The organism is Streptomyces sp. NPDC096040 (genome assembly GCF_040303265.1).
Taxonomy (GTDB): domain Bacteria; phylum Actinomycetota; class Actinomycetes; order Streptomycetales; family Streptomycetaceae; genus Streptomyces.
This window is the reverse complement of sequence record NZ_JBEOTA010000015.1, coordinates 112,213-167,738: the sequence shown is the minus strand read 5'-3', so window position 1 is coordinate 167,738 and position 55,526 is coordinate 112,213. Positions and strand designations below refer to the sequence as shown.

The window sequence follows — 55,526 nt, the reverse complement described above, 5'->3', positions numbered from 1 at the left end:
AAGGAAAGCCCCCGGTTCTCGCCGGGGGCTTTCTTTCTTTTCTTGTTTTCTCGTGGCCCTTGCGGGGTCAGCCCCAGCTCTGCCCGGTCAGCCGCTCGTACGCCTCGACGTACTTCGCCCGGGTCGCCTCGACCACCCGCTGCGGCAGCGGCGGCGGGGGCTGCTCGCTCTTCCGGTCCCAGCCGGACTCGGCCGACGTCAGCCAGTCGCGCACATACTGCTTGTCGAACGACGGCTGGACGCGGCCCGGCTCCCACTCGTCGGCCGGCCAGAACCGGGAGGAGTCCGGGGTGAGGACCTCGTCGGCGAGGACGAGGACGTCGTCGCCCCCGGCGCCCTGCTCCAGGCCGAACTCGAACTTGGTGTCGGCCAGGACGATGCCCCGGTCGCGGGCGATGTCCCGGGCCCGCCCGTACACCGCGAGGGTGGCCTGGCGCAGCTGGGCGGCCGTCTCGGCGCCGACCTGCCGGGCGACCTCCTCGTACGAGACGTTCTCGTCGTGCTCGCCGACCTCCGCCTTGGTGGCCGGGGTGAAGATCGGGGCGGGCAGCTCGGAGCCGTCGACCAGGCCCTCGGGCAGGGCGAGGCCGCACACCGTACGGGATTCCTGGTACTCGGCCAGGCCCGAGCCGGTGAGATAGCCGCGGGCCACGCACTCCACCGGGAGCATCTTCAGGGACTTGCAGACCAGGGTGCGGCCCGCCCAGTCGGCGGGGGCGCCCTCGGGCAGCTCGGTGCTGAGGACGTGGTTGGGGACGAGGTCGGCGAGCTTGTCGAACCACCACAGGGAGAGCTGGGTGAGCACCCGGCCCTTGTCGGGGATCTCGGTCGGCAGCACCCAGTCGTACGCGGAGATGCGATCGCTGGCGACCATCACGAGGTCGCCGTCCGCGTTCTGGTACAGCTCGCGCACCTTGCCGGTGTGCACATGCACCAGACCCGGCACCTCGACGGGCTCGGGCTTTTCGACGAATCCGGACACGGTTCCTCCCCGTGGTTCTGTACAGGTGCCCCCGATTCTCCCGTATGCCGGGTTGCCGTCGGACACGGGGTTCAGTCCCGTTTGCAGATGCGGTCCAGGAGGTTGGCGGTGGCGCGCTGGACACGAGGGTCGACATGGCCTGGGCGGTCCAGGGCCGGGGACCAGGCGAAGGTCCCCGACGCGAAGACCAGGGCGCCGGAGGGGGCGCGGTAGAGGGAGGTCTCCTGGTGGCGCAGGGCGCCGTCGTTGTCGGTGTAGGGGGAGTGGGCGAGCAGGATGCGCTCCTCGTGCTCGGGCAGCGTGGTGCGCGGGAAGTAGCGGTCGGCCTCGCCGGCCACCAGGCCCGGCAGTTCGTCGCCCTCCTGCGCGCCGGTGGCCTCCCAGAGCCAGTGGCCGGCGTTGCGCACGATCAGGGGATACGGCTCGGGCACCCGGCCCGCGTACTGGATGCCGACCGTCTGCTGCTCGGGCCGGTCGATCTCCCGCCAGAGCACGGGTTTGCCCGGGCCCTTGCGTTTTCGGCAGGTGAGCAGGCGGTCGGCGACCCCGGACGGGGACGGCCCCAACTCCACCTGCCAGTACATGGTGTTGGCGGAGAGGAAGACCAGCGAGGTGCCGCTGTCCCGGGCCAGGTCGACCGTGCGGCGCATCCGCGGCGACCAGTACTCGTCGTGGCCCGGGAAGACCAGGCCCCGGTAGCGGGCGGGGTCGACACGGCCGGCGTGCAGGTCGCGGGCGTCGGCGTAGGCGAGGTCGTAGCCGTAGCGCTCGGCCCAGCGGATGAAGTCGTAGGCGTGGCCGACGTGCAGGGGCAGGCCCGCGCCCGCGTAGGGCCGGTCGAAGGAGACGGTGGTCGCCGCGTCGGACTCGCCGAGCAGCCGGCCCCCCTCGTCCCAGGCGTGGTAGAGGCTGGCACCGGTGCGGCCGTCCTCGGGGTAGAGGTTGTAGGCCTGCCAGGTGACGTCCGGCAGCAGCAGGAGCAGGTCGGCGGGGTGGTTGTCGCGGATCGTGAAGGGCACGTGGGAGCGGTAGCCGTCCGCCGTGGTGAGCACGGCGACATACGCGCCGACGCTCCAGTACGACGGGACCTGCAATCGCCAGGACAGCCACCAGTGGTGGCAGGAGACCGTACGGTCGGCGGCCAGCGGCGGGGGCTGCACGATGCCGGACAGCCGCGGACTGGTGCTGATCTTGGCGGCGCCGACACCGCCGTAGTGGCCGATGCGGTAGATGTCGACGCTGAATTCCTGCGGCGGATCGACGGTGATGTGGAAGTCGACGGCCTCGCCCGGGGCGACCGCGCCGGTCGAGGTGAATCCTTTGATCTGACGGTGCACGTCGTCCGCCGAGCGGGGGCCGACGGCACTCCGGGGTGCGGGGACCCGCGGGTTCTCGCCGGTGGGCTGTGGCCGGCTCGGGTCGACGTACCACGGGACGACATGACCGGTGTCGTCGAAATAGGTCTCGCTGCCGCGCAGCCAGGGGACGGGACCCTGGCCGAAGGGGTCCGTGACGGCGTGCGCGAGTGCTCCCGACTCCCAGCGGCGGATCTGGTCCGATGCCATGGTGGCTCCCCTCCCTCGTGCCCCCGTGAACTGTGCTGTTCCGAGTCGTCGTGCGGTGGTGCGGCGTGCGGTGGTACGGCGTTTCGTGGCCGAGGTCGTTCTGTTCTGGTCGTGGGCTGCGACGGTGGCGGTCTGTCTTATGTCGGATGCGCTTGCCATTTCACCGAACGGTCCCAGCACATCACATAACGCACGCGTCCGGTCACGGTTCGTTGCGAATTTGCCTGAAGTGGAACGCTTCGCTCCGCTAAGGCGTCGAAACGCCCAGGTCAGACCAGCCGTACGGGCTTCTCGGGACGTATCCCGGACTCGACCAGCCAGGCCCGCAGCGGGGCCGGGTCTCCCTCCTCGATGAGGCTGAGGACTCTGGGGGTCAGGTCGGCGGTCCGTTCGCCGTCGACCAGCAGGGACGGGCCGTCGAGCCAGTCCAGACCGGGGGTGGCTCCGGCGGTGTCCACGGCCGCGCAGCAGACCATCGCCGTGACGTGGTCGGCGAGCAGCTCGCGGGCGGTGCGCGGAGGCTGGAGGGGGAAGAGAGGCAGCGCGCAGTCGTCCCAGAGAGCGCTGTCGGGGCCCTGTCCGGTGGGTGCGGGGGCGTCGGGGCCGGGGCGCGGGGTGACGGCGGCGGCTTCCTCGCGGGCGAGGGCCGCGGTGAGGCCGGCGGCCAGGGCGGCACTGCGCTCGGTGCCGGTGGCTTCCTCGTCGGCGCCCTCGTCGTAGGCCGGGGAGTCCTTGGCCCTGCTGTGGGCGGCCGGGTCGGTCAGGTGGTCCATGACCCGGGCCAGGGTGTGGCCACCGGGGTCGGGGGCGGCGGGGTCGAGGGTGGCGCGGACGCCGAGGGAGTCCAGGACGCGGTGCAGCCGGGCCGCCTCGGTGCGCCAGGTGCGGTCGACGACCTCGTCCGGATACTCCTGCCAGGCCACCGGCGACCAGTCCGGGCCCGGCTCGGCGGGACCGCCGTGGAAGAGGCGGGCGGCGAGCAGCGAAGCGGCCTCGTCCACCAGGCCCGGCTCCTCCAGCAGGTCACAGGCGGGCCGCTCGCCGAGCCGGGAGGCGAAGCCCTCGGCCAGCCGGTCGCGCCGGGACAGCTCGGTGAGTGCCGCCACGACGCCCGCGTCCAGCCTGGATGGCCAGCGGCCCATCCGCCAGGCGGGCAGCGCGACCCGGGTGAGAAGGCGGTCCCAGCCGGCGTAGGCGAGGCCGACCTGCTCCTGGGCGACGATCCGCAGTCCGTAATCCACAGCCTGTGCACGCTCGGCGGCCGCGGCGGCCACCCCGCGCTCCATCAGCGTCGCGTGCTCCCGGCAGCCCCGCAGCAGCACCCGGGCCACCCAGCCGAGGCCCGCGCACACCAGGCGGGTCGCCGGACATCGGCCGGTCGTCGAGGAGACGGCGACCGCCGCGTCCAGCCCGCGCACGAAGCGGCGGGCGGCCGCTATGTCCGGTTGCGCCGAGGGTCCCGTACCGGCCACGACCGGGGCGAGGACCGCGCGCAGCTCGCCGACGCGCATCCACCACAGGAACGGGGAGCCGATGACGAGCACGGGGGCGGCCGGGGTACGGCGATGCGGGCCGGGGCTGCCGAGCTCGTCGCCGCCCTTGGGAGCGGGCGGGCCGTGCGCCGGGTGGGTGCGGTCCTCCAGCCAGCTGTCGCAGTCCGGGGTGAGCGCTATGGCGGAGGGCACCGGGACGTCCAGGCGGTCGGCGAGGTCGCGCACCATCCGGTACAGGTCCGGGGCGGACTCCTGCGGGATCGGGACCGTGGGGCTCACGGCCGGGCGGGCGCGGGCCACGACCAGGGCGATGCCGGCGGCGGCCAGCAGCACGACGATCGCGAGCACACCGACGGTCCAGCGGGCCGTGTCCCAGCCCCGGCCGACGAAGTGACCGGTGGAACCGCCGGTCAGCAGGATCACCGTGGCCGCCGCCGGCAGCAGCGCCACGGCCAGGGCCCGGCCGCGGACGCGCAGCACGGCGAGGGCCCGGGTACGCGCCGCCTGCGCTCCCGCCTCCACACCGATACCGGTACTGGTCACGACCGGACCTCACCCCCTCCCTGCTGTCCTCGAGCCGTCCTGGCTGTTGCTCACTCCCCCACTGTGGCACCCGCCACTGACATCGCAATGCCGGTGGGCCAAGTGCCGGAACGCTTGCGCCGCACCCTAGTTGGGGCCTCGGCCCCCGTCAGCCGGATGGGGCATCGGTCACTCGATGGAATGGCTTTGGTCAGAGGTGATCGACAGACAGCAACGATCAGGCCCCGGATTTCCGGGGTCCGGGGCCTGACCAGGAGCGGGGGACGGCAGGCACGCCGCTCAGGCCTCGGCCGCCGCCTTCGCCGCGATGTCCGTACGGTGCTGGGAGCCGTCGAGCCCGATCCGCGCCACGGCTGCGTACGCCCGCTCCCGCGCCTGGGTCAGGTCGTCCCCGGTCGCGGTCACGGAGAGAACACGACCACCGGCGCTGACGACCGCGCCACCCTCCCGCTTCGTCCCCGCGTGCAGGACGTAGGCGTGCGGGGCGTCCTCGGCGGCCACCGTGTCGAGACCGGTGATGGGGTCGCCGGTGCGCGGGGTGCCGGGGTAGTTGTGGGAGGCGACGACCACGGTGACCGCGGCGTCGTCGCGCCAGCGCAGCGGCGGAAGGTGGTCGAGGGTGCCGTTCGCGGCGGCGAGCAGGACGCCTGCCAGCGGGGTCTTCAGCCGGGCGAGGACCACCTGGGTCTCGGGGTCCCCGAAGCGGGCGTTGAACTCGATGACCCGGACACCGCGCGAGGTGATCGCGAGGCCGGCGTAGAGCAGACCGGAGAACGGGGTGCCACGCCGCCGCATCTCGTCGACGGTCGGCTGGAGAACGGTCTCCAGGACCTCGTCGACCAGCTTGGGGTCCGCCCAGGGCAGCGGGGAGTACGCCCCCATGCCCCCGGTGTTCGGTCCCTGATCCCCGTCCAGGGCGCGCTTGAAGTCCTGGGCGGGCTGGAGCGGGAGAACCGTCACACCGTCGGTGATCGCGAAGAGGGAGACCTCGGGGCCGTCGAGGAACTCCTCGATGACGACGCGGTCGCACCCGGCGGCGTGCGCCGTGGCGGCCGCAAGGTCGTCGGTGACGACGACACCCTTGCCGGCGGCGAGACCGTCGTCCTTCACGACGTACGGCGCCCCGAAAGCGTCGAGGGCATCAGCGACTTCCTCGGCGTTTGTGCAAACGTACGAACGGGCGGTGGGCACTCCGGCCGCCGCCATCACATCCTTGGCGAACGCCTTGGACCCCTCGATCCGCGCGGCCTCCCCGGAGGGGCCGAAGACCGGGATACCCGCCTCGCGCACGGCATCGGCGACCCCTGCGACGAGCGGGGCCTCCGGGCCCACGACGACCAGATCGGCGCCGACCTCCCGGGCCAGGGCGGTGACGGCAGCGCCGTCCAGCGCGTCGACCTGGTGCAGCTCGGCGACCTCGCCGATACCGGCGTTGCCGGGGGCGCAGTGCAGCGCGGTGACGTCGGGATCGAGGGACAGAGAGCGGCACAGGGCGTGTTCGCGGGCGCCGCCGCCGATGACGAGGACCTTCACGTGGGCCAGCGTAGCCGGGTGGGTCGGCTGGAGGTTTCTCCAAGGGCGGCGGAGTGGGGGGCCGTCCCCCGCCTCAAAGCCGCCGACGCTCCCCGCGCGTCACCGCGCGTCACTCGTTCTTGATCTCCTCCACCACCGTCGCCCCCAGCTCCCGCACGATCAGTTCGTGACCCGAGAGGGCCGACTCGTCGAGGTCGGGGTCGTCCTCCTCGGGGATGTCGTCCTCGGGGGACACCGGCGGCGGCTCGGGGGCCGCGTGCGGCTGGGCCGGAGCCGCTGCCGTCGGGGAGGACGGCGGGGAACTCCGGGGCGGGGCCGTCGGCGGCGCGGGCTGGGCAGCGGTCGGGCGACCCGGGGACGCCGGGGCGGGACCGCCGTAGCCGGACGGCGACGCGGGTGCGCCGCCGTAACCGCCGGGCTGGCCGCCGCCGTGCCCGGGGCCGGCCGGAGCCGGTCCGCCGCCGCCCGTCGGGTCGACGACCGCCTCGATCCGCCACTGCACGCCGAACTGCTCGCCCAGCGCCTGCCGCAGCACGTCCTCGCTGCCGCTGCTCGCGAAGTTGTCGCGGGCGCCTGCGTTGACGAAGCCCAGCTGGAGGGTGGTGCCGTCGAAACCAACGACCTGGGCGTTCTGGCTGAGGAGGATCCAGGTGAAGCGACGGCGGTTCTTGACCGCTTCCAGGATGTTCGGCCAGAGGACCCGGGGGTCGAGGCCGCCGGCGGGGGCGGCGACAGCCTGGGCGGGGGCAGGGGCAGCCGGGGGCGCGGACGAGGGCGCCGGGGCCGACTGGGCCGCCGGGGCGCCCGTGGCGGTGGCCGTGGGCCAGCCGCCGGGGCGGCGGGCGGCGCCGCCACCCGCGGGAGCAGCCGTCGGCCAGGCGCCGGGTGCGGCGGCAGCGGGCGGGGCGGCCGGGGCCGGGGCAGGAGGCGGCGTAGGGGCAGGAGGCGTCGGTGCCGGGGCCTGCGCCTGCGCCTGCGCCTGCGCCTGCGCCGGCTCGGGTGCCGCTCCCCCTCGTACGGCCGCACGGGCCGCCGCAGGCCCGCCCCCCTGCGGAACCGGAGGAACTGGCGGAACCGGAGGAACTGGCGGAACTGGCGGAACTGGCGGAACCGGAGCCGCACCCGCCGAAGCCCCTCCAGGCGCCGCCATGTGCGTCTCGGGCCCGGGGACGTACCCCATCGCGGGCGCACCGCCCCCGCCCGAGAAGTTGACGCCCCGCTCCAGCCGGTCGAGGCGGGCCATCACGGACCGCTCGTCGCCGTAGGCGGCCGGCAGCAGCACGCGCGCGCAGATCAGCTCCAGCTGGAGGCGGGGGGAGGTGGCGCCGCGCATCTCGGTCAGACCCCCGTTGACGAGGTCGGCCGCGCGGCTGAGCTCGGCGGCACCGAACGTGCCGGCCTGGGCCTGCATACGCTCGAGAACGTCGGCGGGGGCGTCGAACAGCCCCTTCTCCGCGGCGTCCGGGACGGCGGCGAGGATCACCAGGTCCCGCAGCCGCTCCAGCAGGTCGGCGACGAAGCGACGCGGGTCGTTGCCCCCCTCGATGATGCGGTCGACGACCTCGAAGGCGGCGGCGCCGTCCCCGGTCGCGAAGGCTTCGACGACGGAGTCGAGAAGGGACCCGTCGGTGTACCCGAGCAGGGAGGTGGCCATGGCATACGTCACACCCTCCTCTCCCGCCCCGGCGAGCAGCTGGTCCATGACGGACATGGAGTCACGGACGGAACCGGCGCCGGCGCGCACGACGAGCGGCAGCACCCCCTCCTCGACGGGGATGTTCTCCTTCCCGCACACCTCGCCGAGGTAGTCCCGCAGCGTGCCCGGCGGCACCAGCCGGAAGGGATAGTGATGGGTCCGCGACCGAATGGTCCCGATGACCTTCTCGGGCTCGGTGGTGGCGAAGATGAACTTCAGATGCTCCGGCGGCTCCTCTACGACCTTGAGCAGCGCGTTGAAGCCGGCCGACGTGACCATGTGGGCCTCGTCGATGATGTAGATCTTGTAGCGGCTGCCGGCAGGCCCGAAGAAGGCCTTCTCGCGCAGCTCACGGGCGTCGTCCACACCACCGTGAGAGGCCGCGTCGATCTCGATGACGTCGATGGAGCCGGGCCCGTTCCGGGCGAGGTCCCGGCACGACTGGCACTCCCCGCACGGCGTCGGCGTCGGCCCCTGCTCGCAGTTCAGGCACCGCGCCAGGATCCGCGCGCTGGTGGTCTTCCCGCACCCACGCGGCCCGCTGAACAGGTACGCGTGATTGACCCGGTTGTTCCGCAACGCCTGCTGCAACGGACCGGTGACATGCTCCTGCCCGATGACCTCGGCGAACGACTCCGGGCGATAGCGGCGGTACAACGCGAGAGACGACACGCATACGAGGTTATAGGCGCCCACTGACAACCAGCCCCGCCCGCAAACGCAAGCGCCCCCCACGCACCCGCCAGAGCCAACCTACCCTTGCTGCCTTCCGGCCCTGGGGGAGTTCAGTCAGATAGCGCCGCGTGAGGGGCTCCGCACAGAGTACCCGACGTCAGCGGGTAGGAACGAGTTCGCGAGCACTCCTCTCGGTCATGTAATGTTCCGAGCGGAGGATTCGCCTAGAGGCCTAGGGCGCACGCTTGGAAAGCGTGTTGGGGGCAACCCCTCACGAGTTCGAATCTCGTATCCTCCGCCAGTGCCTCACCGGGCACGATGTCGAAGGGCCCCACTGTTCGCAGTGGGGCCCTTCGACGGTTTCCGTCTCAGTTTCCGTCTCAGTTTGTCTTCGGCGGCTCCCAGAGAGCATCGCCGACTTGCTGGGCGACCTTCCGCAGCAGCGTCCCAGTGACGTGCATGTACCGGGCGCGCATCCGGGCCGCTCCCCCAGGCTCCCAACCCATGATCGAGTCGACCACGACGTCAGGGACGCCGAGGATCAGGAGGACGGTCGCGGCGGTGTGGCGAGCGTCATGAAGACGGCCGTCTCGTACGCCCGCGTCCTTGAGGAGCTTCTTCCAGATGTGGAAGTCGGTGTTCGGGCTGAGAGGGCCACCGGTCGGGGAGGCGAAGACGTATCCCTTGTCTTCCCAGTCGGTACCGGCCTCGGTCCGCTCCTTCTCCTGCTGCTCCTGGTGCTTGCGGAGGAGCTTGATCAGCGGGTCGGGGAGGCCGATCGTTCGGCGTCCGGCGCGGGACTTGGTGGACTTGTGCTCGCGGCGGGTCTGCTGTTTCTGGGGGCAGTAGCCAGCTTTACGGCCGCACGGGGTGCCCCCGCAGCCGTGGGCGTACTTGGGGCGGAGACGGTTCTTGCGGATACGGACGTAGCCCGCGTCCAGGTCGACGTCTTCCCAGTGGAGCCCAAGGGCTTCCCCTTGGCGGAGGCCGAGCGCCAAGGCGACGACCCATCGCGTGCTGTTGCGGAGCTTGGCGGCCTCGACGAGGAGGCTCTGAACCTCCTCGATCGTGAACGGCTCGATGTCTTCCTCTTCGAGGCGCGGAGCCTTGGCGATCTCGGCCACGTTGGTGGCGATGTGACCGCGTCGCTTGGCCTCACCGAGGGCGACTCGGATCGTGCGGTGAGCGTGGTGGGCGGTGCCGGCGGAGCTCCCGGAGTCCTGCATCTTTCGGTAGAAGCTCTCCAGGTGTTCGGGCTCCAGCTTGTCGAGCTTGTGGGCGCCCAGGCCGGGGACGAGGTGTACGCGTACGTCGACCTCATACCCGTCGTACGTGTTCTCGGAGACGTACGGCTTGGCGATGTTCTCGACCCAGTGCTCAAGCCAGGCTTGCAGCGTCCAACTCTGGCCCGGCTTCCTGAGCTTCTTGTCGTCCCGGGCCCGTTCCATTTCGCGGACGGCCCTGGTCACCTCAGCCTTGGTCTTGCGCTCGATGTGACGGCGGTCGGGCTTGCCGTCATCGCGGACGCCGACGGTCACGCGGCCGTGCCACTTGCCGTCCTTACCGAAGTAGATGGAGGAGGCGCCGTTGGGCTGTCGGGTGCGTGTCTTCTTCTCTGCCATGACGTCCCCCTCAGGCTGCGTCGGCGGGTCGGTGGCGGAGCTTGGTGACGTAGGCCGGTACGGCGTCGGCGGGGACTCGGCGGAGTCTTCCGACCGTGACCGACTCGATCTCTCCGGCGAGGACGAGGCGAAAGCACGTCGTACGACCGATGCGGAGGCGCCGGGCTGCTTCCTCGACTGTCAGGAGGACAAGGTCCGGGTCATCGGGGTCTGCGGCAGCGGCTCGAAAGTCAGCCACGGGTGGGTTCTCCTTCCGTTCCGGGCGCTGGTTCGAGGGATGCGGCGAGCCACGTCTCGGCGGCGCTGAGGCCTGTGCCGGCGAAGACCCAGTGCGCGAGGACGTGCGTCGTCTCGGCGGTCGCCGGGCTGTTGGCTGCTGCGGTTTGTGCGCGGCGCCATTCGGCGCGGGCGTCGCGGAGCGCGCCGAGGGTGGTGGAGTAGCGGCGGGATTTGGTGGAGAAGTGGCCGCGGAAGCCGAGCATGTGGGCCCAGGCGCGCAGGCGGAGGTGTTCGAGGTCCTTGCGGGCGCCGAGGGTCCAGGCGGTTCGGATGAGTTGGCGGGCGTGGTCGCTGATGTCGAGCTGGGCGAGTTCGGCGGCGAACTTCAGAGGGCGGTCAAGGGCTCCCGTGGCGGTCTCGGCGCCTTTGGTGGCGTACTTGGCGATGTAGGCGGCGACGGCGCGTTCGGTGAGCTCCTGGCCGTCGTTGAAGTCCGCGGACCGGATGGTGCGGACGTCGAGTTGGCGGCCGAAGGTGAAGGTGTGGGTGTGGCCGTCGAGGGTCGGGCCGTCGACGCGGACCTTGGCGGTGGCCGCCTGGATGGCGTCGGTGAGGAGTTCGGCGGTGGCCCAGGGCGGGGGTGGAGTGTCGCCGCCTTGCGGGCCGTCGAGGCGGATGACGGCGTGGAAGTGGACGGCCCCGCGCTTTTGGTACTCAGCGACCTTGGCGAAGGAGGCGCGGGCGTGGTCGCGCAGGCGGCGTTGGGAGAGGCCCGCGCGCTTGGCGACCTCCCGGCGGAGGTAGATCGAGAAGCGGCGCCAGAGGGCACCTGCGTGGGCGTTCCAGAGCACGGCGGCTTCGTAGTCGTAGGTGTCCGGGTCGAGCGGGGTGCCAAGGGCGTCGTCGTCCTGGTCGTGGTGGGTACCGCAGCGGCAGGCGCGGCCGTCGGTGCGACGGTTGTGGACCGGGCCGAAGCCAGGGGCGGTGAAGGTGGCGAAGACGCGGGGGTGTGCGGCGACCTGTTCCGGGGTGCCCTTGCCGCCCCGGAGTCCGGCGGTGATGAGGTGGAAGGTGTCGCGGCGGTAGACCTCCGCGCAGGCGGGGCAGCGGGTGGTGCGGCGGTTGTTGCAGCGGACGAGGAGTTGGCCGGCGGGCAGGTCGGTCGAGTTGAGGTGCTGGAGGATGCGGCCGATCTCGCCGGTGGTGGTGTCGACGTCGTACTCGGTGCGGTGGCCGTCGAGGCGGATGGGGTTGGTGCAGCCGCCGAGGCCGGAGAGTTGGCGGAGGATACCGGGCAGGGTGCCGCCGGAAGCGAGGTTGGTGAGTTCGCGGAGCGGGGGCGGGGTGGTGCGGGTGAAGATGGCTGGCTCCTTCTGGCTGGCTCGGTCAGGAGTGACGGGCCCCGGGGCGGCCGGATGCTTGGCGGTGTCGTGGCCGCCCCAGGGGTCGGGCGGGGTTCAGCGCCGGTTGTGTTCGCGCAGCAGGGAGCGCAGGACCACGGCGGCGATGGCCACCGAGATGGCCGACACGGCGACGGCGGTCAGCAGCGCGGTGAGGACCACGCCACCGGTGAGCACGGCGACGACGGCGCCGGTGCTGACGGAGACGGCCGGGAGCGCGGAACGCCGACCGGGGGCCGGGGCGGTCGGGGCGTGGGTGTGCGCGGGCGGCGGGGTGGGGCTGTCGGGGTACTTGGGGAGGAACACGGCGAGGTTCTCCTTGTCTACTCGTCTAGTCATGTGAGCCGTTTATGACGTCCACGCCGGAACGCGTGCCGGACTCGATGGCGGGGGCCAGGAAGGTATGGGAGAGCCAGAAGCCGAAGAGGGCGATCAGAACGACGACCCAGGCACGGACGCCCAGGAACCTGACGGCACCCCAGGCGAAGAAGCCGAGGACGACGACCAGCGGCAGACTGACGGTCACGGTTTTCGGGGTCCCTTCAGCGGACGGGGCAGCGGTGGGTGCGGGCGGCGAGCTCGGCGGCGGCGCGGCTGTCGTAGTCGGCGGAGAAGCCGCACCGCGGGGCGGTGCAGGCGGCGGTGTGCTTCTCGCGGCCCCGGTCGCCGTAGGCGGTGCCGACCTGCACGGGGCCGATGCGGATGACGTTGCGGAAGCGGTTCGGGCGGGGTGTCACGGACGGTCCTCTCCCACGAAGTCGGCGGTGTGGTCGGCGAGCCACTGCCTGATCTCGGGGAGCTCGTCGTCCACGGCTCGATTGATCGCGGCTTCGGCGGTGTTCACAGCCTCGACGAGCTGGTTGTTCCGGGTCAGTTCGGCGGCACGCTCCAGGGCGGACCGAATGGAAGGGCGCATGTGTGAATCTCCTTCACGGTCAGTTCAGTTGGGCGGCGATGGCTTCGGCCATGGGCGCCGGGACGCCGAGGCGGGCGCGGAGGGTGGGGGTGTCGATCGGGGTACCGGTGCGGGTGTGGTGTTCGGCGGCGACCTTTCGGGCGTGGTTGACCAGGGCGGCCGGGACCGGGATGGGCGGGTGTTCCGGCAGTGCCTCGATGGCGGGTTGGACAGGCGGCGGGGCGGGTGTGGCTTCGGGCTCGTCCTCCTGGTCCTCGGTGACGTCAGCGCTGATCTCGTCGGTGGCCGCTTCCGGCGCCGAGTGGGCGAGGAGGGTGCCGCCGAGGAAGGCGACGGCAGGCCAACCGGCGACGAGGATCCGCAGCCAGGCGGGGACGTCGTCCAGGTCGAGGAGGCCGGCGGTGGCGACGTTCGCTCCGAGGGACGCTACGAGCGCGATCACGAACCAGCACCAGGCCGCCGCTTTGGCCGTACCGGAGCGGAGTCGACGCCATGCGGCGACGAGTAGCAGGTCAACGCTGATCGGGTACGCCCAGGCTTTCCACCCGTCTTGCCCGGCCGCCATGGCTACGTCATGGAGGTGGGCGAAGGACAGCGCGGCAGCGATGAGCGCTTGGACCAACACCGCGTCGACACGGCCGAGGTGGACGCGCACGGTCCGGCTCCTTTCGGTTTCGGGCATGGGAGGGGTAGGGACGTGGCGCGAGGCGGTCACGCCGACCGGTGCGAGGAAGGAACGCCTGTCAGTCGGTCACCGGACGCGGCCGGAAGACCGGGGTCGAAGCGTCGACCGGGTGTGCGGGCACGTCGGGCCGGAAGGGCTTGAGTGAAGGCAGGTCGGGCACCAGGTGTGCCGAGTCCCGGCAGGTCTCGGCGGCATCGCCGAGGGAGAGGTAGGGGGTGCGGATGCGGGACCAGCCCCCGGAGGTGTCGCCCGCGACGGCGAGACCCGGCATCTCAGGAGCGATGGAGCAGGCGGCGAAGACCGCTTCGGGGGCGATGTCGCCGAGGGCCATCTTGGCGGAGGCTTCGTCGTTGACGCGGTGGCAGACGCGACCGGTGAGCTGGGCCCGGAGCATGGTGGCGCCCTTGCCGAGTTCGGCGCCGAAGCGCTGCCCGCACACTTCCAGGTAGATGCCGGCCGCGCGGCCGAGTTGGGCGAGGCGGATGAGCTGGGTGACCATCTCGTCCCGCCGTTCCTCGTCCTTGCGGGTGGCGGTGAGGAAGAGTTCGGCCACCTCGTCGACGAACAGAACGATGGGCACAGGGCGTTCGGTCTCTGGCAGGCCCCAGATGTCGGAGGTGATCTCCTCGTCCGGGGTGCTGGGCGCGATGCCCTGCCGTTCCTTGATCAGGTCGTATCGGTCCTCCATTTCCTTGACCAGGACGGGCAGCAGCTCGGCGGCTTCGTCGGGGTCGGTGGCGAGGGCGGAGAGCCGGGCGGCGAAGGGCGCCAGTTCGACGCCCCGCTTGCAGTCGATACCGACGAGCGCGACGCCGTCCTGACGGGCGAGCCCGGCAATGAGGTGCCGGAGGTACATGGACTTGCCCGACAGCGTGGCGCCGAGGGTGAGTTGGTGGGGAACGGTGCGGTAGTCGCGGACGAAGGGCATGGCGTCCTCGCGCAGCGCCACCGGAACCTTCAGGAACCCGCCGCCGACCTTGCGAGGCATCCGGACGCGGCGCAGCACGTCGTACCCGACGAGCCGCAGTTCGACGACACCCGGTTTGACCGTGGTGACGTAGACGGCGTGCACCCCCCAGGCGTGCCGCAGCCGTTCGGCCGAGGCGGCGACGTCTGCGGGTTCCTGCCCGGGAGCGAGCCGGAGGCGGAGCCGTAGCCCGGTCGAGGTGGGGCGGATGATGCCCCGGCGGGGCGGGACCGGTCGGACCTCCCGCCGGGTGGTGGCCTTGACGGCCAGGACCCTGAGCCGGGAGGGCGCCACGGTCAGGCCGCAGGCTTCCATGACGGAGCCGTACGAGCTGAGCAGGCGGACCGTGGATATCGGACCGCCGACTGCGGACCAGTAGACCGCCGGATGCTTGGCCCGGGTGTAGGCGGCCCCGCCGCCGAACGCGGCGACAGGCCCACCCACCTCCAGGAGCGTCGTCAGGTCAGTCATCAGGCGGTGGCCCCCATGGCGGCCGGGAACGCAGCCGGAGTGACGGCGGCGGCCCGGTAGGCGATGCCGTGACGCTGCTGCCCGTTGAACACGGACTCCCACGGCCGGGCGACGAGCCCCGGCAGCGAGACCGGCGCACCGAGGTTCAGCCCCTCGGAAACGCCGCCCTCCGGCACGGTGACCTTGATCAGCGAGGACTCCCCGTCCTCGATGTAGACGACGCCGATGGTCATCAGCGCCTCACCACTCACGGCGTCCTTGGCGATCTCGCCGGTCTGACGGTCGCGGACCTTGGGCTCAGGAGCCTCGGTGAGGAGGATCGTGGCGGCGGTGGTCTCCACACGAATGGTGCGCACAGCACACTTCCTATCTACTCGTCTATACATGTAGCGATCTGCGAACCCGCCCTCCCGGGCTCACGACGATCACCCTGCCACACAACTTGCCCACTCGTCTATACGAGTATGCGTGTTGGGGTGTACGAGTTCAGGGAAGCGTGCCCGCGCACCACCGCAAACCATGACGATCAGGTCGCCGGGAGTTGGTACGACAGGACGTAGGCGTCCGCCGCCATGACCGTGTCGCAGACTTCGACGGGCCGCCCCTCGGCGTCGAAGGCGGTACGGATCAGATGAATGACCGGCACACCGGAGGCCAGCCGGAGCGTCTTCACCTCGTCGGGCGAGGGCATCCGGGCGCGGATCTCCTCTTCGAAGTGGTCGAGGCGGTGGCCCAGCTCTTCGAGGCGGGCGTAGATGCCACCAGGCCCGGGGTTGGGTTCGGCGATCTGGGTGCCGCGGGCGATGTCGAGGGGGAGGTACGAGGTGGCGAACTCGACCGGCCGGCCGTCGAGGAGATACCGGCGCCGCCGGGCGAGCACCCGCCGCACGGACCCGAGCCGCGTGGAGACGTCCTGGCTGGCCTTCTCTTCCTTGACCTCAAGGCTGTCGACCTGGGGGTGACTGCCAGCCGCATCCGCCTCCACGATGAACGCGGACTTCCCCTGCTCCCGATGCCGCCGGGCGAACCGGTCGGAGGCGAGCCGCCGCACGGGAGGCCGGGGCCGGACGAACACACCCTTGCCGTGCTCGGCATGGACGAGCCCTTCCCCCTGAAGGATGGAGAAGGAGTTCCGGACCGTCATCCGGGACACCCCGTAGTGCTCGACAAGCTCAGCCTCTGAAGGCAGCTTCTCGCCCTCGCCGAATCGCCCACGGTCGATGGCCTCACGCAGCTGGTCGGCGATCTGCCGGAAGACCGCACGATCGCTCGTGGGGTCGAGATCTCCGAGGAGGCCCGAAGGAAGAGCAGGGCTCACTTGTACTCCTTTAGGTATCTAGACGAGTGGGCAACTGTTGTTGCCATAGAGTGAGAGCCTAGCCAGCCGAGAGGGCCGAGGAACGTGAGCACAGAACGCCCGCACTCCGTGAGCGTCGCCGGGGTCGTCATAGACACCCGCGGCCGGGCCCTCCTGATCCAGCGCCGTGACAACGGCAAGTGGGAACCGCCGGGCGGTGTCCTCGAACGCGAGGAGACCATCCCCGAGGCCCTGCAACGCGAAGTCCTCGAAGAGACCGGCATCAAGGTCGCCCTTCCGGCGACCCTGACCGGCGTCTACAAGAACATGACCGGCCTGATCGTCTCCCTGGTCTTCCGCTGCGAGGCCGCCGACGGCACGCCCACCACTGGCGACGAAACCCGCGCACTGCGCTGGGTCACCCGCGAAGAAGTCTCCGAGCTTGCCGACGAGGCATACGCCATCCGCGTCCTGGACGCGATGGACGCGGCGTCTCCACCTTCCATCCGCGCCCACGACGGCGTGAAACTCGTCTAGCCCGAACCCGCTGCACATGGCGGCCTACCAGCACGAAGGAACTTGTATGCACGAGTATACGAGTACAGCCCGGGTCTGGGGGCTCAGTTGCCCAGGTTTCCCGGAAGAGGTCAGCCGGGCCCGACGCTGGACCCGCGACATCCTGCGCGGCTCCCCTTTAGCCGAAGACGCCGAACTGATCGTGAGCGAGCTGAGCGCCAACGCGATCCTCCACACGGCCAGCGGCCAGGAGTCGGGCAGCTTCCATCTGGCCCTGGCGGTGTCAGCCCAGGTGATCGCCTTGTCGGTCACGGACGACGGAGGCGCCGGCACAGCCCCGAAGACCCGGCACCAGGACCAGGAGGCCGAGCACGGTCGAGGCCTGGGCATGGTCAGCGCGATCGCTCATCGAGTCGTCGTCCACGAGAGCGACAGCGGCCACACGGTCACCGCCGAACTGTTCGCAGGCCGACCGATCGGAGGCCACCCGTGCTGATGGACAAGCCGCAGCGCGGCTACTGGTGCGAGTGCTGGACCGAGGACTTCACCGACGGGACGGGATGGCCGGCGCTCCGGGCATCCTTCGACGCCTACTCCGCACCCCAGGCAGACAGATGGGTGGCCATCGCACTCCGCACCATCTCACCGGCACTCGACCCCGACGCGTCTCAGGAAGCGTGGGAGTGGCTGTACGACGGCCGCATAGCGACGAGGAGAGCCCTCCTGCGCGCCGAGCCCTACACGGTGACAGTCACCCAGGCCAACACACGCATCACATGGACGATCCGGCCCGTGATCTTTCTGCCCCTGGCACACCGCCAAGGCGTCGAACTCCCGCCCTGCACAAACGACTTCAAACCACACACAGCGCCCCAGACGCCCCACGCACCTGACTGAGTTACAACCTTCTTTACGGGTTCAAGCCCCGGCTGCGCTCCGCTCCGCCGGGCGCGCTTCCCGGCTCCGCTGCGGGCGCCGCTCCTGCCTTCGGCCCGCTCCGCCCGCGCTGCGCCGACGCGCGCCCACAAGTGGATAGGACCGGTGGCCATGAGTCGAGCACCGCGGAGCGCAGCCCAGGGTCAAGACGATGCCTCCGGCGGGGGATCGGCCGGCACCGGGATGGAGGGGGCGCCGTCGCCGACCGCGGGCACGTAGTGGCGTGCGCGGGGTGCTCCCATCCCGTCCACCGTCGACCCAGGCAGAGCCGAGCAGACGCGGCCCAGGGGCGTCAAGGTCGTTCGTACAGTGGCGCGCTCCACCTTGACGCCCCTGAACCACGCCCGCTCCACGGTGTGTGGGTCGACGGCGGACGGGATGGGAGCTGGGGTGAGTGGTGGGTGAAGGACGGGGGCCCGCAGGCCACACTTGGGCCGTGACAATCAACGATGGCAGCGGGGCAATCGACCCCTGGGCACTCCTCCTGGAGACGGACTGGAGCAGCGTCGACCACTGTTGCCCTAACACAGCCCCGGCGACCCCCGTGATTCTGGCAGGGCTACTGGATGACGACGAGGATGTTCAGCGAACCGCCGTACACGACCTCGGTCAGGCCGTGACCCACCAGAACAGCATCTATGGCGCCACCGCCCCGGCCGCTCGTTTCGTTATCGCCATCCTTGGCCACCCCCGAACGATGACCTTGGGGGTCTACTTCCATGAGGAGCGTCGTCGGCCTATGCGCGCGGCACTCCTGGAATGGCTAGGTGACCTTGCTGACGACGCGACCTACGACGAAGACGGCCCTGGCGAACCTGGCGACGTCGCCGCGGTGCGTGCCATCCTCCCGCTGATCTATGAGGCGGCGCGGCCGTACCTTATCGATGCGAACCTTCTGATCCGGGAAGCTGCGGTGCACGCAGCTGCGATGACGCTCGCCGCGCCTGAGCTGGCCGTGCACATCCCGAAGCTCGTGCCGCTGGTACGCAGCACGCTGAGCACCAGCGATTACCGGGGTTACCGATACCTTGCTGAGCGATGCCTCGTGACCTGGGGTGTAGAGCCCGGCCCCCTACCCGACCCGCGGATCTCAGGTCCCGATCCGATGGATCGCCCCTGGGCAGGCGGTTACTCCGACGACCCGCCATTCTGAATGCGGTAATCGGCGGAGCCGCACCCTGTCAAGACCTCGCACGGCGGTTGACACCAGCGACTGACACCAACAAGCCCGAACAGCGGCGGTCGTCGCCGGACCTGAATGGACGATCTGCCGAGGAGCAAGACCGCTTGGCCGATGTCGCCGACCTACGGTGATCGACCTGATAAGGATGAGGCCAGACCTCAAACTCTGCTTCCAGTGCCAGCGCTCCTGGGGCGAGCCCTCATCCACCTGAAGCGGCGCGCTAGCATCCCGCATGCCCATTCCATGGAGATCCAGCGTGGACGTATTCGCGCGCATCTTGAGACAGCGTGCGGTCGAGCCCGATTCCGTACGCGACGTCGACGCCGCCTGGGATGCCTTCGGCGAGTTCCTCCAGATCGAGGTGGAAGGGATCGAGCGGCCGGAGAACGACGGTGACGGCTTCATCGTCGAATGGGGCAGGTGGGGCTGGAACGACGACCAGCCTGCGCTGTCCTTCGGGCGACTGCTTGCGGTCAACGAAGCCGACGACCGTGATGCCCCCGACTGGCAACCGGAGTACTGGAAAGTGGAGCTGCAGCTCATCTTCAGCGAGGACCCGGCCTGGGCAGATGTCGACAGCCTCGGGCACCAAGACACCGGGTTCGACTACGACGAGATCGGCGCGCCCAGGATGGCCGCGCTGGGGGAGATGCGCCGGTTCATTGAGTCCTACCCCCAGCTGGCAGCCATGTGGGGTGCCGAGCCCACTCGCAGCAACTTGACCCTTGAGCAAGCGGGGTAGCTACCGGGCCCCGTACAGCACGGAAGTACAGCAACCACAGCAACCACCACCGTCCAGTAGCCACCGTGCAGGACTACGCAGCAACCACAATGACCGTCTCTCCTATTTACTTTGAGCTACGGATCAGAAGGCCGTCCGCACGCACACCGACCAGTCCAGATAGGCCAGCTACCTTTGGCCCGTGAATGACAGAGGCAGATGGATCGGCGCAGCAGCCTGGTTTGCCATCTGGTGGGGCCTGGCAACGGTCGTGTTCCGCCTCATCGGCCTGGTCATCGGCGACCTCAAGAGCTGGACCACGTGCGCCGGAATTGCCGCCGCTTCCATCGTCACCGGAGACCTGTCGGAGCGCTGGCACCGACGCCGGCGAAGGACGAAGTCCCCGACGTCCCTTAGCACCGCGTCGGAGACCGGCTGCACCACAAGCGCACCAGATCCAACGGGGAACAGCGGGGAATCGCGGTGAAAACAGCCGCAGCCAACGGTGCTGCACGTTAACCGTTCGCGCAGGTCAGCCCCCGAGCCACTCCCAACTGCCCGCAGCTTCCCAAGCTGATGGCGTTGAGCGGTGATAGGCGATCGCTACTGGAGGAACGCCGGCCGAGGGAGCGACGAGGGCCGCGGCGATAGAAGGTGGTCAACCACCCTCGGTTCGGCAGCCAGAACCGCCACTGCCTCGCACTTCACCCCCGGTCCCGTCCCCCGCAGGCTCACCGCCGAGAGCTGCGCTCCCTCCGCGATCACTCGGGACCAAACACGAGCCTTCTGCTTATTGACGTAGCCAATCGGGCCGTTGCCCCGGTTGGGGTAGACCGCTACAGCGTAGGCGTCGTGGGGGTTGTCAGGCTCAGGCGCCAAGCGCAACGGCTGGCCTGGGCGCAGGTCAGCCTGTTTTGCCGCCGCCTGGTAGTAGGCCACACCACGTAGGTTCGTGACGTAGAGTCCGGCGCGCTGAAGCCGCCGATCGGTTGGCCCGACGAGGAGGCCCGTAGCGTCCTCGCAGAGACGTAATCCACCTTGATACTCAACGAGGTGGAGCCGGTGCAGGCCCCCGGGCGGTGGTACAAAGCGGTCTGCGGGTCCCTCTGACGGCACATACATGAGTCCCCCTTGTTCGCGGCATCACCGTAGCCTTCCACGGAGCCAGACGGGGGCGAGCCGTTCACATGAAGACTGCTGGAACGGGGAACCGTTGCCCTCGCTGAGTGTCTAACTGCGTGACAACGCCGACGCACACCCGCGAACAAGCGCGGACGCCTGCGGACCATCCGCCGAGGTGAGAGGAACCCCAACCCAAGGCAGAGGCCGAGCGCAAGTTGCTTCGGGACGAAGGGGTCGTGAGCTAAAGGCCGTCGCGTTCGATCAGTGAACCATCAGGGCCCAGTGTGTAGACGCGCGGCGGGGCCATGGCTTCCACGGCTCTGCGCAACTCCGCTTCCTGTTCTGCGAGATCGGGCCCGTGGGGATCCCTCGTGTGGAATCCGTGCAGCTCGATGGCGTCTGCATCGACGTCATCGGGCTCGGGGCGCCCCTCCTGGATGAAGCCGCAGAGCGCCCTCAACGCGTCCTCGCCCAGCTCCAAGGGGTGAAAAGGCAGGGGGTACGGCTCTTCGTCTTCGTCAGGCCAGGGCACGATGTCAGCCGGACGGTTTCCGGCCCAGTAGGGCAGTTCAAAGGGGAGCGGTTCGCCGATGTTCTCGATGATGCCGCTGTCCGGGGACAGACTCAGCGAGCGGACCAGGCGTCCGTCCTCCCACACGGCGAACGCAAGCCAGTCGACAACGCTGTGCATGGCGTGCAGGACGAGCCGTCGGCCGGCGCTTGCCGCCACCAGGTGCTCCGGGAGCTGGGAGGGGAGGTCGATCATCACCCCCTGATCACCGATGACCTCCAAGCCAGGCCAGCTGGCCGCGTACGCCGTTCCCTTCGGGGGGTACACCCCGTCCCAGAGAGTCGAGCCTTCGCACTCCTCGATCTCCCAACCCGGATACAGCCGCCGCATCATGGCGGCCGTCCGGTTACGGTCCGCCGGCCCCACTCGTCGCAGCAGCCCCGGTATGTCGCCGTCGGCGTACACCAGCAGTCCCGTCCTGGCTCCCACAGCCCCTCCCAGAGCAGAGCGATGCCCATCCTGGCTGACGCAATATAGCCGCACGCACTGACAACAGGGCTGCCACAGCCCCCTGCCCGGCCAGGCCGTCCCCGGACCCTCCCACGCTTCCCAACGGCGGCCAGATGCCCAGACCGCATCCGTGACCGCACCACAACCGCACCAGATCGAGCGGGGAACAGAGGGGAATCACGGGGAGTACCGCCGAGGCCAGCTGGGTTCCATCCGACCCGTTCGTGCAGGTCAGCATCCGGATCCGTTCCAAATGATCGCAGCTTCCCAAGCTGAGGGCGCAACGCGCTGGGCGATGGTGGTGACCATCCTCGGCGAGGGGCTCATGTCAGCCTGTCGGGGCAGTGCTTGGCAGCCTCATCAGCGAAAGCGCAGAGCTGGCCGATGAATTCTCGGTAGCTGTCGGGGACTTCTCGGTCCTTGCTAGGCGGCCCGTCGATCCACTGCTGCCAGAGCCCATCAGGAGCAAGAAGCCGGGCCGCGTGGTCAGCACCGAGCTCGGCGTCGACCAACAAGAGCGCGCCGAGGGCGGCTGTCTGGTCGTAGTAGAGGTCAGGGCGAGGCAGGTAGCGGTCGAGGTAAGCGACCAAGATGTCGGCGTCATCGGAGGTGCCGAAGGTGGCCAGAGCGACACAGTACGCCTGCCCCGCATAGGGCCCTTCACTGGCGAGCAGGAGTTCGCCGAGACGGTCCCGGAACTCGGATCTGCCGGCAACGGCGATGAACCAGGCTGCCGTTTTACGCTCCCGCCACCCTCGGTCGAGCAGCATGCCCAGTTCCCGAGGACTGATCTCTCCGGCCGCCTGGCCCAGCTTCCGCAGGAACTTGGCTCGGTCGCGCCCATCCAACCCGAGAAGGCTGCCGCCAAGTTTCAGGTACCGCCGGTCGGGCGTGACGTAGCGGCGGATCAACTTAAGTGGCTCGTCCTCTTCGTCGCTGCGGCGCATGGCAGCATCCTCGTACGGACGAAGCTGTCAGACCAGGTGTGCGCCTCTGCCCTGCGTGCCCAGCCGTCTCAGTTTCCGTCTCATTCAGCCCCGTTCACGGACGTTCAGGCGAGACCCGGAGCCGTCCCCGCACCGGCGGCCAGCCGCCCATGAACGCAGGTGAACGCCCCCGTACGAGCGCCACCACCCCACCACCACAGTTGGAAAGCGTGTTGGGGGCAACCCCTCACGAGTTCGAATCTCGTATCCTCCGCCAGTGCCTCACCGGGCACGATGTCGAGGGGCCCCACCGTTCGCGGTGGGGCCCTTCGACGTGCGTGGTTGCAGTGCGCTGCGCCTGGAGTGCTTCACCCAGCTCTTCGTCCCGGAGGAGCTCAAGGACACCCGGATCCTCGTCAGCGAAGTCGAGGTGAGCGTCGTCGACGGCAGCCTCGATCTCGACCCGCCCCATCTGTATGCCTGGTGCCGCCTGCCCGAGGACGAACGGGCCTTCACCCTCTCCCGCATCCAAGGCGCGCCGCGACGAGCCGCCACCACGATCGCCGGTCATGGACCGGGGCGCGGCGACCGGAAGGTGATCGCGTGGGACTGGGCAGGAGGTATGACCCGGCGCCCTGGTCTCAGTTCTGGGCTAACCGGTGATCCGTATCTTCTTCGCCACCGTCACCTGGTCCAGGTCCGACACCCGTACCGTCAGCTTCATCGTCCACTCGCCCGCGATCGGGAGGTTGACGGAGTTGGTCGCCCAATAGCCGCCCTGGTCGGTGAGGTCGGCGGGGAGGGGGCCGATCTTCTGGGCGGTGAGGGTGAAGGAGAGGCGGAGTTCGGGCACGGCGGAGATGCCGCCGTCGGGGCCGAGGACGACCGCCTGCACGGAGTTGGCGCCGACCCGGCCGGGGTCCAGGGTGATCTGTACCTTGCCGTGGCCGTTCGGCGTGCCCACGTCGAACGGGACCGTCGAGACGGAGGCCGCCGGGAGGCCGCCGGCCGAGGCCGTTTCCGTCCCCGACTCGGCCGCCTCGGCGGCCGCGCGGCCGGGCAGCGTGCCGGTCAGGATCGTGGTGACGACCAGGACGGCGACGCCGCCGGCGACTTCGGCGAGGACCGAGCGGCGCAGGGCCTGGTGGTGGTTGGGCGTGGGGGTCGGCTCCTCCGACGTAGGTGGGGCCTCCGGAGGCGGCGCGCCGACCGTCTGCGGGACGCGGTCACGGGCCGCCTCCGTGGCCGCCTCCGTGGCCGCGGCCGGGGTCACGGAGGTGGCCATCCTCGCCGTCAAGCGGCGGGACTGGGAGGCAGCCGCCAGCAGCAGGGTCACGGCGATGAGTTTGACGAGCAGGAGACGGCCGTACGTCGTCTCGGTGAGCGCCTGCCAGGAGCCCAGGCCGCGCCAGGACTGGTACACGCCGGTGACCACGAGGACCGTCACCGAGGCGAAGGCCACCCGGGAGAAGCGGGTGACGACGGCGGCGGGGAGGGGGGTGGCGGCGGTCGGGTGGAGGGTGGTGAGGAGTGCGGTGAGGCCGCCCAGCCAGAGCGCCATCGCCAGGAGGTGCAGCACCGAGGACGTCATCGCCAGGGGTACCTGGAGGCCGGCCGAGGCGTGTTCCGCCGTCGCCCAGGTCAGCGCCAGGGCTACGGAGAGGCCGGCGGCCGTGGTGAGGAGTGGGCGGGACGGCCCGCGCCCCTTCTCGCGCTCGCGGAGGACGAAGGAGTAGAGGCCTGCCGTGATCGCCAGGAGGACGATCCTGGCCAGCAGGGCCAGGCCGGGGCGGCCCGTCGCGGTTCTGGCGAGCGCGGAGAGGTCGAGGGCCTTCGTCGGGGAGGTGCCCTCCTCGTAGGGGGAGCGGAGGACGAGGAGGAAGAGGGTGGCGGCCAGGAGGGTCCACCAGGCCACCCGGATCGGTCTGCGGAGGGGGGCCGGGTCCGGGGGGCGGCACAGGGCTATGAAGGCGACGCTGCCTATCAGCAGTGCCACGGCGAGGTAGGCGACGTAGCGGCCGATGTTGTAGAGGCTGCCGGTGGCCGGGTTCTCGACCGGGCCGGTGGGAATCGCCGCCGTGGTCGCCGACGGTTTGCCCACGGAGAAGGTGAGGGCACCGGAGACGGGGTGGCTGTCCGCCGACACGACCCGCCACGCCACCGTGAACGTGCCGGTGCCGAGCTTCTTCGGGAAGGTGATCCGGGCGGTGTCCGAGCCGGCGGGGCCGTGTTCGGGGTCGCCGGTGGTCACCCGGTGGTTGGTGGGGTCGTACACCCGGAACGAGTCGTCGAGCAGGCCGACGGACTCGCTGAAGGTCAGGGTGACGGACGGCGGCGACGACTTCAGTACGGCGCCGTCGGCGGGGTCGCTGCCGCGCAGTGTCGCGTGCGCGGAGGCAGGGGCGGCCGACGCGAGGAGGAGGGCGGTGAGGAGGGTGCCGAGCAGGGCGAGCGAGCGGAGAGCCGCTTTGCAGCGGGTTGTCGTGCACCGCCGGTCGTGTTCTTCGCTCACGTCACCGTCCTGAGTTCGGAAGCACGCGTTCATAGGTATAGGTCATACGGATGGGGGGCGTGTAGCGCTCATCGGGTCTGGGGTGCGTGGGGGCTTGGGCGTTGAGAAGTCACCACGTCGGCCGGGCGGACACCCCGCCGTCCACCACCAAGTCGTGGCCGGTGATCCACGAGGCCAGCGAGGAGGCCAGGAAGACCACCGCGTTCGCCACGTCCTCCGGGTGGCCCAGGCGGCCCGTCGGTACCGCCTCCTGCCATCTGCGCACCCCGTCCGGCCAGGCGTCCGCCAGGCCCTCCCGGTCGATCAGGCCGGGGGAGACCGTGTTGACGCGGATGCCGAAGCGGCCGTACTCCAGGGCCGCCGCTCTCGCGTGCATCACCACCGCCGCCTTCGCCGTGCTGTAGTGGGCGTGGCCGGGGGCCGGGTGGGTCGCCTCGATGGAGGCGATGTGGGTGATCGTGCCGCCGTCGGGCTGGTCGCGCATGATCTCGGCGGCGGCCTGGGTGCAGGCGAAGACGCTGCCGAGGTCGGTGTCGACGACCGCGCGCCAGTCGGCCGCGGTCATGCCGGGCAGGGGCTGTACGGGTTGTACGGCCGCGTTGTTGACGAGCGCGGTCAGCCGGCCGCCGCCCCACTCCGCGGCCTCCCGGACGATCCGGTGGCAGGCCGCCTCGTCGGTCAGGTCGCCCTGTACGACGACCGCTCGGTCGCCGATGGCCGAGGCGACCTCCTGCGCCGCCGCGACGGCCGTACGGCAGTGCACAGCCACCGCCGCGCCCTCCTCCGCGAGGTGTAGCGCGACGGCCCGGCCGATGCCGCCGCTCGCGCCCGTGACCAGGGCGATCTGTCCGTCCAGCAGGTGGGTCATGGACGGCAGAGTTCCGTGATGCGGGCGGCTTCGGACGGGTAACGCGCCGTGAGGTGGGCCGCGTTGCCGTGTTCGTAGCCCTCGAAGGTGAATCCGGGGGCCATGGTGCAGCCGAACAGGGTCCAGGCGCCGGGAGGTGCCACCCGGGCGCCCATCCAGGTGCCCGCCGGGACGGTGAGCTGGATCTGCTGGCCGCCTAGGAGGTCCGGGCCGAGGACGGGCGTGCGGGTGGTGCCGTCGGGGGCGAGGAGCAGGAGGTTCAGGGGGTCGCCGAGGTAGTGGTGCCAGATCTCGTCGGTGGGGAGGCGGTGCAGGGCCGAGAAGTCGTCGGCGGTGAGGAGAGCGACGATCGCGGTGCCCTCGGGGCGGCCGTCGGGTCGTTCGGGACCCGCCCAGGTCTGCCGGAACAGGCCGCCCTCGCGGGGGATCGGCTCCAGGTCGTAGTGGGCGATCAGGTCATCGGGGGTCAGCATCCGGGAAGGCTACCGTCCGGGTGGGGAATGCCAGTTGGGCGCGCTTTTCGGGCAGGTGGACGTCGGGGAGGTCGACTTCGGGGAGTACGACCGCAGGGCCGGGTGCGAAGTCCTGTCAGGCCGGTCGAGGGTGTGCACGGCGAACTCCGCGAAGGCGGAGCACGCGGTAGGCCTCCGGTTCGTACGTCTGGAGGAGCGCGAAGCAACGTCTCGCCATATCTGGTGCGGGATACCCCAGGCGTCTCCATACATCTTGACGGTCACCCCGTGTCCCCCTGCCTAAGGCCAGGCGGCGCAGGCCGTGTCACCGCGGGCGCGCGGGGCGGGTGCGGGCGCGGGATCATCGAGCCATGGACGCGCACGCCAAGGCCAACGCCAACGCCACGACTCTGCATCTCGCCCAGGACCCCGCGGCCGACGAACTCCTCAGCCGCAGCAGGCTCGCCGCGCTCATCGGCATGCTGCTCGACCAGCAGGTCCCGATGGAGTGGGCCTTCAAGGGGCCGGCGACCATCGCCCAGCGCATGGGCACGGACGAACTGGACGCGCACGAGATCGCCGCCCAGGACCCGGAGGCGTTCGCCGCGCTGCTCTCCGAGAAGCCCGCGGTGCACCGCTACCCCGGCTCCATGGCCAAGCGGATCCAGCAGCTGTGCCAGTACCTCGTCGAGCACTACGACGGTGACCCCGAGCGCATCTGGCGCGACGTCGACAGTGGCGCGGAACTGCTGAAGCGGCTCCAGGAACTGCCCGGGTTCGGGAAGCAGAAGGCGCAGATCTTCCTGGCGCTGCTGGGCAAGCAGCTGGGGGTACGGCCGAAGGGCTGGCGGGAGGCCGCGGGGGCGTACGGGGAGGCGGAGTCGTTCCGGTCCGTGGCCGACATCACGGGGCCGGAGTCGCTGGCGAAGGTGCGGTGCGGGCTCACAAGCAGGAGATGAAGGCGGCCGCGAAGGCGGCGAAGGCCGGGGAGAAGTAGCCGAGGGAAGCCGGGGAGAAGTAGCCGAGGGAAGTAGCCGGCCGGGGCGCCCCTCCCCATTCACCCGATCGGCCTCTCCCTGCTGGCAGGGCCGCCCCCGTCGGTTTCAGCTGGAGGCATGACCGAGCCTCCCAGCACCGGCCCCGCCGACGACGACCGCGCGGCTCACTCCGCCTCGGCCTCCACCTCGGCTTCCGCCTCCGCCTTTCGGCATGCGCCCGAACCGCCCTTCGAGGGCCCCCTGCACGCCCTTTCAAGGGTCGCCTGGCAGACCGTACTGGCCACCGGGATCGCCTCCCTGATCCTCGGCGTCCTGGTCCTCGTCTGGCCGGGCGCCTCGTTGCTCGCCGCCGGTGTGCTCTTCGGTATCTACCTGGTGATCAGCGGCATCTTCCAGCTGGCCGCCGCCTTCGGCACGCACAGGACGACCTCGCTGCGTGTGCTGGCCTTCATCAGCGGCGCGCTGTCGATCCTGCTGGGCCTGTTCTGCTTCCGCGGCCCGCTGGAGTCGATCCTGCTGCTCGCCCTGTGGATCGGGATCGGCTGGCTGATCCGCGGGATCACCCAGACCATCGCCGCCATGCACGACCCCGGGACGCCGGCCCGCGGCTGGATGATCTTCCTCGGGATCGTCACCTTCATCGCCGGCGTCGTGCTGATCGTCTCGCCGTTCCGGTCGGTCGCCGTACTGACCCTGGTCGCCGGTATCTGGCTGGTCGTCGTAGGCATCGTCGAGATCATCTCCTCGTTCGGCATCCACAGCCGGGCCAAGCACATCCCGCAGGTCGTGTGAACAACGTCAACCCCGCGCCTCATCGGTACGCCGAGCGAGCGGATCTCGCGCCCGGCGCGATGAACACCGTCCGTTGCGTGGGGAGATGACCGCCATGAGCAGCGGTACCCCCTTCGGTCGCCCGCAGCCAGGACACACCTGGCTGCGGGCGCTCGTACTGCTGCTCGCCCTGCTGCTGACCGGCGCCCCGACGGCGGCCGAGGCCCTCACGGCGACCACGCCGGCCGCCTCCGCCGAGACGGCCGAGTACGACGTCCTCGACACTCCGCTACGACTTCCCGCCCGCGCCGTCCACCGCGTCGACGTACCCCAGCGCCCCGCGCCGCTCCCCGACGCGGCGCCCACCGACCCGGCGGACCGTCACCGCCCGTACCCGACGACACCGCGTCCGCCGCACGCCGCGCCTCTGCTGCGCACCGTGGTCCTGCGCTGCTGACCCGACCGACCGGTCCCGCACTCCCCCGAGGTCAGTCAGCACTACGCAAGGAACAAGGAACACAGTCATGTCCTCAGACCCGTACGCGGTCCTGCGCGCCCTGCTGCGCGCGGAGGCCGTCCGCAGCGCGCCGAAGCCTGAGGCGGAGGCGAAGGTGGCGGAGCCGCCGAGGCCGCGGCCGCAGGAGCAGAAGCGCGGTTGATCCCTCAGGACGGAGCCGGGCCGCCCGTGCGGGGCGCCCGGCTCACCCGGCTCACCGGTCTCACCTGCGTCTGCGCGCCGTACCGAACAGCGACCGGGTGATCTCCCTGCCGAGCTGGGTGCCCACCGAACGGGCGAGGGACCTGAACATCCCACCGCCGACCACCTGTTCGGCCAGCGACGGCTCTTCTCTCGGCGCCCGGGGAGCGGCCTTCGGCTCGGCGGCCGGGGTCCACTGGAGCTTCTCGTACGCCGACTCCCGGTCCACAGCCTGTGCATAACGTCCGTAGAGCGCGGACTCCCGCACCGCCGCGTCCAGCTCCACCACGTCGACCGGCCCCATCAGGGACTCGGGGCCCGCAACCGGGTCGCAGCGACCGGCGTCGGGGCGCCCCTCTCGCTGAGCACGGTGACCACGGCCTCGCCGGTGCCGAGGCCAAGCGCGAAGAACTCGGTGGGGAAGCCGGTCGCGGTCCAGTCCTGCCCGACGTCACCCGTCCGGCCCTGGACCCTCTCGTCCATCTGCCCCGGGCGGGCGATGCCGGACAGGTCGCCCTCGACGTCCGCCAGGAACACCGGGACGCCCTGCGCCGAGAGCTGCTCGGCGATCAGCTGGAGCGTCTTGGTCTTGCCGGTACCGGTGGCGCCGGCGACCAGGCCGTGCCGGTTGAGCATGGGGAGCGGGATGCGGATCGGCGCGTCGGGGTGGCACCGCCCGTCCCAGAGGAGGGCACAGAGGTCCAGGGCCTGACCGGTGAAGGCGTACCCGGAGGCGATCGCGGCGACGGCCGGGCGCGGGTCACCGGTTGCGGCGGTTTCACCGGCACTCGTCATCGGACCCCCTGTTCCGTTTTGCCTTTTTGATGACCTTTACGGTGTCTTTTCCAGCGTCGCACTCGGTCTCCATGGCTGCGCCCGGAACGTCTGGACCGGTAGGCTTTCCGTGTGATCTTCAAGCGCATCGGAAACGGCCGGCCGTACCCCGACCACGGCCGGGAGAGCACCCGGCAGTGGGCGGACGTCGCACCGCGCCCGGTCCGCCTCGATCAGCTCGTGACGACCAAGGGGCAGCTCGACCTGGAGACCCTCCTCGCCGAGGACTCGACGTTCTACGGCGACCTCTTCGCGCATGTCGTGAAGTGGCAGGGCGACCTGTACCTGGAGGACGGGCTGCACCGCGCGGTCCGCGCCGCCCTCCAGCAGCGTCAGGTGCTGCACGCGCGCGTGCTCGAACTCGGCTGACGCGACTGGCTCGGCCGACACGACCGCGTCGGCAGACACCCGCTCGCCACCCGCCGTTCCGCGCCCGTTGCCCCTTTCGGGTTGGACCGTGCGACGTCGGATGATCATCTATTAGTCAACGCACCCGCGGACCACTACGCTGCGCACATGAGCATGCTGACTCCCCCCGGCATGGGCGGCCAGTACCGGATCACAGGGGACAAATACCCTCGCATGCGCCCGCGCCGGCGGCGTGCCCGGCTCGTCCTCTCCATGGTCGCGTCCGTCACCGCACTCGGCCTGGTCGGCTGGGGCACCCTGCAGCTCATCGACGTCTTCACGGGCGGCGACAAGAAGGCAGCGGCGGCCGGTGCCACGGCGTGCGTCAAGCAGGCCGCCGCGAGCACGGGGCCGGCGTCCGGTGCGTCGGCGGCGGCGCTGCCGAAGCCCGCCCAGATCACGGTGAACGTCTACAACGCCACGACCCGCACTGGCCTGGCCAAGGACACCGCGGACGAACTCAAGAAGCGCGGCTTCAGGATCGGCGACGTCGGCAACGCGCCGGCCAAGTTCGACGCGAAGGTCAAGGGCACGGCGATACTGCTCGGCCCGGCCTCGGCCCTGCACACGTCCCTGCCGGTACTGGCCACGCAGCTCACGGCACCGGACCAGCGCACGGAGGCGGGCCGCAAGGGCGCCGCCGTGGACCTGATCCTGGGCGACACGTTCAAGACCCTGACGCCCCAGGCGACCGCCGCGAAGGCCATCACAGCCCTCTCGAACCCCAAGCCCACGGCATCGACTTCGAAGAAGAGCTGCTGAGAGCCCAGAACCGCCGTGGCGGCCGAACGCCGCCCAGGACAGCCGCGACGCGCGGCCGTGTCGATCCGCGGCTCCGCCGCGTGGGCGGGACCAGCCACGACGATCCCGCAGCACGATCCGGCACCGCCGAACACCGCCGACCCGGCCGATCGCCACTGCGGAGGTCGGAGCAGCCGGCAGACGGAACACCATCCGGGGACAGCCAACCCAACGCGCCGCGCGGCCGTGTCAATCTGCGGCTCCGCCGCGTGGGCGGGACCAGCCCTACGGACCCGCCCGCACCCCTACAGCGCCGAAGCGAACGGTCCCTACTCCGCCGCCCCGTACAGGCGGTCGCCCGCGTCGCCCAGCCCCGGCACGATGTAGCCGTGTTCGTTGAGGTGGTCGTCGACCGCCGCCGTCACGACGGTGACCGGCGTTCCCGCCAGTTCCCGTTCCATGAGTTCGACGCCCTCCGGCGCGGCCAGCAGGACCACCGCCGTCACATCGTCCGCGCCCCTCTTGATGAGCTCACGGATCGCCGCGACCAGCGTGCCGCCCGTGGCCAGCATCGGGTCCAGGACGTACACCTGACGCCCGGAGAGGTCCTCCGGCATCCGTGAGGCGTACGTGGACGCCTGGAGCGTCTCCTCGTTGCGGATCATGCCCAGGAAGCCCACCTCGGCGGTCGGCAGCAGCCGGACCATGCCGTCCAGCATGCCGAGCCCGGCCCGCAGGATCGGCACGACCAGCGGGCGGGGACGGGCGAGCTTGACGCCGGTCGTGGGCGAGACCGGGGTCTGGACGTCGACGGCCTCGGTCCGTACGTCCCTCGTCGCCTCGTAGGCGAGCAGAGTGACCAGTTCGTCGGCGAGCCGACGGAACGTCGCGGAGTCGGTGCGCTGGTCGCGCAGGGTGGTGAGCTTGTGGGCGACCAGGGGGTGGTCGACGACGTGGAGACGCATGCCGATAACAGTAACCGCGTCCGCGTACACCTCGCGCTGGCCCGCGCTGGCATCAAACCCCCCGTCCGGGGGAAAGTGGGAGTGACCGGACTGGGGTGGTGTAACCGTGTCTGATCTGCCTGACCTGCCTGAGCAGCCCGACCGCGCCTACGGCGCGCCCGAGGGCGAGACGGAGGCCGAGCGGCGCCGCCGCCGGGCCCGGTTCCTGCGCGACCTCGCCGAGGCCAGGGCGCTGCGCGACCGGGTCCAGCCCCGCCGCGTCAAGACGGCCCGACTGCGGCACGCCATGCGTATGCGGACGTTCCGCTGGTAGCAGTCGGTAAAACCGTAAGAACGGTAAGAGTCGTAAAGCCGATCCTTCGGCAGGGATCCACTGCTTGTGGCGCGTTGCGGTCCGTCATGGGGAAGGCCGTGCGTGGACCGCGAGAAATCCCGCGTACGATCCGCAGGTGGCGGCAACGAGTGCGCTGGTGATTCCGTACGCGGGCACCTGGAAGCTTCTTTGCATACGTGCGATCAAAACTGCCAGACACAGGGAGCCGAAGACGTCCCCTGAACGCCTTGTTTCTGCCACGATTCCGAGTGGGTGGGACTCGGAGCACAGCTCTCCCGCCCAAAACCTCCGCCGGGGGGACCCCCAACCGGCACGCCTAAGACCAGTGGGAGAGTCACGGTGTACTTCGCCGCACTGCTCGCGCGCACCGAAGACGGGTGGGAAGCGAGCGACACAGAGCTCGACGATGTGGAGACCCTGTCGGACCTGGCCGACCTGGCCCGGGAATCGGCGTCCGACGTCGACGACACGGTGCTCGTCTTCATCGAGCAGGAAGACGCTTGGTTCGGCGTCGTGCGCGTCGACGGCGAGGAGGACCCTCGGGTCTTCGTCTCCAACGCAGCCGCCGCCGCCCGCAGCTCGTACGGCGAGCTCCTGCTCACCGACGAACTGCTCGGAAGGGAGCCCAAGGACGTAGACGACGACCTGGACGCCCTCGACCTCGACGGCACCGAGGACGGTGAGCCGGAGGCCGAGGACGACGAGGACACGGACACGGACACGGACATGTCCGCCATGCCGTCCGGCCCGGTCGGCGACAACAGGATCCTCGACGACCTGGGCGTGAGCGCGAAGGAGCTGCTGGCACTCAGCGACGACGCGCTCAACGAGATCGCCGAGGCTCTGGGCGCCGCCGAGGTCCTGGAGACCGTCCGCTGACCTTCCACGAGGCAACCGGGTCCGCCGACCCGGTACGCGACCGCTGGCGGGCCGCGATGCGGCTCGCCCTGGACGAGGCCGGACAGGCCGTCCGGGGCGGGGACGTCCCCGTCGGCGCCGTCGTGCTGTCCCCGGACGGCCCGGACGGTAGGACGGTCCTCGCGGCCGGGCACAACGAACGCGAGGCCACCGGCGATCCCACCGCGCACGCCGAGGTCCTCGCCCTGCGCCGGGCCGCCGCGGCGCTCGGGGAGTGGCGGCTCACCGGCTGCACCCTCGTGGTCACGCTGGAGCCCTGCACCATGTGTGCGGGCGCCCTGGTCCAGTCCCGTGTGGACCGGCTCGTCTACGGCGCCCGCGACGAGAAGGCCGGCGCCGCCGGCTCGCTCTGGGACGTCGTACGCGACCGGCGCCTGAATCACCGCCCCGAGGTCGTCGAGGGCGTCCTGGCCGAGGAATCCGCGCGGCTGCTCACGGAATTCTTCCGTGACCGCTGAGGCCTGCCCGGGCCCCGAATACCGATTTCAGGGCACGGCCCCCCGTGCTGTAAGGTCTCCCTCGGTAGCGTGTCCGAGCGGCCGAAGGAGCTCGCCTCGAAAGCGAGTGTGGCGCAAGTCACCGAGGGTTCAAATCCCTCCGCTACCGCTGGAAAAGGGTCCCGTCGAAAGACGGGGCCCTTTCTGCGTCCACTGCGGGGCGCATCCCCCTCGCATATCTCCCTCGCGCGCCCCCGGCCGCGCCCCGCGACCCGGCAACGGGCCTCGACCAGCGGGCCGTTGGCCCCCGAGGGGGGCGTGAAGGTTACACTCGCGGCCGGCAGCAGGGTCCACAGGCTACGCAGACACGCCGGCAGAGGCAGGCACAGGGGAGGCCGCGGTGGCGGTGAATGCCAAGAAGATCGCCACGTACGTGCTCGTGGTCTTCGCGCTCTACGTGATCATCACAGACCCGGCCAAAGCGGCCGATTACGTCCAGATAGGCTTCGAGGGCATTTCGGACGCGGCCAAGGCCATCGGATCGTTCATGACCTGGCTCGCCAACGGAGCCAAATAGCGCACCACCCCCGGGAGCATCCATGATCCGCCACCTGGTCCTCTTCAAACTCAACGAGGGCGTCGAGCGCGACGATCCACGAGCCGTCGCGGGCGCCGAGGCCTTCGCCGCGCTCGGTGACCAGATCGACGACCTGCGCTTCTGGGAGTGCGGCTGGAACATCACCGAGCGCCCCATCGCCCACGACTTCGCGATCAACTCGGCCGTCGAGGACGGGGACGCACTGAAGCGGTACCTGGAGCACCCGGCCCACCAGGCGGCCGCCGCGCAGTGGCGGGAGTTCGCCACGTGGGTGATCGCCGACTACGAGTTCTGAGCCATACGGCGCCTTCCGGAGAGCCGTACGACACCTTCTGGAGACAGGCCCTCCGCCGGGAACGGCGGGGGGCCTTTCTGCGTGTTATGCCCAAAGTTGCCGACTTTCACCCTCAACACGGCGTTATGCGGTGCTTGCGCACGATGCACATGTCTTGTGATGCTATGACCGCTTTTGACGGATGATTGACCGATGAAGAGGTGGCGTTGAACGTGTCGGCCAGTTCTGCGCCGCCCCAGGAAGAGGCGCCCGCCCCTACTCACCCCTCTGCCGAAACCCCTGCCGAAACCCCTGCCGAAACCCCTGCCGAGCCCCCCACCCAGACCCCCGCCCAGGCGCCCGCCCCGACCCCGGAGAAGCGGCGGGGCGCCGACACCCGGGCGCTGACCCAGGTGCTCTTCGGTCAGCTCAAGGAGCTCAAGCCGGGCACCCCGGAGCACAACCGGGTGCGGGCGGCGCTCATCGAGGCGAACCTCCCGCTCGTGCGCTATGCGGCCGCCCGCTTCCGCTCCCGCAACGAGCCGATGGAGGACGTCGTCCAGGTCGGCACCATCGGCCTGATCAACGCCATCGACCGCTTCGACCCGGACCGGGGCGTGCAGTTCCCGACCTTCGCGATGCCGACCGTCGTCGGCGAGATCAAGCGCTACTTCCGGGACAACGTGCGCACCGTGCACGTCCCGCGCCGGCTGCACGAGCTGTGGGTCCAGGTCAACAGCGCGACCGAGGACCTGACCACCGCCTTCGGGCGCTCTCCCTCCACCGCCGAGATCGCCGAACGGCTGCGGATCAGTGAGGAGGAGGTGCTGTCCTGCATCGAGGCCGGCCGGTCGTACCACGCGACCTCCCTGGAGGCCGCCCAGGAGGGCGACGGCCTGCCGGGCCTGCTGGACCGCATCGGCTACGAGGACCCCGCCCTGGACGGTGTGGAACACCGCGACCTGGTCCGTCATCTGCTGGTCCAACTCCCCGAGCGCGAGCAGCGGATCCTCCTCCTGCGCTACTACAGCAACCTCACCCAGTCGCAGATCAGCGCGGAACTGGGCGTCTCCCAGATGCATGTCTCCCGCCTCCTGGCCCGCAGCTTCCAGCGGCTGCGCTCGGCGAACCGCATCGAGGCCTGACCCGGGCGCGAGCCGCACCGCGGGCGCCTCCGCGAGGCCTGCCGCACGCGCCGTCGCATGCGGTGTCGCATGCGGTGTCGCATGCGCCGTAGCAAGGCCTGCCGCACGCGCCGGCGCAGCGCCCGCGGCAGGACCCGTTACCGGTCCGAGACACGCCCCGGATGACTTTGCGCGGCCATAACCGCAAGCAGGATCGAGCCATCACCTTCGCGAGCGAATCGCTCACCAGGGCACTTCCCGACAGTTGGGGGTCGAAATAGCGTCAGACCCCCTGCATCCAGGGCGGATTCACATCTCCCATGTCGACATGTCACTACAGCGTGTTGCCGACATGTGACATTCTGCGGGAAGCGCGTTTGCCGGGGCTCCGGCTCCGGTATTCAGGTGAAGGCGCCGTTCCTCGTGAGGGGCGTCGCCGCGACCGTCCCGCGACCCAAAGGGGGTGGCATGTCCGCAGACCAGGGCAGCTCGAAGGTGCTTACGCTCACGAAGAGCGAGGCAGCGCCCAAGGAGCTTGACGCCATCGACGTGCTCGACAGCATCGACGGCGCCCCGGCGCTGGAGACCCCTCCGACCCCGGAAGTCCCGGGTACCTCGGAGGGCCTCGACACCCGCACCCTGTCCCGCTCCCTGTTCCTGCGCCTTGCCGCACTCGAAGAGGACAGCCCCGAGCGTGCCTACGTCCGGGACACCCTGATCGAACTCAACCTCCCCCTCGTGCGCTACGCGGCGGCCCGCTTCCGCAGCCGCAACGAGCCGATGGAGGACATCGTCCAGGTCGGCACCATCGGCCTGATCAAGGCGATCGACCGCTTCGACTGCGAACGGGGCGTGGAGTTCCCGACGTTCGCGATGCCGACGGTCGTGGGCGAGATCAAGCGGTTCTTCCGCGACACCTCCTGGTCGGTCCGCGTCCCGCGCCGCCTCCAGGAGCTGCGGCTGGCCCTCACCAAGGCCAGCGACGAGCTCTCCCAGAAGCTGGACCGCTCCCCGACGGTCACCGAACTGGCCGCGGTCCTGGGCGTGTCCGAGGAGGACGTGGTCGACGGCCTGGCCGTCGGCAACGCCTACACCGCCTCCTCCCTCGACTCCCCGGCCCCCGAGGACGACGGCGGCGAGGGCTCGCTGGCCGACCGCCTCGGTTACGAGGACACGGCCCTGGAGGGCGTCGAGTACCGCGAGTCGCTGAAGCCGCTGCTGGCCAAGCTCCCGCCCCGCGAGCGCCGGATCATCATGCTCCGCTTCTTCGCGAACATGACCCAGTCCCAGATCGGCGACGAGGTCGGCATCTCCCAGATGCATGTCTCCCGCCTGCTGACCCGCACCCTGGCCCAGCTCCGCGAGGGCCTGATCTCGGACTGAACGCGCTCCGAGGGTTCCTTACTGACGGGGTGTCAGCCACACTGGCGCGATGCTTCTCCGTAGGACACCGAGTGGCCGCCGAGGCGCCGTCACGGCAGCGTCGGCGGCCGCCGTCTGCCTGGCCTCGGCACTCACGGCGTGCGGAGGGGGTGGCAGCGGTGGCTATACGGCGGTGGGAGCGGCAGGCGCCTCACCGGGGAGGCCGGGGATGCCGTCGAGAGCGACGGGATCGGTGACGCTGGTTCCGCTGGACGGCTCCTCGGCGGGGACGGCACACGGGTCGCCTTCGGCGAAAGCCGGATCGCCCTCCACGGAACGCGGCCGGCCCCCCACGGCGGCCGACTCCGTTTCCGGCCCCGCGGTCTCATCCCCGTCGCCCTCGCGATCCCGGGGATCCGACCCACCGGCGCCGAACTCAGCAGAGCCCACGACCACTTCGCCCGTCACTTCGCCCGCCGCCCTGACCTGGAGCGCCCCCACCCGCGAGCCCACGGACAAGCGGTGGTGCGAGAAGGTGACGGTCGAGTTCCGCAACTCGGGCGGTACGGCGGTCCGTTCCGGCACGATCACCCTCGGCACGCACATCATCGGCCTGCTGGGCATCGACTGGGCGACGATCAGCTCGACGGAGTCGCTGCCGGTCCCGGTCGCGCCCACCTCCCGTACGAGCAAGACCTGGACGGTCTGCGTGGACGACTGGCGCGTACCCCTGGGCATGCATATCGAGACCCGGGTCGTGGCGGTCGACTGGAGCTGACCCAGTGCGCCCCGGGCGACTTCCAGTCGTATAAGGGCACGACGAAAGCCCGGGGCGCGAGACCCCGGGTTCTTCGTCGCGCCGGGTGACTACTTGAGCGCGAGCCAGGCCACCGCCGCAACCACGACCACAACGGCGACGATGCCGAGGATCAGGCCGATGCGGGGGCCGCCGGAAGAGGAGGTGGATGCCGTCTGCTGGGAGGTCTGCGGGGCCTCGTCGACGAACGCGCGGAACATCTGGGTGTTGCCGGCGGGGTCGTAGTTGCCCTGGGGGCCCTGGGTGTTAGCCATGCCCCGAGACACTAGCGAATCCCTGGGTGTGGCCCAAGTGGGGGGCCACCCGGAAGGACGGCCCGCCCCACCTGGGTGTTTACGTTCGCAATACTTGCTTTTGCCAAGTTTTTATCTCCATCCCCACCCACTTATTTGCCTGTGGCAACCAAGCAGTTCTATGGTTGCCCCAAGCAACGAATACGGGAGGTGTGATGGCGGAGCAGGCGCAGTTCGAGGAGCTGGCGCGTCAGCTCAGCGCCGTCGGAGCTGTGAAGCGGGACCTCGCGCGGATACTGCCGCACGAATGCCCGGCCGGTTCCGCGGCCGTGCTGACGCTGCTCGGCCACTACGGATCCATGCGCATGAGCAAGCTCGCCGAGCTGCTCGCCGTGGACATGTCCGTGACCAGCCGGCACGTGGCGCATGTCGCCGAGCGCGGCTGGATCGAGCGGGCCCCCGACCCGGCGGACAAGCGTTCCCGCATCGTGCACCTCACCCCCGCGGGCGAGGCCACTCTCCGGGACCTGTCCCGGCGCAGCACCGAGCTGCTCACCGAGCGGCTGAGCGACTGGAGCGACGAGGAGGTCGACCAGCTGATCCGGCTGATGACCCGGCTCCGGGACAGCTTCGGTGACTGCAGGAGCGCCCATCCCCGCCTGACCGCGACGGCCACGGCCACGGTCGCCTCCGCCGCCCGCGCCCCCACCACCCCCGTACTCGAACCGACCACCCGTACACCCGCGTAAGACGTTAGAAAAGGAAGCCCATGGCAACGACCACACCAGCCGGTGTGCGGGCCCATGCCAAGCACGGGGGAGGCTCCCTCGAGCAGGCCCCGATGACGCACCGGCAGATCATGGAAGCGATATCCGGGCTGCTGCTCGGTATGTTCGTGGCGATCCTGTCCTCCACGATCGTCACCAACGCCCTGCCGCACATCATCACCGACCTGGGCGGCGGCCAGTCCGCCTACACCTGGGTCGTCACCGCCGCCCTGCTGTCCATGACCGCGGCCACCCCGCTGTGGGGCAAGCTCGCCGACCTGTACAACAAGAAGGCGCTCGTCCAGATCGCCCTGGTCATCTACGTCCTGGGATCCGCGGCCGCCGGCCTGTCGCAGAACGCCGGCATGCTGATCGCCTGCCGTGTCGTCCAGGGCATCGGTGTCGGCGGTCTGTCCGCCCTCGCCCAGATCGTCATGGCCGCGATGATCTCGCCGCGTGAGCGCGGCCGTTACTCCGGCTACCTCGGCGCGACCTTCGCCGTCGCCACCGTCGGCGGCCCGCTGCTCGGCGGTGTCATCACCGACACCTCGTGGCTGGGCTGGCGCTGGTGCTTCTACGTCGGTGTCCCCTTCGCCGTCATCGCGCTGATCGTGCTGCAGAAGACCCTGCACCTGCCCGTACTGAAGCGCGAGGTCAAGGTCGACTGGGCCGGCGCGTTCTTCGTCGCCGCCGCCGTCTCGCTGCTGCTGGTCTGGGTCACCTTCGCCGGTGACAAGTACGACTGGATCTCCTGGCAGACGTACGCGATGGTCGGCGGTTCGATCGCCCTCGGTCTGATCTTCATCCTGGTCGAGTCGAAGGCCAAGGAACCGATCATCCCGCTGCGGCTGTTCCGCAACCGCACCATCACCCTGGCGTCGCTGGCCTCCCTGTTCGTCGGTGTCGCGATGTTCACCGGCACGGTGTTCTTCAGCCAGTACTTCCAGCTGGCCCGCGACAAGTCCCCGACGATGTCCGGTGTCATGACGATCCCGATGATCGGCGGACTGTTCGTCTCCTCGACCGTCTCCGGGCAGTTCATCACCCGCACCGGCCGCTGGAAGGCGTGGCTGGTCAGCGGTGGCGTGCTCGTGACGGCCGGCCTGGGCCTGCTCGGGACCATCCGGTACGACACGACGTACTGGAAGATGGCGATCTTCATGGCGCTGCTGGGTCTCGGCATCGGCATGATGATGCAGAACCTGGTGCTGTGCACGCAGAACCAGGTCGCCCCCTCCGACCTCGGCTCGGCCAGCTCCACGGTCACCTTCTTCCGTTCCCTCGGTGGTGCGGTCGGCGTCTCGGCGCTGGGCGCGGTGATGTCCCACCGGATCACGCACTACGTGTCGGAGGGCGTCTCCGCCCTCTCCCCCAAGTACCAGGCCGCCCTGGCCGGTTCCAGCTCGTCCAGCGACAGCATCCCGGACCTGAGCAAGCTGCCCGTCCCGCTGCGCACCCTCATGCAGAGCGCGTACGGCCACGGCATCGCCGACGTCTTCCTGATCGCCGGCTGCCTCGCGGCCCTCGCGTTCCTGATCACCCTGTTCATCAAGGAGGTCCCGCTGAAGACCAAGGGTGGGCTCGCCCAGGCCGCCGAGGCGCAGGACAGCGAGGCCACCCCGGCCCCGGCCGCTGCCGCCGTCGCGGCTACCGCCGAGGAGACGGTCCCCGGCTGGGCCGCCCCGGTCGTGAGCAGCACCACGGAAGCCGCTCCGGAAGCCACCCGGCAGTTCGCCGCCGTGGCGACCATCGCCGCCCCCGAGCAGTCGGCGGGCTCCGGCGGCACCCCCGTGCACGGCTTCGTCCGCGGCGCCGAGAGCGCCCCGGTCCCCCAGGCCGCGGTCACCCTCATCTCGCTCTCCGGCCGCCAGCTGGGCCGCTCGGTCGCGGCCTACGACGGCTCCTACCGGCTGGACGCGCCCGGCGCGGGTTCGTATGTGCTGATCGCCTCCGCCGACGGCTACCAGCCGCAGGCCTCCACCGTCGTGGTGGGCGAGGACCCGCTGTCGTACGACATCCTGCTCAGCGGCACCAGCGGGCTGAGCGGTGTGGTGCGGGGCGCGGGCAGCGCGCTGCCGGTCAAGGACGCGATGGTGATCGTCACCGACGTGCGCGGCGACCTGCTGGCCACCGCGGCCACCGGTGAGCAGGGCCAGTTCGTCTTCGGCGAGCTGGTGCCGGGTGTGGTGACGGTCGCGGTGAACGCGGCCGGGTACCGCCCCCGCGCCCTGCCGGTCGAGATCGGCACCACCGGGGTCACCCGGATCGAGGTCGACCTGGATGCCGGCGCCCAGCTGCAGGGTGTCGTACGGGCCCCGCACGGGCCGTTGGCCGACGCCCGCGTCACCCTCGTGGACGCGGCCGGCAACGTGGTCGGCACGGCCACCACCGGCGTGGACGGCGCGTACGCCTTCGCCGACCTGGACGGCGGTGACTACACCGTGATCGCGACGGGCTACCCGCCGGTCGCCACGGCCCTCAACGTCACCGGCGCCGGTGTCGACGGGCACGACATCGAACTCTCCCACCCCGGCGAGTAGTTCACCCCGGCCCGGGGCAGCGATGGTTCATCGGCTGCCCCGGGCCGCTCGCAATCCGCGCAATTTATAAGGCTTTTCACGCCTCTAGATCGGTTTTCAGGGAGAATTCGGGATGGGACTGACCGCGAGGATCCGCACCCGGGACGGATGGGCCGTGTCGCACGCGGTCGTCACGGTGACCGACATGACCGGCACGCAGGTGCTGCGCGCCGAGGCCGACGACGAGGGCACGGTACGGGATCCGAATCCGCTCGCGCCCGGGGCCTACACCGTCATCGTCACCGCCGTGGGCTACGCGCCCGCCGCCTCCAGCGCCATCGTCACCGCCAGCGGCCGCGCCGAGGTCGGCACGGTCACGCTCGCCCGGCAGGGCGGCACCGAGCTGCCGCCGCCCGGCCCGTGGACCGTCGACCCGGCGCACTCCACGGTCGCCGCGGTCGCCCAGCACCTGGGCATCTCCAGCGTCCGCGGCCGTTTCACGGACTTCACGGCGGCCATCGAGATCGCGCCCGACGACGTCACCAAGTCCCGTGTCCAGGCCGTCATCCGGGCCGCCTCCATCGACACCGGCAACGGTATGCGCGACACGCATCTGCGTTCGGCCGACTTCCTGGACGTCGAGCGCTACCCCGAACTCACGTACACCTCGACGGGTCTCACGGCGGCCGGCTCCGACCGCTGGACGGTCCACGGCGAGCTGGCCATGCGCGGTGTCGTACGACCCGTCGACCTCGACCTCGCCTACCTCGGCACCGGCGCCGACCCCTGGGGCGGCACGCGGGCCGCGTTCCGCGCGACGACCGAGCTGCACCGCGAGGACTTCGCGATGAACTACAACCAGGTCGTCCAGGCGGGCATCGCGGCCATCGGTACGACGCTGAAGGTGGAGCTGGAGGTCCAGGCCGTACAGGGGGAGTCACTGCCGCAGGCGTAGGCGCAGCAGGGACAGGCGGGGCGGGTCCCGTCGGCCTAGGCTGGCGGCATGGCACCGAACATCGCGACGAACACCGCCGTATCCCTCGACGAACTGCTGGACTTCGTACGGCCCCGCCACCGCGCGATCCTGCTCACGCGCCGCGCCGACGGCAGCCCCCAGGGGTCGCCGCTGACCTGCGGGGTCGACGACTCCGGTCGGATCGTGGCCTCCACCTACCCCGAACGGGCCAAGACCCGGAACGCCAAGCGGGACGAGCGGGTGAGCGTGATCGTCCTGAGCGACGACTGGAACGGGCCGTGGGTCCAGGTCGACGGCCGTGCCGAGGTGATCGACTCGCCGGAGTCCGTGGAGGCACTGGTCGAGTACTACCGGAACATCGCCGGTGAGCATCCGGACTGGGACGAGTACCGGGCGGCGATGCTGAAGCAGGGTAAGTCGATCATCCGGGTGACGCCGGAGAAGTGGGGGCCGGTCGCCACCGGCGGATTCCCGGCACGGTTGGCCTCGCCGGACGCCCCCTAGCCCTCAGGTGGGTCGGGTCACCTTGGCCTCGATGCCCGCGATCAGCAGGTCCAAGGCGAATGCGAAGTCCCGGTCCAGCATTTCCGCGACCGTGTCGCCGCCCCTTGCTGCCATGAGGTCCTTCGACTCCTCGATGATCTGCGCGGTGCCGGGGGCCTCGGTCACCGCGTTCATCGCGGTGCTGAAGTACTCGTCCGGGGTCATGCCGGCCGCGGCCACCCGCTCGGCGAAGTGGCCCTCGATCGTGCCGTAGCCGTAGACGAACTGGAAGACCGCCGAGATCGCGCCGGTCACCCCGTGGGCGGGCAGGCCGGCGCGACGCACGACCTGCTGGACCACTCGGGAGAAGGCCAGCGAGTGGGGGCCGACGTTGAGGTAACGGCCGGCCAGCGGGGAGAGCCAGGGGTGGCGGACCAGCAGCGCGCGGTACTCCGTGGCCAGCGCCCGCAGTTGCTCCCGCCAGTCGCCGTCGGTCACCTCGGGCAGCCGCAGCTCTCCGAAGGCCGCGTCGAGGGCGAGTTCGAGCAGGTCGTCCTTGGTGTCGACGTACCAGTACACGGACATGGCGGTCACGTTGAGCTCGGCCGCGAGACGCCGCATGGAGAACTTGTCGAGCCCGTCGGAGTCGAGGAGCCGGACGGTGGCCGAGGTGATGCGATCGCGGTCGAGCCCGGAGGGCTGCCCGGTACGGCCGCCCTTGTGGGCCTTCTCCTCCAGCCACACACTGGCCCGCGCCATCACGACCCCCTCCTCGACGATCACTTCTCAAGATGCTAAAGCTGCAACGCCTCTTTAGGGGCGCGGGGCTATGTCCGACATGCGGCTACCGCCGCGTGAGCGCGACCAGCCACCCACAACCCGCACCCCCCAAAACGACACATACCCCCTCCCCCTCAGGGGGCATTCCTCTCCGCCCTCCTGAGAAGGCCCGCCGCCACAAACCCCCCGACCACCACGGCGACCGCCCCCACCAACTGCCCCGCCCCCAGCCCCGCCGACAGCGACTTCCCCGACGCCACCCAGGAACTCAGCACCGCACCCAGCACCGCAACCCCCAACCCGTTGCCGAACTCGGCCAGGGTGCCGTTGATCCCGGCCCCCACCCCGGCCTTCTCCGGCGGAATCGCGCTCATGATGGCGTGCGCCATCGCCGGGTTGGCGATGGCGCACCCCGCTCCGATCAGCAGCAGACCGAGCAGCGTGCCGCCGTACCCGCTCGAATCCAGTACGGCGATGGACACCAGCCCGAGTGACATCAGCAGCATCCCCAGGGCTATCGCCACCGGCGTACCCAGCCTTGTCGCCCACTTGGCCGACAGGCCCGTGAAGTTGAGGGCGACGACCGTGAGTGCGAGCGGTGCCGTGCGCAGACCTGCCTCCAAGGGGCCGTAGCCGAGGACGAATTGCAGGTGCTGGGTGAGCAGGAACAGCGCTCCGCCCATGCCGAAGGTGATGAGCACCGCACCGGCGACGGCCCCCGTGAAGCGGCGGTCCCTGAAGAAGTGGGGGTCGAGCATGGGGTACGGGATCCGGCTCTCCCAGTACGCGAACAGGGACAGGACCACGACCGCCACGGTCGCCGTGACCAGCACCCACGCCGACGTCCAGCCGTGATCCGGGCCGGAGATGATCGCGAAGACCAGTGCGCCCATGCCGATCGTGGAGAGCAGCGCGCCGAGGAGGTCGGGGCGGTCGCCCTGGGGGTTTTTCGACTCGGGGACCAGGACTACGACCGCTGCCAGGGCCAGTGCCGCGACCGGGAGGTTGATCAGGAAGATCGCGCCCCACCAGAAGTGGTTGAGCATGAACCCGCCGATCAGCGGGCCTGCGGCGAAGCCGAGCGCGTTGACGGCGGCCCAGATGCCGATCGCCTTGGGCTGCTCGTCGGGGGTGAAGATCTGCATCGCCACGGCGAGGGTGGTGGTGAGCAGAAGCGCGCCGCCCACGCCCATGCCGGCCCGCGCGGCGACCAACTGGGCCGTGGAACCGGCCAGTCCCGCGGCCAGCGAACCCACGCCGAACAGGACCAGGCCGGTGATCAGCATCTTCTTGCGGCCGTAGCGGTCGGCCGCGCTGCCGGCGGTGAGCAGCAGGCCGGACTGGACGAGCGAGTACGCGTTGATCATCCACTGGATGTCCGCGGTGGCCGCGTGCAGCTCCCGGGTGAGGGAGGGGATGGCCACGTTGAGAACGGTGTTGTCGAGCAGCACGGTGAGCTGCGCGAGGCAGATGACACCGAGGATCAGCCAGCGCTGGGGGTGGCCCTGAGAAGTCATGCTGTACACCGTAAGGGAGCTCCTATACGGCGTACAACGCAGATATGAAGCAAGGGGCGACGACCATGGTCACCGCCCCTTACTTCGGCCCTGGTTTCGGGCTACTGCCGGCTGCTAGCTGCTCGCCTTCTGCGTGAGGTCGTAGAAGGTGGACGAACCGACCGTCACCTTCTTGAAGTTCTTCTCGACCCACGAGGTGATCTGCGAGGACGTGCCGCTGCTGCTGCCGCCCATGCCGCCGCCGGTGCCGGTGCCGGAGGAGATGAAGTAGTGGATCTTGCCGTCCGCCACGTACTCCTTGAACTGGGCCGGCGTCGGGGACGGGTCGGTGCCGTTGAAGCCGCCGATCGCCATCACCGAGTCGTCGGTGGCCAGCTGGTAGCTCGCCGCGTTCTGGGCGCCGATGGCCGCCGCGACCCAGGTGTACTTGGACGCGTCCTTCTCCAGCAGCTTCTTGGCCTCGGAGGTGACGGTCGCCCCGTTCAGCAGGCCGCCGACGCCACCGCCGCCGCCCATGCCGCCGCCCTCGCCCGTCTGACCGCCGCCCGGGAAGCCGTTGCCGTTCTGCGTGCTCCCGTTCCCGTTCTGGCCCTGCTGGTTCTGGCCCGGCATACCGCCGCCGGTGCCGCCGCCGAAGCCGCCGTTGCCGCCACCAGGGAAGCCCTGCCGGCCGTTCTGACCCTGCTGGTTCTGGGTGGTGCCGTTGTTGCCCTGGCCGAAGCCACCGACGCCGCCCGCGCCGCCTCGGCCGCCGCCCCCGCCGGGGCCACCCCCGAAGCCCATCATGCTCGCGCCCGCCGGGCCCGCCGTCGGGATGGAGCCGGTGTGCGCGGAGTCCACCGTGCTGAGGGTGTACGCCGTCGGGCCCGCCAGCGCGGCCACCAGGCCCACCACAGCCGCCCCGAGGGCGAGTCGGCGGCTGATCCGGCCCGCGAAGATCAGGCCGAGCGCGGCCGCCAGACCGCCGATCAGGACCAGCCACTTCAGCCAGGGCAGGTAGGTGGAGGTGCGGTTGAGGAGGACGTAACCCCAGACCGCGGCCGAGACCACGACGGCGGCGAGGGTGATCGACGCCCACAGCTCGGCGCGCTTCTCCCACAGCAGGCCCGCGCCCATTCCGATCACCGCGGCGATGTAGGGGGCGAGGGCGATCGTGTAGTACTGGTGGAAGATGCCGGCCATGTAGCTGAAGACCACCATGGTGATCAGCAGCGAGCCGCCCCAGACCAGGAACGAGGCCCGGGTCACCGAGGTCCGCTTCAGTTTGCGCGTCGCCACCAGGCCCGCGACCAGCAGGATCAGCGCGGCCGGGAGCAGCCAGGAGATCTGGCTGCCGATCTCGGAGTTGAACATCCGGTCCCAGCCGGTGGCACCCCACTGGCCGGTGCCGGTACCGCCGCCACCGCCGCCGACACTGCCGGTCTCGTCGCCGCTGATCCGGCCGAGGCCGTTGTAGCCGAAGGTCAGCTCCAGGAAGCTGTTGTTCTGCGAACCGCCGATGTAGGGGCGGGAGGAGGCCGGCCACAGCTCGACGATCGCGACCCACCAGCCGGCGGAGACGATCAGCGCGCCGGTCGCCAGGGCCAGCTGACCGATCCGCTTCTTCAGCTGGCGCGGGCCGACGGCCGCGTACACGAACGCCAGCGCCGGCAGGATCAGGAAGGCCTGGAGGGTCTTGGCGAGGAAGGCGAAGCCGATCGCCACGCCCGCCCACACCAGCCACCTGGTCCTGCCGTCCTCGACGGCGCGGACGACGAAGTAGCAGGCCAGTGCCATCAGCAGGGCCAGCATCGCGTCCGGGTTGTCGAACCGGAACATCAGCGCCGCGACAGGGGTGAGCGCGAGCACGGCGCCCGCGATCAGACCGGCCGCGGGGCTGAACCGGCGGCGCACGGAGGCGTAGACGACCGCGACCGTGCCGACGCCCATGAGGACCTCGGGGCCGAGGATCGTCCAGGAGTTCAGGCCGAAGATCCGGGCCGCGATCTCCATCGGCCACAGGAACGCCGAGGGCTTGTCGACGGTGATCGCGTTGCCCGCGTCCAGCGAACCGAAGAACAGTGCCTTCCAGCTCTTGGTGCCCGCCTGGACGGCGGCCGAGTAGAAGGAGTTCGAGTAGCCGGAGGCGCTCAGGTTGTAGAAGTAGAGCGCCGCGGTGGCGACCAGCAGGCCGAGGAAGGCCGGCCGCGCCCAGCGGGGGTCATCGGGGCGGCCGCGCCAGAGTCTGCGGACGAAGGGCTGCTGGGGCTCGCCCGAGCCCGCCTGCGGCACTGGTGGGGCGGGGATGTCCTGGTCGTCCCGGACGTCCGGCGCGTGCCGGGGCGGCGGGGGAGCCGTGGGGGCCGGGCCCCACTGTGTCGGGTGGTCGGTGTGGGTGCTGCTCATCGGGCATCCCCCGGATCGGTGTCATGGGGACGCACCGGCTGCAACTGCATGGTCGCGTCCCTCCAGGTGCCGTCCGCGGCTTCACCGGCGCGGAACTGGGTGGTGGTCGTGGTGCCGCCCTCGGCGTAGGGCTGGTGTGCCGGGCGCTGCGGGAGCGGGCCCTGCGGCTGGTGTCCCCGGGGGGCCGTGGTGTACGTCGGCGACGACGGGGTGTGCGTGGCCACCACCGTGGAGGAGGGCTGCCGGCTGCCGTCGCGGTCCGGGAAGACCCAGGCGCGGAAGAGCAGGAAGCGCAGGACGGTCGCGGCGAGGTTGGCGGCGACCAGCACCGCCAGCTCGGTGGAGTGCGCGGGGTCGCTGCTCGCCGCGTTCAGGGCGGCGAGCGAACCGCTGGTCAGCGCGAGGCCGATACCGAAGACGACCAGACCCTGTGCCTGGTGCCGGACCGCTCCGCCCCGGCCGCGCACCCCGAAGGTGAGGCGCCGGTTGGCCGACGTGTTGGCCACGGCCGACACCAGCAGCGCGAGCGCGTTGGCGATCTGCGAGCCGAGGAACTGCCGGAAGAAGCTGTAGAGGACCAGGTAGAACAGGGTCGACAGGGCGCCGACCACACAGAAGCCGACGAGCTGACGGGCCAGGCCCTTCGGCACGTCCTGGATGTCGCGGTCGCGCGGGTCGTCGCCGAAGGGGCGGCCGATCCGGTCCAGCGGCAGCGAACCGGTGGCCAGGGCCTTGCCGACCCGCCACACACCCTTGAGGTCGTCGGTGGCCGTCTTCACGATGTGCACCGTCGAGTCGGGGTCGTCGACCCAGTCGACCGGCACCTCGTGGATGCGCAGACCCGCGCGCTCGGCGATCACCAGCATCTCGGTGTCGAAGAACCAGCCGGTGTCCTCGACCATCGGCAGCAGCACCTTCGCGACATCGCGCCGGATCGCCTTGAAGCCGCACTGCGCGTCCGAGAAGCGGGCCTGCAGCGAGCCGCGCAGGATCAGGTTGTACGAGCGGCTGATGAACTCCCGCTTGGCGCCGCGCACCACGCGCGACGAGCGGGCCAGCCGGGAACCGATCGCCAGGTCGGAGTGGCCGGAGATGAGCGGTGCCACCAGCGGCAGCAGCGCGTTCAGGTCGGTCGACAGGTCCACGTCCATGTACGCGAGGATCGGCGCGTCCGAGGCCGACCAGACGGTCCGCAGCGCACGGCCGCGGCCCTTCTGCTCCAGCCGGAACGACTTGACCTCGGCCAGCTCCGCCTCAAGCCGCTTCGCCACCTGGGGAGTGGTGTCCGTGGACGCGTTGTCCGCGATGGTGATGCGGAACGCGTACGGGAAGGTGCGCTTGAGGTGGTCATGCAGTCTGACGACGCATGTGCCGAGGTCCTTCTCCTCGTTGTAGACGGGGATCACTACGTCCAGGACAGGCGTACCGGCGGCTCCGGCCGGGAGGTGCTCCCGCGCCGGCAGGGTGCCGGGAGAAGAGTCGGTTCGCATGGGAACGACTCTGGTCAAGCGCCCTGTTGCACCCATGTGGTGGCACTGTGCTGTGCCTGTGAGTGCGATTGCCAGTTGGTTTCGGCGGCGGGCTGGGGAGCAGCCGGGGCAAGCGCGGGCAGATACAGGGTGAACACCGTGCAGCCGGGAACACTGTCCACGGTGACGGCACCGCCGTGCGCGGACGCGACGGCCTGCACGATGGCGAGCCCCAGACCGGTGGACCCGGTGGACCGCGACCGGGCGGAGTCGCCGCGCGCGAACCGCTCGAAGACGTGCGGCAGCAGATCCGGCGGAATGCCCTGCCCGTTGTCCTCGACGTCCACGCACATCCAGGGCCCGCGCCGCTGCACACGGGCGGTGACGGTCGTCCCCGGCGGGGTGTGCTTGCGCGCGTTGCCGAGCACATTGACCAGCACCTGCTGGATACGGGCCGCGTCGGCGGCCACCAGCGCCGGCTCGTCGGGCAGATCCAGCCGCCAGTTGTGGTCCATGCCGGCCGCGCGCGAGTCGCTGACGGTGTCGACGACGAGCGGGATGAGGTCGGTGTGCTCGAACTGGAGCGGACGGCCCGCGTCCAGGCGGGCGAGCAGCAGCAAGTCCTCGACGAGGAGGGTCATCCGGCCGGCCTCGGACTCGATACGGCCGAGGGCGTGCCGGGTGTCGGGCCCGACCTCCTCCCGTCCGCGCCGGGTGAGTTCGGCGTAGCCGCGGATGGAGGCGAGCGGGGTCCGCAGCTCATGGCTGGCGTCGGCGACGAACTGCCGTACCCGCATCTCGCTCTGCTGACGGGAGTGCAGGGCGCCGTGCACGTGGTTGAGCATGCGGTTGAGCGCGGAGCCGACCTGGCCGACCTCGGTGTGCGGGTCGCACTCCGACTCCGGGACCCGCTCGCTGAGGTTGACCTCGCCGGTGTGCAGGGGGAGTTCGGAGACGCGGGTGGCGGTGTTGGCGACCCTGCGCAGCGGCCGGGTGGCCACGCCGACCATCACGGTGCCGGCGAGGGAGGCGGCGATCAGGCCGGAGAGGGTGAGGCTGATCTCGACGATGATCAGGGTGTTGATGGTGCCGTCGACGTCGGAGGTGGGGATACCGACGTAGAAGGTGCCGTTGTTGCCCACGACGTACTGGACCTGGTACGTGCCGAGGCCCGGGATGTCGACCGTGTGCGCCCTCTGGTCCTGGGCGACGGAACCGAGCACCTTGAGCTGGGCCTCGGTGAGGGTCGCGGGGGTCATCTGGGTGTAGCCGGCGGAGTTGTTCTCCTTGGTGCCGACCTTGCCGCTGGTGATCGACCCGTTCTCGACCTGGGCCGCGAGCGTCCGCTGCGGCTGCGGCCCGTTGGCGACGAATTCTGCGAGGGTCTTCTTCTGCTCCGGCTTGAGCTTGTCGGCGTTGCCGGCCGGGGGGCTGCCCTTGCCGTCGAAGCCGCCCACCGGCCCGCCGGCGGCACGCAGTGCGACCTCGCGCAGGTTGCTGTTCAGCTCCCCGTACAGGTGGTCGCGCAGCACGAGGGTGGTGACGGTCCCGATCACCGCGCAGACCACGGCGATCAGCGTCACGGACACGACGACGAGCCGGGTCCGCAGGGTGCGCGGCTGTCCTGCTCGTCGCTTCTGCGTACGCGGCCGTCGTCGTCCGCTCATGACGCGGCGGGCTTGATCAGGTAACCCGCCCCACGCCGGGTGTGGATCATCGGCTCCCGGCCGGCGTCTATCTTCCTGCGCAGGTACGAGATGTAGAGCTCGACCACGTTGGCCTGCCCGCCGAAGTCGTACGACCACACCCGGTCCAGGATCTGGGCCTTGCTGAGCACGCGCCGCGGGTTGCGCATCAGGAAGCGCAGCAGCTCGAACTCGGTGGCGGTGAGGTGGATCGAGTCCCCGGCCCGCGTGACCTCGTGGCTGTCCTCGTCCAGGGTGAGGTCACCGACGACGAGTACCGAGTCGGACCGCCGGTCGGCGGCACCGGAGCGGCGGATGAGCCCGCGCAGCCGGGCCACGACCTCTTCGAGGCTGAAGGGTTTGGTGACGTAGTCGTCGCCGCCAGCGGTGAGACCGGCGATCCGGTCCTCGACCGCGTCCTTCGCGGTGAGGAACAGCACGGGCACGTCGGGGAGCTCGCGCCGCAGGCGACCGAGAACGGTGAGGCCGTCCATGTCGGGCAGCATCATGTCGAGGACGACGGCGTCGGGCCGGAACTCCCGGGCGGTCTGGATGGCACCCTGCCCGTCACCCGCACTCCTGATCTGCCAGCCCTCGTAACGGAGGGCCATGGAGAGGAGTTCGGTGATCGACAGCTCGTCGTCCACCACAAGCACTCGGACGGGGCTCCCGTCCGGCCTCACCAGTTCGGTGCGCCCCTGGGGCGAGGTCGTGGTCATGGTGGACACCTTGTCGGGGTCCTCTGAGAACACGCTTTCACTAATCTGTGATTTCCCTAAGAAACACACAGGCGCCTCTCAGGGAACGCCTGGGAATCCCATCACGTGCGCACGAACTCGTGACCGCGCCCGCCCCGGGCTGTGCGGATCATGTCCGTCCGGTGTGCGCCCCGGCCCGCTGATGAAACGCCGATGAACCGCTGATGAGAGCGTACCGGGGCAGGCGGCCGGGCGCCTGTGGAGTGAATCCGGGCGGACCTTGGCAGGGCTCTTCGCGGATCCTTCCCGGGCGTTCGGCGCGGGTCAGAACAGCCCCTCCTGGGGTGCGGTGAACTCCCGTACGGGTACGCCGAGTTCATCCTCCGCGCCCGCTTCGACGGCGGTCAGCTCCCACCCGGGCAGCAAGCGCGTGTCGAGGACGACGACCCCACGCCGGGTGGCGAGATGCAGATCCGGCCCGGCGGCCGCGACGAGCTCACCGTTCACCACGCCGCCCGCGACCAGTTCGACCACCTCGCCGACGGCTGCGGGCACCGCGTCCAGCCCGAACACCCGTACATGGTCGACGACTTGGCACGGCTCAGGAACCAGGGCCTCGGGCCACGCACCCAGCGCCAGGGCCCGTCCATGCAACACCACGACCTCCGCGGCCCGTTCGGCGTCGCTTCCCGGCAGGGCGGCCCGTACGACACGCTTGTCGCCGTAGGGAATCCGGTCGGGCACCCTGAGCGCGGCCCGCAACAGCTCCTCGGCCCGCCGCGCTGCCATCAGCGGCCCGGCGCCCAGCCAGCTGAAGCACACGGCCCCCTGCTCCAGCAGCCGCGCCGATCCACGCTCGACGGCGGTGATCCCGACCTTGACCATTCCGGGCCCGAACCAGGCCAGATACACGTGATACGGCCGGGGATCATCGGCGATGCCGTCGGCGGCCACGGAGTGCGCCCGGTCCAGCCGGGCACACTCCTCGCAGCGCGCGCCGGTACTCCGGCCGGACACGGACGCGCCTACCGCGCAGGGATGCCCACGCGCCCCGACACACTCCCGCACACCCCCGTCGGCCGTCCTGAAGGCGACGCGCTTCCCCGGCCCGAGCACACTGCGCCGCCCACCGCTCCACAGCAGCACGGGCCCGTCGTCCGACCACCGCAGCCCCGAACATCTCCACACCTGTGCCATCACTCGCGAGCGTAGAGGGCAGCACTGACAACGGGGCGGGGCGGGCGGGCACCGTGGGTTCGTCTCGGACGCCGTTCCGGTGCCGTGGCCCCTCGATCAGCCGCCGGCCCGCGCGGTCGCCGGCCCGGTCCCCGGTGGCGGTCACCGGCTCGAGCACGGACCCGGTACGCCGTCCCCGGCCCGCCAGCCGGCACCCCACGCATCCGAGGTGGCCGCCGCGCGCGCCCGTGTCCCGCGCTCCGAGGGCCCACTGCGCCCGGGGCCGGGTAGAGCTGCCGCATCCACCCGTTTTCCACCCTGCTTCCACCCATGGGTCCAAGTGCCGGAAAGGGTCGGAACCGGATAGTCGGGGCATGACGATTTCCGACTGGATCATCGATGTGGCGCTCATCCTCGTGGTCATCAGGCAGATGCGGGAGGAGAGGCTGACGGCGTTCAGACTGCTGCTGCCCCTGGGCCTGGTCACCTGGGTGGCGACCAGCTACCTGCACGAGATCCCGACAGCGGGCAACGACCTCGTTCTCATGGCGACGTTCGCCGGCATCGGCGTCGCCTGCGGTGTGGCCGGCGGCCTGCTCACCCGGGTCCGGTACGCGGACGGGCACGTGCGGGTCAAGGCGACCGTGGGCGCGGCGGCCCTGTGGGTACTCAGCATGGGGTTCCGCCTGGCCTTCGCGATCTGGACCTCCCACTCCTCCGGCGCGACCCACATAGCCCGCTTCTCCACCACCCACGACATCACCAGCGAACAGGCATGGGTCGCCGCCCTCGTCCTGATGGCCGTCAGCGAGGTCGTCATCCGCCTGGGCATCATCGTCGTACGCGGCCAGACCCTCCGCGGCCGCGAGCGCACCCGCGTACTGACCACGGCGTGAGCCGCGGTGGCGGCCGATCCCCGGCCCCCCACGCCCCCTGTCAATTCGCTGTGTTAGGTTGCGCCCCTTGATCGTGAAGGTTATGTGGGGGGCCTTTTGTGAAGTCGGCGCGTTTCTCGCTGCCAACCGCCGCAGCACTGTTCCTGGGGCTGACGACCGCCATCGGTCCCGGCGCGGTCGCCTCGTACGCGGCGTCGGACAAACCGCTGCCGATCGCGCACTTCGCGCAGATGGTCGTGGACACTCCGCACGGGCATCTGTTCATCAGCGGCGGCGCCGGAACCGACGGCATTCTCGTCACCGACCTCGACGGCGGGAACCCGTCGCTGATCAGCAACGAGCCGGGGGCCACCGGTCTCGCCGTCTCCGCCGACGGGTCCACGCTGTACGCGGCCCTCCCGGGCCAGGACGCCATCGCGGTGATCAGCACGGAGAACCTGACCGAGTCCGCTCGTTACGGCACGGGCGCGGGCACCCATCCGGACTCGCTGGCCGTCGCCGGCGGCACCCTCTGGTTCGGATACGGCACGGCGGGCGCCGGCGGCATCGGATCCGTCGACGGCACCGGTGCGGTCACCCTGGCGCAGGATTCCGGCAGTTGGACGGCGCCGCCGACGCTGGCGACGACACCCACGCCCTCCGACGTACTCGCGGCCGCCGCGCAGACGGGCGACACCTCCGCCGTCGTGACATACCGGGCCGACGGCGAGGCCCTGACCCGACAGGCCGCGACGGCGCTGCCCGTCCCCGACCTGGGCGGCCTCGCGGTCACGGCGGACGGCCGGCATCTGGCGGTCTCGTCGTGGCTGAAGGCGACCGCCAACCGGTACCGCGTCTCGGATCTGACCGTGGACGGGCTTTTCCCCGAGACGCTGGCCGGCAAGTCCGTCGCCGTGGCCCCGGACGGCACCGTGGCCGGCTGCGGCTGCAACTACGGGTTCGAGGCCTTCCCGGAAACCGGCGAGGGCAGCTACAACCTGTACGAGATCGACGCTCCGCTGCACCTGGCCCCGCACGGCCTCGCCTGGGCGCCGGACGGCAGCCGGCTCTACGGCGTGGCCGTGGACTCCTCCGGCGGAACACCGACGCTACGAATAGCCCGTAACCCGGAGTCCGCGCGGGTCAGGCTCATCGGAAGCTCGGCCCCCACCCCGCTCGCCCCCGGCGAGGCCTACTCGTTCCGCGCGAGCTTCGATTCGTACCTCACGCTGAGCACCGGCCAGACCCTGCTGCCGGGCACCGTCCGGATCACGCGCTACGACGACGCCGACCCGGACGGTGTGCTCGTCCCGGACCCGACGACCACCCCGGCCGGCACCGCCGACTTCTTCGGCTCCTACTACGTCGCCGGCACCGCTCCCCTCACCGGCCCGCTGAGCTTCAACGTCGACTACGCGGGAAGCGGCCACTACGGCCCGGCCACCCAGACCTTCGCCGTCCCCGTCGCGAAGTACGCGCCCACGCTGACGCTGACCGGTCCCGCCACCTCCGGCCGTGCCGCGCCGCTGACCGCCACCGGGCACCTCACCTGGCCGCACGCGCATGTGAAGACCGGTGCGGTGCACATCGTCAAGACCGACCTGGCGCACCCCTCCGGCTACTCGGTGGGCACCGTCTCCGTCGCCGCCGACGGCAGCTTCGCCTTCCACGACACCCCGCAGGTCGGCGGCGCGAACACGTACGCCTTCACCTACGACGGCGGCACGTCCTACCTCCCGGTCACGGCGTCGGCGAAGGTCCAGGTGTCCCGGGCCACCCCCACCCTGAACGTGACCACCGACGCGAAGTCGTACCACTCCGGCGCGACCGTCAAGGTCACCGCGCATCTGGGGACCACGTACAACTCCCGCTCCGTGACGCTGTACGACCAGCCCGCGGGCAAGTCCCGGACACTGCTCAAGAGCGCCAAGGCCGACGCTCACGGGAACCTCGTCGCGTCCTACAAGATCACCCGCAACACCGTCTTCAGCGCGGCCTTCGCGGGTGACTACCGCTACTCCCCGCGCACGGTGACCAACAACGCGATCCTCACGCCGACGGTCCGGACGCAGATGCAGTGGCCGCTCGCCACCACCCGCATCGGATCCACCACCTACCAGGTCTTCTACAAGTCAGAAGTAAACATGGGCTTCAACGTCCAGGTCACGCCCCGTCAGTCCAGCGGCTGTACGTCGGTGTACGTCGAGCACTACTACTCGGGAGCCTGGCACCAGGCCACCTCGCAGAGGTGCGTGCCCCTGTACTCCGACGGCTGGTACGGCTACGGCCGATCTCTCAAGCTCTTCACGAGCAACGACCACTACCGCATCCGCGCCCACTACACGCCACCGTCCAAGGCCGCCC

At 70.5% G+C, this 55,526-nt stretch carries 57 protein-coding genes, 2 tRNA genes, 1 other RNA gene and 2 pseudogenes (1 of these 62 running past the window's edge); 27 read left to right on the top strand and 35 right to left on the bottom strand.

Annotation, left to right across the window (positions count from 1 at the left end; all coding sequences use genetic code 11):
• Window positions 1–67: 67 nt before the first annotated feature.
• From ABTY98_RS22225 to ffs, 6 genes are all read right to left on the bottom strand, one after another.
• Complete coding sequence (locus ABTY98_RS22225; protein ID WP_352222652.1) at window positions 68–982, bottom strand: phosphoribosylaminoimidazolesuccinocarboxamide synthase; 915 nt, start codon at window positions 980–982, stop codon at window positions 68–70.
• Window positions 983–1,053: 71 nt separating this feature from the next.
• Window positions 1,054–2,547 carry a N,N-dimethylformamidase beta subunit family domain-containing protein gene (locus tag ABTY98_RS22220; protein ID WP_352222651.1) on the bottom strand — a complete coding sequence of 498 codons (1,494 nt, stop codon included), beginning with the start codon at window positions 2,545–2,547 and terminating at the stop codon, window positions 1,054–1,056.
• A 269-nt stretch (window positions 2,548–2,816) separates the two neighbouring features.
• The gene (locus ABTY98_RS22215; protein WP_352222650.1) at window positions 2,817–4,583 is read right to left on the bottom strand and encodes a M48 family metalloprotease; all 1,767 of its coding nucleotides are present in this window, start codon (window positions 4,581–4,583) and stop codon (window positions 2,817–2,819) included.
• Between the two features lie 279 nt (window positions 4,584–4,862).
• Window positions 4,863–6,116, bottom strand: a complete 1,254-nt coding sequence (gene purD / locus ABTY98_RS22210) for a phosphoribosylamine--glycine ligase (RefSeq protein ID WP_352222649.1) — start codon at window positions 6,114–6,116, stop codon at window positions 4,863–4,865.
• A 109-nt stretch (window positions 6,117–6,225) separates the two neighbouring features.
• Complete coding sequence (locus ABTY98_RS22205; protein WP_352222648.1) at window positions 6,226–8,484, bottom strand: DNA polymerase III subunit gamma and tau; 2,259 nt, start codon at window positions 8,482–8,484, stop codon at window positions 6,226–6,228.
• A 45-nt stretch (window positions 8,485–8,529) separates the two neighbouring features.
• An RNA gene (gene ffs, locus ABTY98_RS22200) (signal recognition particle sRNA small type) lies at window positions 8,530–8,628 on the bottom strand.
• Between the two features lie 72 nt (window positions 8,629–8,700).
• On the opposite strand from ffs, the gene ABTY98_RS22195 reads away from it, so the two are divergent.
• Window positions 8,701–8,788 (top strand) — tRNA-Ser (locus tag ABTY98_RS22195).
• A gap of 79 nt (window positions 8,789–8,867) precedes the next feature.
• Here the strand turns inward: ABTY98_RS22195 and ABTY98_RS22190 are convergent.
• The 11 genes from ABTY98_RS22190 to ABTY98_RS22140 form a co-directional block, all read right to left on the bottom strand.
• A complete protein-coding gene (locus tag ABTY98_RS22190) occupies window positions 8,868–10,109 on the bottom strand; it encodes a tyrosine-type recombinase/integrase (RefSeq protein WP_352222647.1) in 1,242 nt (413 codons plus the stop codon).
• A gap of 10 nt (window positions 10,110–10,119) precedes the next feature.
• Window positions 10,120–10,347 carry an excisionase family DNA-binding protein gene (locus ABTY98_RS22185; RefSeq protein WP_352222646.1) on the bottom strand — a complete coding sequence of 76 codons (228 nt, stop codon included), beginning with the start codon at window positions 10,345–10,347 and terminating at the stop codon, window positions 10,120–10,122.
• Window positions 10,340–11,626: a replication initiator gene (locus tag ABTY98_RS22180; protein WP_352222718.1), complete on the bottom strand. Its 1,287-nt coding sequence runs from the start codon at window positions 11,624–11,626 to the stop codon at window positions 10,340–10,342. The genes ABTY98_RS22185 and ABTY98_RS22180 overlap by 8 nt, the downstream gene beginning before the upstream one ends.
• 159 nt (window positions 11,627–11,785) lie before the next feature.
• On the bottom strand, window positions 11,786–12,034 hold the full coding sequence (locus ABTY98_RS22175) for a SpdD protein (protein ID WP_352222717.1): 249 nt from the start codon (window positions 12,032–12,034) through the stop codon (window positions 11,786–11,788).
• A 25-nt stretch (window positions 12,035–12,059) separates the two neighbouring features.
• Entirely contained in the window at window positions 12,060–12,254 is a 195-nt protein-coding gene (locus ABTY98_RS22170) for a hypothetical protein (RefSeq protein ID WP_352222645.1), read from the bottom strand.
• Between the two features lie 16 nt (window positions 12,255–12,270).
• Window positions 12,271–12,465 carry a mobile element transfer protein gene (locus ABTY98_RS22165; protein ID WP_352222644.1) on the bottom strand — a complete coding sequence of 65 codons (195 nt, stop codon included), beginning with the start codon at window positions 12,463–12,465 and terminating at the stop codon, window positions 12,271–12,273.
• Window positions 12,462–12,644 carry a hypothetical protein gene (locus ABTY98_RS22160; protein WP_352222643.1) on the bottom strand — a complete coding sequence of 61 codons (183 nt, stop codon included), beginning with the start codon at window positions 12,642–12,644 and terminating at the stop codon, window positions 12,462–12,464. Before ABTY98_RS22160 ends, ABTY98_RS22165 begins: the two co-directional genes overlap by 4 nt.
• A 19-nt stretch (window positions 12,645–12,663) precedes the next feature.
• Window positions 12,664–13,299, bottom strand: coding sequence for a DUF2637 domain-containing protein (locus ABTY98_RS22155; RefSeq protein ID WP_352222642.1), 636 nt, complete (start codon window positions 13,297–13,299; stop codon window positions 12,664–12,666).
• An 88-nt stretch (window positions 13,300–13,387) separates the two neighbouring features.
• On the bottom strand, window positions 13,388–14,767 hold the full coding sequence (locus tag ABTY98_RS22150) for an FtsK/SpoIIIE domain-containing protein (protein ID WP_352222641.1): 1,380 nt from the start codon (window positions 14,765–14,767) through the stop codon (window positions 13,388–13,390).
• Window positions 14,767–15,123 carry an SCO3933 family regulatory protein gene (locus tag ABTY98_RS22145; protein WP_352222640.1) on the bottom strand — a complete coding sequence of 119 codons (357 nt, stop codon included), beginning with the start codon at window positions 15,121–15,123 and terminating at the stop codon, window positions 14,767–14,769. Before ABTY98_RS22145 ends, ABTY98_RS22150 begins: the two co-directional genes overlap by 1 nt.
• Before the next feature lie 170 nt (window positions 15,124–15,293).
• Window positions 15,294–16,085, bottom strand: coding sequence for a GntR family transcriptional regulator (locus ABTY98_RS22140; protein WP_352222639.1), 792 nt, complete (start codon window positions 16,083–16,085; stop codon window positions 15,294–15,296).
• A gap of 108 nt (window positions 16,086–16,193) precedes the next feature.
• On the opposite strand from ABTY98_RS22140, the gene ABTY98_RS22135 reads away from it, so the two are divergent.
• The 5 genes from ABTY98_RS22135 (at window position 16,194) to ABTY98_RS22115 (ending at window position 19,441) form a co-directional block, all read left to right on the top strand.
• Window positions 16,194–16,601 carry an NUDIX hydrolase gene (locus ABTY98_RS22135; RefSeq protein WP_352222716.1) on the top strand — a complete coding sequence of 136 codons (408 nt, stop codon included), beginning with the start codon at window positions 16,194–16,196 and terminating at the stop codon, window positions 16,599–16,601.
• Between the two features lie 46 nt (window positions 16,602–16,647).
• Window positions 16,648–17,076 carry an ATP-binding protein gene (locus ABTY98_RS22130; protein ID WP_352222638.1) on the top strand — a complete coding sequence of 143 codons (429 nt, stop codon included), beginning with the start codon at window positions 16,648–16,650 and terminating at the stop codon, window positions 17,074–17,076.
• On the top strand, window positions 17,076–17,477 hold the full coding sequence (locus ABTY98_RS22125; RefSeq protein ID WP_352222715.1) for a hypothetical protein: 402 nt from the start codon (window positions 17,076–17,078) through the stop codon (window positions 17,475–17,477). Before ABTY98_RS22130 ends, ABTY98_RS22125 begins: the two co-directional genes overlap by 1 nt.
• A gap of 475 nt (window positions 17,478–17,952) precedes the next feature.
• Window positions 17,953–18,669: a hypothetical protein gene (locus tag ABTY98_RS22120; protein WP_352222637.1), complete on the top strand. Its 717-nt coding sequence runs from the start codon at window positions 17,953–17,955 to the stop codon at window positions 18,667–18,669.
• 286 nt (window positions 18,670–18,955) lie between these two features.
• Window positions 18,956–19,441, top strand: a complete 486-nt coding sequence (locus ABTY98_RS22115) for a hypothetical protein (RefSeq protein WP_352222636.1) — start codon at window positions 18,956–18,958, stop codon at window positions 19,439–19,441.
• Window positions 19,442–20,023: 582 nt separating this feature from the next.
• Here the strand turns inward: ABTY98_RS22115 and ABTY98_RS22110 are convergent.
• From ABTY98_RS22110 to ABTY98_RS22085, 6 genes are all read right to left on the bottom strand, one after another.
• Window positions 20,024–20,542: an HIRAN domain-containing protein gene (locus tag ABTY98_RS22110; RefSeq protein WP_352222635.1), complete on the bottom strand. Its 519-nt coding sequence runs from the start codon at window positions 20,540–20,542 to the stop codon at window positions 20,024–20,026.
• Between the two features lie 241 nt (window positions 20,543–20,783).
• Complete coding sequence (locus tag ABTY98_RS22105) at window positions 20,784–21,518, bottom strand: DUF6928 family protein (protein WP_352222634.1); 735 nt, start codon at window positions 21,516–21,518, stop codon at window positions 20,784–20,786.
• A gap of 368 nt (window positions 21,519–21,886) precedes the next feature.
• Complete coding sequence (locus ABTY98_RS22100; RefSeq protein ID WP_352222633.1) at window positions 21,887–22,510, bottom strand: DUF6000 family protein; 624 nt, start codon at window positions 22,508–22,510, stop codon at window positions 21,887–21,889.
• 631 nt (window positions 22,511–23,141) lie between these two features.
• Window positions 23,142–25,034 (bottom strand): copper resistance CopC/CopD family protein, encoded by a 1,893-nt coding sequence (locus tag ABTY98_RS22095; RefSeq protein WP_502994303.1) that lies wholly within the window; start codon window positions 25,032–25,034, stop codon window positions 23,142–23,144.
• Between the two features lie 76 nt (window positions 25,035–25,110).
• The gene (locus ABTY98_RS22090) at window positions 25,111–25,869 is read right to left on the bottom strand and encodes an SDR family NAD(P)-dependent oxidoreductase (protein WP_352222632.1); all 759 of its coding nucleotides are present in this window, start codon (window positions 25,867–25,869) and stop codon (window positions 25,111–25,113) included.
• Window positions 25,866–26,339 (bottom strand): cupin domain-containing protein, encoded by a 474-nt coding sequence (locus ABTY98_RS22085; RefSeq protein WP_352222713.1) that lies wholly within the window; start codon window positions 26,337–26,339, stop codon window positions 25,866–25,868. Before ABTY98_RS22085 ends, ABTY98_RS22090 begins: the two co-directional genes overlap by 4 nt.
• A gap of 353 nt (window positions 26,340–26,692) precedes the next feature.
• Between ABTY98_RS22085 and ABTY98_RS22080 the strand changes: the two are divergent.
• The 4 genes and pseudogenes from ABTY98_RS22080 (at window position 26,693) to ABTY98_RS22065 (ending at window position 28,749) form a co-directional block, all read left to right on the top strand.
• Window positions 26,693–27,318: pseudogene (locus ABTY98_RS22080) on the top strand (HhH-GPD-type base excision DNA repair protein).
• Window positions 27,319–27,436: 118 nt separating this feature from the next.
• Window positions 27,437–28,111, top strand: a complete 675-nt coding sequence (locus tag ABTY98_RS22075; protein ID WP_352222630.1) for an HdeD family acid-resistance protein — start codon at window positions 27,437–27,439, stop codon at window positions 28,109–28,111.
• Window positions 28,112–28,205: 94 nt separating this feature from the next.
• Window positions 28,206–28,547 carry a hypothetical protein gene (locus ABTY98_RS22070; RefSeq protein ID WP_352222629.1) on the top strand — a complete coding sequence of 114 codons (342 nt, stop codon included), beginning with the start codon at window positions 28,206–28,208 and terminating at the stop codon, window positions 28,545–28,547.
• A gap of 67 nt (window positions 28,548–28,614) precedes the next feature.
• Window positions 28,615–28,749 (top strand): hypothetical protein, encoded by a 135-nt coding sequence (locus ABTY98_RS22065; protein WP_352222628.1) that lies wholly within the window; start codon window positions 28,615–28,617, stop codon window positions 28,747–28,749.
• Window positions 28,750–28,809: 60 nt separating this feature from the next.
• On the opposite strand, the gene ABTY98_RS42380 is transcribed toward ABTY98_RS22065, so the two are convergent.
• Both ABTY98_RS42380 and ABTY98_RS42375 read right to left on the bottom strand, forming a co-directional pair.
• Window positions 28,810–29,226, bottom strand: a complete 417-nt coding sequence (locus ABTY98_RS42380; protein WP_502994311.1) for a helicase HerA-like domain-containing protein — start codon at window positions 29,224–29,226, stop codon at window positions 28,810–28,812.
• Window positions 29,227–29,246: 20 nt separating this feature from the next.
• Window positions 29,247–29,423 (bottom strand): annotated as a pseudogene (locus tag ABTY98_RS42375) (helicase HerA-like domain-containing protein); the annotation flags it as partial.
• A 270-nt stretch (window positions 29,424–29,693) separates the two neighbouring features.
• On the opposite strand from ABTY98_RS42375, the gene ABTY98_RS22055 reads away from it, so the two are divergent.
• Window positions 29,694–29,990 carry a type II toxin-antitoxin system VapB family antitoxin gene (locus ABTY98_RS22055; protein WP_003955420.1) on the top strand — a complete coding sequence of 99 codons (297 nt, stop codon included), beginning with the start codon at window positions 29,694–29,696 and terminating at the stop codon, window positions 29,988–29,990.
• Window positions 29,991–30,137: 147 nt separating this feature from the next.
• Window positions 30,138–30,791, top strand: a complete 654-nt coding sequence (locus tag ABTY98_RS22050; RefSeq protein WP_352222626.1) for a LytR C-terminal domain-containing protein — start codon at window positions 30,138–30,140, stop codon at window positions 30,789–30,791.
• A 308-nt stretch (window positions 30,792–31,099) separates the two neighbouring features.
• Here the strand turns inward: ABTY98_RS22050 and upp are convergent, their stop codons facing one another.
• Window positions 31,100–31,735, bottom strand: a complete 636-nt coding sequence (gene upp, locus ABTY98_RS22045; protein WP_352222625.1) for a uracil phosphoribosyltransferase — start codon at window positions 31,733–31,735, stop codon at window positions 31,100–31,102.
• A gap of 115 nt (window positions 31,736–31,850) precedes the next feature.
• Here upp and ABTY98_RS22040 point away from each other — a divergent pair, with 115 nt between their 5' ends.
• From ABTY98_RS22040 to ABTY98_RS22005, 8 genes are all read left to right on the top strand, one after another.
• On the top strand, window positions 31,851–32,048 hold the full coding sequence (locus ABTY98_RS22040) for a hypothetical protein (RefSeq protein WP_352222711.1): 198 nt from the start codon (window positions 31,851–31,853) through the stop codon (window positions 32,046–32,048).
• 360 nt (window positions 32,049–32,408) lie between these two features.
• Entirely contained in the window at window positions 32,409–32,948 is a 540-nt protein-coding gene (locus ABTY98_RS22035; protein WP_352222624.1) for a tRNA adenosine deaminase-associated protein, read from the top strand.
• 56 nt (window positions 32,949–33,004) lie between these two features.
• The gene (gene tadA, locus ABTY98_RS22030; protein ID WP_352222623.1) at window positions 33,005–33,445 is read left to right on the top strand and encodes a tRNA adenosine(34) deaminase TadA; all 441 of its coding nucleotides are present in this window, start codon (window positions 33,005–33,007) and stop codon (window positions 33,443–33,445) included.
• Between the two features lie 63 nt (window positions 33,446–33,508).
• A tRNA-Ser gene (locus tag ABTY98_RS22025) sits at window positions 33,509–33,593 on the top strand.
• A 231-nt stretch (window positions 33,594–33,824) separates the two neighbouring features.
• Complete coding sequence (locus ABTY98_RS22020; protein ID WP_352222622.1) at window positions 33,825–34,001, top strand: hypothetical protein; 177 nt, start codon at window positions 33,825–33,827, stop codon at window positions 33,999–34,001.
• 22 nt (window positions 34,002–34,023) lie between these two features.
• Entirely contained in the window at window positions 34,024–34,317 is a 294-nt protein-coding gene (locus tag ABTY98_RS22015; RefSeq protein WP_352222621.1) for a Dabb family protein, read from the top strand.
• Between the two features lie 212 nt (window positions 34,318–34,529).
• Window positions 34,530–35,441 carry an RNA polymerase sigma factor SigF gene (locus ABTY98_RS22010; protein WP_352222620.1) on the top strand — a complete coding sequence of 304 codons (912 nt, stop codon included), beginning with the start codon at window positions 34,530–34,532 and terminating at the stop codon, window positions 35,439–35,441.
• 447 nt (window positions 35,442–35,888) lie between these two features.
• A complete protein-coding gene (locus ABTY98_RS22005; RefSeq protein WP_352222619.1) occupies window positions 35,889–36,803 on the top strand; it encodes an RNA polymerase sigma factor SigF in 915 nt (304 codons plus the stop codon).
• A gap of 162 nt (window positions 36,804–36,965) precedes the next feature.
• Here ABTY98_RS22005 and ABTY98_RS22000 read toward each other — a convergent pair whose 3' ends face one another.
• Window positions 36,966–37,136 (bottom strand): hypothetical protein, encoded by a 171-nt coding sequence (locus ABTY98_RS22000; protein WP_352222618.1) that lies wholly within the window; start codon window positions 37,134–37,136, stop codon window positions 36,966–36,968.
• Between the two features lie 181 nt (window positions 37,137–37,317).
• Between ABTY98_RS22000 and ABTY98_RS21995 the strand changes: the two genes are divergently transcribed.
• On the top strand, window positions 37,318–37,560 hold the full coding sequence (locus ABTY98_RS21995) for a hypothetical protein (RefSeq protein WP_352222617.1): 243 nt from the start codon (window positions 37,318–37,320) through the stop codon (window positions 37,558–37,560).
• Window positions 37,561–37,649: 89 nt separating this feature from the next.
• Here ABTY98_RS21995 and ABTY98_RS21990 read toward each other — a convergent pair whose 3' ends face one another.
• On the bottom strand, window positions 37,650–37,853 hold the full coding sequence (locus ABTY98_RS21990; RefSeq protein WP_352222616.1) for a hypothetical protein: 204 nt from the start codon (window positions 37,851–37,853) through the stop codon (window positions 37,650–37,652).
• A gap of 194 nt (window positions 37,854–38,047) precedes the next feature.
• Here ABTY98_RS21990 and ABTY98_RS21985 point away from each other — a divergent pair, with 194 nt between their 5' ends.
• The 4 genes from ABTY98_RS21985 (at window position 38,048) to ABTY98_RS21970 (ending at window position 42,598) form a co-directional block, all read left to right on the top strand.
• Window positions 38,048–38,581: a MarR family winged helix-turn-helix transcriptional regulator gene (locus tag ABTY98_RS21985; protein WP_352222615.1), complete on the top strand. Its 534-nt coding sequence runs from the start codon at window positions 38,048–38,050 to the stop codon at window positions 38,579–38,581.
• 92 nt (window positions 38,582–38,673) lie between these two features.
• Entirely contained in the window at window positions 38,674–41,139 is a 2,466-nt protein-coding gene (locus ABTY98_RS21980; RefSeq protein WP_502994309.1) for an MFS transporter, read from the top strand.
• A gap of 112 nt (window positions 41,140–41,251) precedes the next feature.
• Window positions 41,252–42,073 carry a YceI family protein gene (locus ABTY98_RS21975; protein ID WP_352222613.1) on the top strand — a complete coding sequence of 274 codons (822 nt, stop codon included), beginning with the start codon at window positions 41,252–41,254 and terminating at the stop codon, window positions 42,071–42,073.
• 48 nt (window positions 42,074–42,121) lie between these two features.
• On the top strand, window positions 42,122–42,598 hold the full coding sequence (locus ABTY98_RS21970) for a PPOX class F420-dependent oxidoreductase (protein ID WP_352222612.1): 477 nt from the start codon (window positions 42,122–42,124) through the stop codon (window positions 42,596–42,598).
• A 3-nt stretch (window positions 42,599–42,601) separates the two neighbouring features.
• Here ABTY98_RS21970 and ABTY98_RS21965 read toward each other — a convergent pair whose 3' ends face one another.
• The 7 genes from ABTY98_RS21965 to ABTY98_RS21935 form a co-directional block, all read right to left on the bottom strand.
• Complete coding sequence (locus tag ABTY98_RS21965; RefSeq protein ID WP_352222710.1) at window positions 42,602–43,336, bottom strand: TetR/AcrR family transcriptional regulator; 735 nt, start codon at window positions 43,334–43,336, stop codon at window positions 42,602–42,604.
• A gap of 155 nt (window positions 43,337–43,491) precedes the next feature.
• The gene (locus ABTY98_RS21960; RefSeq protein WP_352222611.1) at window positions 43,492–44,874 is read right to left on the bottom strand and encodes an MFS transporter; all 1,383 of its coding nucleotides are present in this window, start codon (window positions 44,872–44,874) and stop codon (window positions 43,492–43,494) included.
• A 114-nt stretch (window positions 44,875–44,988) separates the two neighbouring features.
• Entirely contained in the window at window positions 44,989–47,259 is a 2,271-nt protein-coding gene (locus tag ABTY98_RS21955; RefSeq protein WP_352222610.1) for a glycosyltransferase family 39 protein, read from the bottom strand.
• On the bottom strand, window positions 47,256–48,749 hold the full coding sequence (locus ABTY98_RS21950) for a bifunctional glycosyltransferase family 2/GtrA family protein (RefSeq protein ID WP_352222609.1): 1,494 nt from the start codon (window positions 48,747–48,749) through the stop codon (window positions 47,256–47,258). Before ABTY98_RS21950 ends, ABTY98_RS21955 begins: the two co-directional genes overlap by 4 nt.
• A gap of 14 nt (window positions 48,750–48,763) precedes the next feature.
• Window positions 48,764–50,395 carry a sensor histidine kinase gene (locus ABTY98_RS21945; RefSeq protein ID WP_352222608.1) on the bottom strand — a complete coding sequence of 544 codons (1,632 nt, stop codon included), beginning with the start codon at window positions 50,393–50,395 and terminating at the stop codon, window positions 48,764–48,766.
• A complete protein-coding gene (locus tag ABTY98_RS21940) occupies window positions 50,392–51,132 on the bottom strand; it encodes a response regulator transcription factor (RefSeq protein WP_352222607.1) in 741 nt (246 codons plus the stop codon). The genes ABTY98_RS21945 and ABTY98_RS21940 overlap by 4 nt, the downstream gene beginning before the upstream one ends.
• A 303-nt stretch (window positions 51,133–51,435) precedes the next feature.
• Window positions 51,436–52,308, bottom strand: coding sequence for a DUF2797 domain-containing protein (locus ABTY98_RS21935; protein WP_352222606.1), 873 nt, complete (start codon window positions 52,306–52,308; stop codon window positions 51,436–51,438).
• 353 nt (window positions 52,309–52,661) lie between these two features.
• Between ABTY98_RS21935 and ABTY98_RS21925 the strand changes: the two genes are divergently transcribed.
• The gene (locus ABTY98_RS21925; RefSeq protein ID WP_352222604.1) at window positions 52,662–53,183 is read left to right on the top strand and encodes a hypothetical protein; all 522 of its coding nucleotides are present in this window, start codon (window positions 52,662–52,664) and stop codon (window positions 53,181–53,183) included.
• A gap of 98 nt (window positions 53,184–53,281) precedes the next feature.
• Window positions 53,282–55,526 carry the 5' portion of a TolB-like translocation protein gene (locus ABTY98_RS21920; protein WP_352222603.1) on the top strand. Its footprint extends 62 nt past the window's final position, so 2,245 of the gene's 2,307 nt are visible here — the first part of the coding sequence; the start codon lies at window positions 53,282–53,284; the stop codon falls past the right edge of the window.

Excerpts from the sequence above, each read along its gene's own strand:
- ABTY98_RS22220 (WP_352222651.1), bottom strand. The coding sequence starts at position 2,547 with ATGGCATCGGACCAGATCCGCCGCTGGGAGTCGGGAGCACTCGCGCAC.
- ABTY98_RS22190 (WP_352222647.1), bottom strand. The coding sequence starts at position 10,109 with ATGGCAGAGAAGAAGACACGCACCCGACAGCCCAACGGCGCCTCCTCC.
- ABTY98_RS22160 (WP_352222643.1), bottom strand. The coding sequence starts at position 12,644 with ATGCGCCCTTCCATTCGGTCCGCCCTGGAGCGTGCCGCCGAACTGACC.
- ABTY98_RS22150 (WP_352222641.1), bottom strand. The coding sequence starts at position 14,767 with ATGACTGACCTGACGACGCTCCTGGAGGTGGGTGGGCCTGTCGCCGCG.
- ABTY98_RS22130 (WP_352222638.1), top strand. The coding sequence starts at position 16,648 with ATGCACGAGTATACGAGTACAGCCCGGGTCTGGGGGCTCAGTTGCCCA.
- ABTY98_RS22125 (WP_352222715.1), top strand. The coding sequence starts at position 17,076 with ATGGACAAGCCGCAGCGCGGCTACTGGTGCGAGTGCTGGACCGAGGAC.
- ABTY98_RS22110 (WP_352222635.1), bottom strand. The coding sequence starts at position 20,542 with ATGTATGTGCCGTCAGAGGGACCCGCAGACCGCTTTGTACCACCGCCC.
- ABTY98_RS22100 (WP_352222633.1), bottom strand. The coding sequence starts at position 22,510 with ATGCGCCGCAGCGACGAAGAGGACGAGCCACTTAAGTTGATCCGCCGC.
- ABTY98_RS22095 (WP_502994303.1), bottom strand. The coding sequence starts at position 25,034 with ATGAACGCGTGCTTCCGAACTCAGGACGGTGACGTGAGCGAAGAACAC.
- ABTY98_RS22090 (WP_352222632.1), bottom strand. The coding sequence starts at position 25,869 with ATGACCCACCTGCTGGACGGACAGATCGCCCTGGTCACGGGCGCGAGC.
- ABTY98_RS22075 (WP_352222630.1), top strand. The coding sequence starts at position 27,437 with ATGACCGAGCCTCCCAGCACCGGCCCCGCCGACGACGACCGCGCGGCT.
- ABTY98_RS22070 (WP_352222629.1), top strand. The coding sequence starts at position 28,206 with ATGAGCAGCGGTACCCCCTTCGGTCGCCCGCAGCCAGGACACACCTGG.
- ABTY98_RS22065 (WP_352222628.1), top strand. The coding sequence starts at position 28,615 with ATGTCCTCAGACCCGTACGCGGTCCTGCGCGCCCTGCTGCGCGCGGAG.
- ABTY98_RS22050 (WP_352222626.1), top strand. The coding sequence starts at position 30,138 with ATGAGCATGCTGACTCCCCCCGGCATGGGCGGCCAGTACCGGATCACA.
- upp (WP_352222625.1), bottom strand. The coding sequence starts at position 31,735 with ATGCGTCTCCACGTCGTCGACCACCCCCTGGTCGCCCACAAGCTCACC.
- tadA (WP_352222623.1), top strand. The coding sequence starts at position 33,005 with ATGCGGCTCGCCCTGGACGAGGCCGGACAGGCCGTCCGGGGCGGGGAC.
- ABTY98_RS22015 (WP_352222621.1), top strand. The coding sequence starts at position 34,024 with ATGATCCGCCACCTGGTCCTCTTCAAACTCAACGAGGGCGTCGAGCGC.
- ABTY98_RS22005 (WP_352222619.1), top strand. The coding sequence starts at position 35,889 with ATGTCCGCAGACCAGGGCAGCTCGAAGGTGCTTACGCTCACGAAGAGC.
- ABTY98_RS21990 (WP_352222616.1), bottom strand. The coding sequence starts at position 37,853 with ATGGCTAACACCCAGGGCCCCCAGGGCAACTACGACCCCGCCGGCAAC.
- ABTY98_RS21985 (WP_352222615.1), top strand. The coding sequence starts at position 38,048 with ATGGCGGAGCAGGCGCAGTTCGAGGAGCTGGCGCGTCAGCTCAGCGCC.
- ABTY98_RS21980 (WP_502994309.1), top strand. The coding sequence starts at position 38,674 with ATGACGCACCGGCAGATCATGGAAGCGATATCCGGGCTGCTGCTCGGT.
- ABTY98_RS21975 (WP_352222613.1), top strand. The coding sequence starts at position 41,252 with ATGGGACTGACCGCGAGGATCCGCACCCGGGACGGATGGGCCGTGTCG.
- ABTY98_RS21970 (WP_352222612.1), top strand. The coding sequence starts at position 42,122 with ATGGCACCGAACATCGCGACGAACACCGCCGTATCCCTCGACGAACTG.
- ABTY98_RS21965 (WP_352222710.1), bottom strand. The coding sequence starts at position 43,336 with ATGGCGCGGGCCAGTGTGTGGCTGGAGGAGAAGGCCCACAAGGGCGGC.
- ABTY98_RS21960 (WP_352222611.1), bottom strand. The coding sequence starts at position 44,874 with ATGACTTCTCAGGGCCACCCCCAGCGCTGGCTGATCCTCGGTGTCATC.
- ABTY98_RS21955 (WP_352222610.1), bottom strand. The coding sequence starts at position 47,259 with ATGAGCAGCACCCACACCGACCACCCGACACAGTGGGGCCCGGCCCCC.
- ABTY98_RS21950 (WP_352222609.1), bottom strand. The coding sequence starts at position 48,749 with ATGCGAACCGACTCTTCTCCCGGCACCCTGCCGGCGCGGGAGCACCTC.
- ABTY98_RS21945 (WP_352222608.1), bottom strand. The coding sequence starts at position 50,395 with ATGAGCGGACGACGACGGCCGCGTACGCAGAAGCGACGAGCAGGACAG.
- ABTY98_RS21940 (WP_352222607.1), bottom strand. The coding sequence starts at position 51,132 with ATGACCACGACCTCGCCCCAGGGGCGCACCGAACTGGTGAGGCCGGAC.
- ABTY98_RS21935 (WP_352222606.1), bottom strand. The coding sequence starts at position 52,308 with ATGGCACAGGTGTGGAGATGTTCGGGGCTGCGGTGGTCGGACGACGGG.
- ABTY98_RS21925 (WP_352222604.1), top strand. The coding sequence starts at position 52,662 with ATGACGATTTCCGACTGGATCATCGATGTGGCGCTCATCCTCGTGGTC.